This window comes from Roseivirga ehrenbergii (assembly GCF_001593005.1).
In the GTDB taxonomy this organism is placed as follows: domain Bacteria; phylum Bacteroidota; class Bacteroidia; order Cytophagales; family Cyclobacteriaceae; genus Roseivirga; species Roseivirga ehrenbergii.
In genome coordinates this window covers 1-57,671 of the sequence record NZ_LQZQ01000012.1, presented here as the reverse complement: position 1 = coordinate 57,671, position 57,671 = coordinate 1, and the positions used below count along the sequence as shown (strand labels likewise).

General features: G+C 38.5%; 51 protein-coding genes (1 of these 51 running past the window's edge). 18 read left to right on the top strand and 33 right to left on the bottom strand.

The genetic code is table 11. The features are described 5' to 3' along the window. From pseC to MB14_RS08460, 14 genes are all read right to left on the bottom strand, one after another. On the bottom strand, positions 1-284 hold the beginning of the coding sequence (gene pseC, locus MB14_RS08525; protein WP_062591153.1) for a UDP-4-amino-4,6-dideoxy-N-acetyl-beta-L-altrosamine transaminase. Its footprint begins 925 nt before the window's first position; 284 of the gene's 1,209 nt are visible here — the first part of the coding sequence; it begins with the start codon at positions 282-284; the stop codon falls past the left edge of the window. After that, positions 284-1,297, bottom strand: a complete 1,014-nt coding sequence (gene pseB / locus MB14_RS08520; RefSeq protein WP_062591152.1) for a UDP-N-acetylglucosamine 4,6-dehydratase (inverting) — start codon at positions 1,295-1,297, stop codon at positions 284-286. Before pseB ends, pseC begins: the two co-directional genes overlap by 1 nt. A gap of 14 nt (positions 1,298-1,311) precedes the next feature. Then, complete coding sequence (locus tag MB14_RS08515; protein WP_132644021.1) at positions 1,312-2,814, bottom strand: hypothetical protein; 1,503 nt, start codon at positions 2,812-2,814, stop codon at positions 1,312-1,314. 367 nt (positions 2,815-3,181) lie between these two features. Continuing rightward, positions 3,182-4,069, bottom strand: a complete 888-nt coding sequence (locus MB14_RS08510; protein WP_062591150.1) for a hypothetical protein — start codon at positions 4,067-4,069, stop codon at positions 3,182-3,184. Continuing rightward, on the bottom strand, positions 4,066-4,995 hold the full coding sequence (locus MB14_RS08505; RefSeq protein WP_062591149.1) for a hypothetical protein: 930 nt from the start codon (positions 4,993-4,995) through the stop codon (positions 4,066-4,068). The genes MB14_RS08510 and MB14_RS08505 overlap by 4 nt, the downstream gene beginning before the upstream one ends. 3 nt (positions 4,996-4,998) lie before the next feature. Beyond that, entirely contained in the window at positions 4,999-6,420 is a 1,422-nt protein-coding gene (locus tag MB14_RS08500; protein ID WP_062591148.1) for an MBOAT family O-acyltransferase, read from the bottom strand. Further along, complete coding sequence (locus MB14_RS08495) at positions 6,410-7,201, bottom strand: FkbM family methyltransferase (RefSeq protein WP_062591147.1); 792 nt, start codon at positions 7,199-7,201, stop codon at positions 6,410-6,412. The genes MB14_RS08500 and MB14_RS08495 overlap by 11 nt, the downstream gene beginning before the upstream one ends. 5 nt (positions 7,202-7,206) lie before the next feature. Next, positions 7,207-7,755: an acyltransferase gene (locus tag MB14_RS08490; RefSeq protein WP_172796107.1), complete on the bottom strand. Its 549-nt coding sequence runs from the start codon at positions 7,753-7,755 to the stop codon at positions 7,207-7,209. Further along, the gene (locus MB14_RS08485) at positions 7,715-8,980 is read right to left on the bottom strand and encodes an ABC transporter ATP-binding protein (protein WP_062591146.1); all 1,266 of its coding nucleotides are present in this window, start codon (positions 8,978-8,980) and stop codon (positions 7,715-7,717) included. The genes MB14_RS08490 and MB14_RS08485 overlap by 41 nt, the downstream gene beginning before the upstream one ends. Next, positions 8,977-9,828, bottom strand: a complete 852-nt coding sequence (locus tag MB14_RS08480) for an ABC transporter permease (protein ID WP_062591145.1) — start codon at positions 9,826-9,828, stop codon at positions 8,977-8,979. Before MB14_RS08480 ends, MB14_RS08485 begins: the two co-directional genes overlap by 4 nt. A 6-nt stretch (positions 9,829-9,834) precedes the next feature. Then, complete coding sequence (locus MB14_RS19075; protein WP_062591144.1) at positions 9,835-12,246, bottom strand: GumC family protein; 2,412 nt, start codon at positions 12,244-12,246, stop codon at positions 9,835-9,837. A 4-nt stretch (positions 12,247-12,250) separates the two neighbouring features. After that, positions 12,251-13,066 carry a polysaccharide biosynthesis/export family protein gene (locus MB14_RS08470; protein ID WP_062591143.1) on the bottom strand — a complete coding sequence of 272 codons (816 nt, stop codon included), beginning with the start codon at positions 13,064-13,066 and terminating at the stop codon, positions 12,251-12,253. Between the two features lie 18 nt (positions 13,067-13,084). Next, positions 13,085-13,930 (bottom strand): 3-deoxy-8-phosphooctulonate synthase, encoded by an 846-nt coding sequence (gene kdsA, locus MB14_RS08465; RefSeq protein WP_062591142.1) that lies wholly within the window; start codon positions 13,928-13,930, stop codon positions 13,085-13,087. Then, on the bottom strand, positions 13,923-14,507 hold the full coding sequence (locus MB14_RS08460) for a KdsC family phosphatase (protein WP_062591141.1): 585 nt from the start codon (positions 14,505-14,507) through the stop codon (positions 13,923-13,925). Before MB14_RS08460 ends, kdsA begins: the two co-directional genes overlap by 8 nt. Before the next feature lie 288 nt (positions 14,508-14,795). Between MB14_RS08460 and MB14_RS08455 the strand changes: the two genes are divergently transcribed. From MB14_RS08455 to serA, 3 genes are read left to right on the top strand one after another with little or no spacing between them, the layout of a single operon-like run. Further along, entirely contained in the window at positions 14,796-17,222 is a 2,427-nt protein-coding gene (locus MB14_RS08455; RefSeq protein ID WP_062591140.1) for a penicillin acylase family protein, read from the top strand. Then, entirely contained in the window at positions 17,222-17,578 is a 357-nt protein-coding gene (locus MB14_RS08450; protein ID WP_062591139.1) for a hypothetical protein, read from the top strand. The genes MB14_RS08455 and MB14_RS08450 overlap by 1 nt, the downstream gene beginning before the upstream one ends. A gap of 1 nt (position 17,579) precedes the next feature. Next, on the top strand, positions 17,580-19,484 hold the full coding sequence (serA, locus tag MB14_RS08445; RefSeq protein ID WP_062591138.1) for a phosphoglycerate dehydrogenase: 1,905 nt from the start codon (positions 17,580-17,582) through the stop codon (positions 19,482-19,484). Between the two features lie 68 nt (positions 19,485-19,552). On the opposite strand, the gene MB14_RS08440 is transcribed toward serA, so the two are convergent. Next, a complete protein-coding gene (locus tag MB14_RS08440; protein ID WP_062591137.1) occupies positions 19,553-19,975 on the bottom strand; it encodes a hypothetical protein in 423 nt (140 codons plus the stop codon). A gap of 170 nt (positions 19,976-20,145) precedes the next feature. On the opposite strand from MB14_RS08440, the gene MB14_RS08435 reads away from it, so the two are divergent. The 5 genes from MB14_RS08435 to MB14_RS08415 all read left to right on the top strand — a co-directional run bounded on the left by MB14_RS08435 (position 20,146) and on the right by MB14_RS08415 (position 25,605). Further along, positions 20,146-21,861 carry a phospho-sugar mutase gene (locus tag MB14_RS08435; RefSeq protein ID WP_062591136.1) on the top strand — a complete coding sequence of 572 codons (1,716 nt, stop codon included), beginning with the start codon at positions 20,146-20,148 and terminating at the stop codon, positions 21,859-21,861. Continuing rightward, on the top strand, positions 21,858-22,313 hold the full coding sequence (locus tag MB14_RS08430; RefSeq protein WP_062591135.1) for a DUF1572 family protein: 456 nt from the start codon (positions 21,858-21,860) through the stop codon (positions 22,311-22,313). Before MB14_RS08435 ends, MB14_RS08430 begins: the two co-directional genes overlap by 4 nt. Further along, positions 22,310-23,326 carry a UDP-N-acetylmuramate dehydrogenase gene (gene murB, locus MB14_RS08425; RefSeq protein WP_062591134.1) on the top strand — a complete coding sequence of 339 codons (1,017 nt, stop codon included), beginning with the start codon at positions 22,310-22,312 and terminating at the stop codon, positions 23,324-23,326. Before MB14_RS08430 ends, murB begins: the two co-directional genes overlap by 4 nt. A gap of 54 nt (positions 23,327-23,380) precedes the next feature. Beyond that, complete coding sequence (locus MB14_RS08420; protein WP_062591133.1) at positions 23,381-24,592, top strand: TCR/Tet family MFS transporter; 1,212 nt, start codon at positions 23,381-23,383, stop codon at positions 24,590-24,592. A gap of 104 nt (positions 24,593-24,696) precedes the next feature. Beyond that, positions 24,697-25,605: a dimethylarginine dimethylaminohydrolase family protein gene (locus MB14_RS08415; protein ID WP_062591132.1), complete on the top strand. Its 909-nt coding sequence runs from the start codon at positions 24,697-24,699 to the stop codon at positions 25,603-25,605. 82 nt (positions 25,606-25,687) lie between these two features. On the opposite strand, the gene MB14_RS08410 is transcribed toward MB14_RS08415, so the two are convergent. The 3 genes from MB14_RS08410 to MB14_RS08400 all read right to left on the bottom strand — a co-directional run bounded on the left by MB14_RS08410 (position 25,688) and on the right by MB14_RS08400 (position 30,015). Further along, positions 25,688-27,691, bottom strand: coding sequence for an OmpA family protein (locus MB14_RS08410; RefSeq protein ID WP_062591131.1), 2,004 nt, complete (start codon positions 27,689-27,691; stop codon positions 25,688-25,690). 141 nt (positions 27,692-27,832) lie between these two features. Then, positions 27,833-28,837 carry an ABC transporter ATP-binding protein gene (locus MB14_RS08405; RefSeq protein ID WP_062591130.1) on the bottom strand — a complete coding sequence of 335 codons (1,005 nt, stop codon included), beginning with the start codon at positions 28,835-28,837 and terminating at the stop codon, positions 27,833-27,835. Positions 28,838-28,869: 32 nt separating this feature from the next. After that, positions 28,870-30,015 carry a PQQ-dependent sugar dehydrogenase gene (locus tag MB14_RS08400; protein ID WP_084376011.1) on the bottom strand — a complete coding sequence of 382 codons (1,146 nt, stop codon included), beginning with the start codon at positions 30,013-30,015 and terminating at the stop codon, positions 28,870-28,872. 130 nt (positions 30,016-30,145) lie between these two features. Here MB14_RS08400 and abc-f point away from each other — a divergent pair, with 130 nt between their 5' ends. Further along, on the top strand, positions 30,146-32,062 hold the full coding sequence (gene abc-f, locus MB14_RS08395) for a ribosomal protection-like ABC-F family protein (protein ID WP_062591129.1): 1,917 nt from the start codon (positions 30,146-30,148) through the stop codon (positions 32,060-32,062). Here abc-f and MB14_RS08390 read toward each other — a convergent pair. From MB14_RS08390 to MB14_RS08375, 4 genes are read right to left on the bottom strand one after another with little or no spacing between them, the layout of a single operon-like run. Beyond that, positions 32,059-32,448, bottom strand: a complete 390-nt coding sequence (locus MB14_RS08390; protein WP_132644022.1) for a hypothetical protein — start codon at positions 32,446-32,448, stop codon at positions 32,059-32,061. The genes abc-f and MB14_RS08390 overlap by 4 nt on opposite strands. Positions 32,449-32,457: 9 nt before the next feature. Next, the gene (locus tag MB14_RS08385) at positions 32,458-32,865 is read right to left on the bottom strand and encodes a hypothetical protein (protein WP_062591127.1); all 408 of its coding nucleotides are present in this window, start codon (positions 32,863-32,865) and stop codon (positions 32,458-32,460) included. Between the two features lie 7 nt (positions 32,866-32,872). Next, positions 32,873-34,207 carry a hypothetical protein gene (locus MB14_RS08380; RefSeq protein ID WP_062591126.1) on the bottom strand — a complete coding sequence of 445 codons (1,335 nt, stop codon included), beginning with the start codon at positions 34,205-34,207 and terminating at the stop codon, positions 32,873-32,875. Next, complete coding sequence (locus MB14_RS08375) at positions 34,194-34,763, bottom strand: RNA polymerase sigma factor (protein ID WP_062591125.1); 570 nt, start codon at positions 34,761-34,763, stop codon at positions 34,194-34,196. Before MB14_RS08375 ends, MB14_RS08380 begins: the two co-directional genes overlap by 14 nt. Positions 34,764-35,016: 253 nt before the next feature. Between MB14_RS08375 and MB14_RS08370 the strand changes: the two genes are divergently transcribed. Further along, on the top strand, positions 35,017-36,234 hold the full coding sequence (locus MB14_RS08370; protein ID WP_062591124.1) for a type IX secretion system plug protein: 1,218 nt from the start codon (positions 35,017-35,019) through the stop codon (positions 36,232-36,234). Here the strand turns inward: MB14_RS08370 and cas6 are convergent. The 4 genes from cas6 to MB14_RS08350 form a co-directional block, all read right to left on the bottom strand. Further along, complete coding sequence (gene cas6, locus MB14_RS08365; protein ID WP_062591123.1) at positions 36,231-37,049, bottom strand: CRISPR-associated endoribonuclease Cas6; 819 nt, start codon at positions 37,047-37,049, stop codon at positions 36,231-36,233. The two genes, MB14_RS08370 and cas6, sit on opposite strands and share 4 nt — an antisense overlap. A gap of 135 nt (positions 37,050-37,184) precedes the next feature. Then, positions 37,185-38,282, bottom strand: coding sequence for a redox-regulated ATPase YchF (gene ychF, locus MB14_RS08360; RefSeq protein ID WP_053223188.1), 1,098 nt, complete (start codon positions 38,280-38,282; stop codon positions 37,185-37,187). 9 nt (positions 38,283-38,291) lie between these two features. Further along, positions 38,292-39,377 carry an AI-2E family transporter gene (locus MB14_RS08355; protein WP_062591122.1) on the bottom strand — a complete coding sequence of 362 codons (1,086 nt, stop codon included), beginning with the start codon at positions 39,375-39,377 and terminating at the stop codon, positions 38,292-38,294. A gap of 60 nt (positions 39,378-39,437) precedes the next feature. Next, positions 39,438-39,779 carry a DUF3276 family protein gene (locus MB14_RS08350; protein ID WP_062591121.1) on the bottom strand — a complete coding sequence of 114 codons (342 nt, stop codon included), beginning with the start codon at positions 39,777-39,779 and terminating at the stop codon, positions 39,438-39,440. A gap of 191 nt (positions 39,780-39,970) precedes the next feature. Here MB14_RS08350 and MB14_RS08345 point away from each other — a divergent pair, with 191 nt between their 5' ends. Next, a complete protein-coding gene (locus MB14_RS08345; protein ID WP_062591120.1) occupies positions 39,971-40,876 on the top strand; it encodes a DUF58 domain-containing protein in 906 nt (301 codons plus the stop codon). Between the two features lie 65 nt (positions 40,877-40,941). Here the strand turns inward: MB14_RS08345 and MB14_RS08340 are convergent, their stop codons facing one another. After that, positions 40,942-41,286, bottom strand: a complete 345-nt coding sequence (locus MB14_RS08340) for a 4Fe-4S binding protein (RefSeq protein ID WP_053223184.1) — start codon at positions 41,284-41,286, stop codon at positions 40,942-40,944. 151 nt (positions 41,287-41,437) lie between these two features. Between MB14_RS08340 and MB14_RS08335 the strand changes: the two genes are divergently transcribed. After that, on the top strand, positions 41,438-42,448 hold the full coding sequence (locus MB14_RS08335; RefSeq protein WP_062591119.1) for an acyl-CoA reductase: 1,011 nt from the start codon (positions 41,438-41,440) through the stop codon (positions 42,446-42,448). A 58-nt stretch (positions 42,449-42,506) separates the two neighbouring features. After that, positions 42,507-44,225: an amidohydrolase gene (locus MB14_RS08330; RefSeq protein ID WP_062591118.1), complete on the top strand. Its 1,719-nt coding sequence runs from the start codon at positions 42,507-42,509 to the stop codon at positions 44,223-44,225. Between the two features lie 80 nt (positions 44,226-44,305). On the opposite strand, the gene MB14_RS08325 is transcribed toward MB14_RS08330, so the two are convergent. The 3 genes from MB14_RS08325 to MB14_RS08315 form a co-directional block, all read right to left on the bottom strand. Continuing rightward, positions 44,306-44,944 carry a response regulator gene (locus MB14_RS08325; protein ID WP_062591117.1) on the bottom strand — a complete coding sequence of 213 codons (639 nt, stop codon included), beginning with the start codon at positions 44,942-44,944 and terminating at the stop codon, positions 44,306-44,308. Beyond that, the gene (locus tag MB14_RS08320) at positions 44,941-47,142 is read right to left on the bottom strand and encodes an ATP-binding protein (RefSeq protein WP_165899465.1); all 2,202 of its coding nucleotides are present in this window, start codon (positions 47,140-47,142) and stop codon (positions 44,941-44,943) included. The genes MB14_RS08325 and MB14_RS08320 overlap by 4 nt, the downstream gene beginning before the upstream one ends. A 201-nt stretch (positions 47,143-47,343) precedes the next feature. Then, on the bottom strand, positions 47,344-47,808 hold the full coding sequence (locus tag MB14_RS08315) for a hypothetical protein (protein ID WP_062591115.1): 465 nt from the start codon (positions 47,806-47,808) through the stop codon (positions 47,344-47,346). Between the two features lie 227 nt (positions 47,809-48,035). Between MB14_RS08315 and MB14_RS08310 the strand changes: the two genes are divergently transcribed. Both MB14_RS08310 and MB14_RS08305 read left to right on the top strand, forming a co-directional pair. Then, entirely contained in the window at positions 48,036-48,695 is a 660-nt protein-coding gene (locus MB14_RS08310; RefSeq protein ID WP_062591114.1) for a hypothetical protein, read from the top strand. Positions 48,696-48,914: 219 nt separating this feature from the next. Then, entirely contained in the window at positions 48,915-49,754 is an 840-nt protein-coding gene (locus tag MB14_RS08305) for an endonuclease/exonuclease/phosphatase family protein (protein WP_062591113.1), read from the top strand. A 6-nt stretch (positions 49,755-49,760) separates the two neighbouring features. On the opposite strand, the gene MB14_RS08300 is transcribed toward MB14_RS08305, so the two are convergent. Continuing rightward, positions 49,761-50,393: a 2OG-Fe(II) oxygenase gene (locus tag MB14_RS08300; RefSeq protein WP_062591112.1), complete on the bottom strand. Its 633-nt coding sequence runs from the start codon at positions 50,391-50,393 to the stop codon at positions 49,761-49,763. 147 nt (positions 50,394-50,540) lie between these two features. Here MB14_RS08300 and MB14_RS08295 point away from each other — a divergent pair, with 147 nt between their 5' ends. From MB14_RS08295 to MB14_RS08285, 3 genes are all read left to right on the top strand, one after another. After that, on the top strand, positions 50,541-52,154 hold the full coding sequence (locus MB14_RS08295; RefSeq protein WP_062591111.1) for an ABC-F family ATP-binding cassette domain-containing protein: 1,614 nt from the start codon (positions 50,541-50,543) through the stop codon (positions 52,152-52,154). A 112-nt stretch (positions 52,155-52,266) separates the two neighbouring features. After that, positions 52,267-53,181 carry a glutaminase gene (locus MB14_RS08290; RefSeq protein ID WP_062591110.1) on the top strand — a complete coding sequence of 305 codons (915 nt, stop codon included), beginning with the start codon at positions 52,267-52,269 and terminating at the stop codon, positions 53,179-53,181. 94 nt (positions 53,182-53,275) lie between these two features. Then, positions 53,276-54,412, top strand: a complete 1,137-nt coding sequence (locus MB14_RS08285; protein WP_084376009.1) for an AI-2E family transporter — start codon at positions 53,276-53,278, stop codon at positions 54,410-54,412. Here the strand turns inward: MB14_RS08285 and MB14_RS08280 are convergent. Both MB14_RS08280 and MB14_RS08275 read right to left on the bottom strand, forming a co-directional pair. Next, positions 54,402-55,337, bottom strand: coding sequence for a PorP/SprF family type IX secretion system membrane protein (locus tag MB14_RS08280; RefSeq protein WP_062591109.1), 936 nt, complete (start codon positions 55,335-55,337; stop codon positions 54,402-54,404). The genes MB14_RS08285 and MB14_RS08280 overlap by 11 nt on opposite strands. A gap of 4 nt (positions 55,338-55,341) precedes the next feature. Continuing rightward, on the bottom strand, positions 55,342-57,671 hold a 2,330-nt coding region (locus MB14_RS08275; RefSeq protein WP_157716558.1), incomplete at its 5' end, for a Calx-beta domain-containing protein.

The following is a 57,671-nucleotide window of genomic DNA, read 5'->3' as shown; positions in this document are numbered from 1 at the left end:
CCTCCACAGTAACGCACACAATTGGCAGAGGCTGCGAAAGTAATGGGAGTTGTAATGACTTTAGCGCCCTCATTTACGTCTAATGCTAACGCACATAAATGGAGAGCAACTGTGCCATTAGCTAAGGCCACTGCATATTCACTTCCTACATAACTAGAAAAAGCAGTTTCAAAGGCTGCAATCTGTGGCCCTTGTGTAAGATAATCCGACTTTAAGACCTCAACTACCGTCTGAATATCTTCATCGGTAATGTTTTGACGACCGTAAGGAATACTAGTGCTCATTATACTTTAAAGTCAGGGTCCACATGTTCATGGATCAGTGCACGTAAACTCTCAATCGTTTCCCATTCCGTATTTTCACCAGAAGTATAGCTAAATCCTTCCTCAACTTTCTTATAATTGTTTTGTTCTAAGAATTCTCTTAATGGACGGGCAGGCTGTGTTGGAACAATGACGTAATATTTACCCAAATCATAGGTATTATATGAATCGGAAGAGGTAATCATTTCTTCATGCACCTTTTCACCTGGACGAATGCCAATGATAGGTTTTTCACATTCCGGACCAATAGCTTCGGCTACATCCATAATCTTATATGATGGTATTTTAGGCACAAATAGTTCACCTCCCAAAGCATGTTCCAAAGCGTGCATCACCATATCGACACCACCTTGTAGGCTAATATTAAAGCGGGTCATATTCGGGTCAGTAATGGGCAGTATGCCCGTAGACTTTTTGTTGATAAAGAATGGAATAACTGAGCCGTTTGATCCCATTACATTTCCATAGCGTACTACTGAAAACCTAATCGGATTCGTTCCCTTAATATTATTAGCTGCAATAAATAGCTTATCTGAGGTTAACTTTGTAGCGCCATAGAGGTTAATTGGAGCACAGGCTTTATCCGTAGAAAGTGCTACCACTCTTTGTACATTGGTGGCCAAACAAGCATTGATCACATTTTGCCCGCCATCCACATTCGTTTTAATACACTCCTCTGGGTTGTACTCAGCAATATGTACATGTTTCATCGCAGCAGCATGGATTACAAAATCCACTTGTTGAAACGCTCTTTTCAATCGTTCAAAATCCCTAACATCACCAATAAAATATCTGATTTGAGGATACTCAATTTCAGGAAACTCCTGCGCCATTTGAAACTGCTTTTGCTCATCCCTACTAAAAATGATTAACTTTTTAATCTCAGGGTATTCAGATAGAATATGCCTTGTAAGGGCTTTCCCTAAAGAGCCTGTCCCTCCAGTGATTAGGACAGTTTTATTTTGATAGAACATATTAAAATCGCTTATTATAAAATTTTATAGACTTTATATTGCCCATTGCTAAAAACCTCCTCTGTCTTCATGTCCTGCAAAGAGGAATATCCGTTTTCTTTCGCACTTTCAAAAATAATAAGTCCAATATGGTACTTGTCACACAAGTACTGAAAATCATCTTTCGGCATCTCACTATTTAATAAATCATCCTCCATCAAACAAAAACGATCATAAGGGGAAGTTGAAAGCCAAGCAAAGTAATATTTTAAAGATGTCCCAGAAACTAACGAAAGGTAATAAGCGAACTTTGTTGGAATAGTAATAATATTCAAAGGAGTATTATCGAGAGATTTTAAAAACTCACCCAAAGATTTCAAAGTATCAGGTACCGTTTCTTTCATTCCGTCCTGTAATTCAAATCTTTTATTGTACAAATAGCTAATAACAACCATTATCAGATTATATACAACGACCAATAAAGCAAGCTCAGGAAATAGATTGGGATAATTAGTTAGGATATTGAGCATCACCCCTACACTTATAGGCACGACCAAGAATTCTAAATATCTTTCAGCCTGTCCTAAAAACAAGAATTTTCTAAATGAGGTCAATACGAATACGACCATTGTGCTTATCACTAATGCATAGAGATAAGTATCCCAATTCTGGTCTTTTAGAAAAACAATATCGCCCGACATCTGAAACACAAAATAGACAATCAATAGAGGAAAAGAATGCAGAACAATTAGTAGACTATTATTAGCGAAAATTGTTGAAAAAGCCTTCATTCTTAAATTCAATAAATCAAGAGGTAACTTTAAAAAATTAGTGATTGAATTTCGTTTTGTAATCCCCTTGGCTTTTTGGTTTTTATAATACCAAATCCATTTACTAACCATAAATTCTGAAATTACGACCTTAGCCCCTAGTTGAGGGATGAAATAAGCCACTCCCCACCCGATCAGAACGCTTAGCAACGGAAATATCGAACCAAAAACTGCACTCAAAACTAGTGAGATCAGTGTTAAACATTGAACAGTAAATAGAGAGGTAAGCACGGCTATTAAAAGCAGTAAAACAAGAATTGCGTAACCATAGTACCAGTTTGCGATCATGGAATAACCCAAAACAGAAAAGAACAGAAAAGAAATCAAAGTACTTAAAGTACGTGCTCCCATAGACATTACTCTTGAACTAGCAGGGAAAAGCAGAGGAGTACTTGACACAATTAAGGCTACATAGAATGCTGATGAAAATAAACCTTGATGGTCATAAATCAATGTGTAACTAACTTGCAATTCATAGAAAAGAAGATAGCCGCTTAAAACGAACATCAAATCAAAGACAATAACTAATAATCTCGAGATTTGCACTTTATATTTCATTGGGAAAATAGCAACAAGACGCTGCATCAAAGAAGGGAGCACTGCTGATGCCTTGAGAAAAGAATTAACAGGCCTATGAAGGCCATACTTATTCAGCCTTTCCTTTTCAATGATCCAAGAGTAAGCCATGGAATCATTGTCCTTGGCCAAGACAAAAAGTAATCTTATGATTACTGTAAAAACAGTGATTAGTAAAATTTCAAGGATCATGATTGTATAGTAGAAGTATTATTAGAGTAAAACCTCAACATGCCTTCCCAGCCTTCTTTGATAATAAAGTGCGAAAAGTAATCGCCTCCTCTATAACTTAAATGTATATTATCTGCATAAGAATTGTCCGACATATTCAAAATTGAGCAATCGATTAGAACCATATTCATTTTTAGACCATACAACTTTGAGGAAGCTTCACTTGTGCTTGTAATCTCCTAAACCCGATTAACATAAATCAATAAAGCCAAACAAAAGAGAAATTGAAAAATTGAATGCGTTAAATTTTACCAGATATAAACTCTAACTACTTGTGCAAAATATAAATCTCTGAATCTGTTTCGAATTTTTTGAAATCACTGCAAAACGGATAGGATGTAAACACGGAATTACTTTTCCCAATTTTATCATTCCTTGAACTAACTTCCTTTAGCACATTGCCTTTTCTCTTTATTCCTACTCGAACAAGCCACTTGTATACATACAAATATATTCTATAATTAAAAAATAATGAAAACCTATACTTTACGCCTTTTTTTAAATAAAGGCAATAATTAAAGCAATGCATGTTATTATTGCCTTTAGAACACCTAAGAAGAAAGCTATTGAGCCTCTCTAAAAATGGCATAACATTAGTTAATCTCCCTCCTAAAATCCCTGCGTTATAGGATGGTGAATGAATATATCCCTTATCATATGGTATTCCAAGCAGAGAGAAAAAATTCTTCACATTTCTCATCATCACTTTAGAATGTCGAATCCTTGCTCCCTGATTACGCCCTACAAATAATTCATACTTTGAATTATCAATCATAAAACTAAAAGGGTCATGCTGAAAAATCACATCATTCCCATCCGTGAAAAGGACATACTCCAATCTCGGCAATTGCCTTAACACCATCGTATATAAGACAAACCTTTCATCATTTAAAGACATTTCTCCCAATGAACACTCCACAAATGAAATATAGCTATTAGAGTACCTGTTTATAAATTCTTCTGACAATCCATCATGAAGAACAACTCCTAAAAGTTTAAGCCTTACAATACTATTATACCACGGGGCTATATAATCAATAGCCTCCTTTGCTACACGCCCCCCCCTCTGAGGGTCCTCCTTTGAGGAAAAATACGTAGTGAAAATCAAGGATTGCTCTGACAAAATATGATTAGGAAGTTTGCTAATCGTTCTCATCTTCGTTTAATCAATGGATTCAATAAAGAATCCAAAAAATACTTGTGACCTTGTGTATTCAGATGGTGGTGGTCATAAAAAAAAGAAGCAGGTAGCTCCAAACTTGAAAAATCATAATAAGAAACATGTGGACTTTCGCTCAACTCTAGCATAAAAGACTCAAACTCGATGTGCCCAGGCCACTCCCCGAACATAGTAGGTGTTACAATAAACATTATGTCACTATCCTCTCCTACAACATTGTCTACAAAATCACGTAGTAAACCTTTGTTGTAATCAAATTCTCTATTTTCACTCATATTCAGATCACCGTAAGCCAGCTTAAAACCCTCTTCAACAGCACCAGAATCTACTTTTTCCATTTCCTTTGTTTGTATATCCAACCAAATATTTTCAGGCCGACTACTCAAATACGAAAGAGAGAATTTACTAAGTACATAGGAAGATAGCCTCTGACCTATATTCTCACCACCGAACTTTAGATAATCATAAATAAAGTTGACTCTAAAAGCTTCATCATCAAATGTATTTGAAGCTTTGTTTAGGTCTCCATACATAAGTGGGGGAGAAATAACATAGATGATTGTGTCAAAGCTCAATCCTCTATTCAATGTATACTGTAAATAAAAATTTTGTTCATTAAGACCACATCTTCCTTTACCAATCCCGAGATTTAGTACAGTTCTAGATAGTTTCGATTCCGTTATAAAATGATTCTGTCCTCTACTAAAATTCCTTGCATGAGAAATACCCAATATCGCAAGATCGTAGTGCTTTACTTGATTAATCTGGAATAAATTCTGTTCACTATTCCAACCATTAAAGCCCTTTCTTGCCATATATTCATTACTCAAAAACAGAAAAATCAATAACCCTCCTATGACGATTGTTGAAAACAATAATAATGATTTAATAAACTTTCTCATCTATTAAAAAGCAAAATAGATGAACTCAGTTTTTTCGAAAACACCAAAAACAAGTATCAACATAATCACAAAAAAATAAGTCAACCAACGCAATTCTTTTCTCATAAATTGCATCCGAAAACCATACTCCTCTCGTCTTTGAAACCATTCTACGATAAGCAAAAACATTATTAAGATAAGAACAACTAAAGGAATGATATCTGGCTTTTCAAAAAAAGAAGTAGAAAAAATTCGACTTATATAGTCAAAGGCATCTGAAATGCTACTTGAGCGAAAAAAAACCCATGCAATACAAGTAAACCCAAAAGTAAGTCCCATAGAACTCCAGTCCTTTACTAAACGCCAAAAATCGCCAACTCCAACCAATCTATCCATGTTTTCCCTATTCCTATTTAATAGAATAAAGGGGATAAAGAAGATGGCATTAAAGAAGCCCCAAAAAACAAAAGTCCAGTTAGCTCCGTGCCAAATACCACTTATTACAAAAATTAAAATGACATTTCTAATCTTAAATACCGAACGCCCCTTACTCCCTCCGAGAGGGATATATAAATAGTCCCTAAACCAAGACGAAAGACTAATATGCCACCTTCTCCAAAACTCAGGGATATCCCGTGAAAAATATGGGAAATTAAAATTCTTCATTAATTCTATTCCAAAAAGCTTAGAGGTACCAATCGCTATATCTGAGTATCCAGAGAAGTCTCCATAAATTTGAAATGCAAATAGAACAGCCCCTAAAGCCAGCGTGCTACCATTAAAACTATCATATCCAGAAAAAATCTGGTTGACAAATATTGCACAATTGTCCGCAATAACCATTTTCTTAAAAAAACCCCACAGTATTTGGCGGCACCCATCAACGGCCAACGAATACTCAAATTTTCTTTTCACCTTGAACTGCGGCAATAAGTTAACAGCTCGTTCTATTGGACCCGCAACCAATTGAGGAAAAAAACTTACATAGGTAAAAAAAGTAACAAGATTACGTTCAGCCATTAGCCTTCCGCGGCTCACGTCAATTGTATAGCTTAGAGTTTGAAAAGTATAAAAGCTAATACCAACTGGAAGGATAATACTCAGGGTAAGGTCATTATTAAAACCTATAACAGCACTCAATGAATCTATGAAAAAATTATAATACTTGAAAACCCCTAAAATACCAATATTTGTAAAAATACTTAAAAGAACAAGACTCTTTCTTAAAGAAATATTATCAGTCCTTTCTATTTCAAGAGCAATCACATAATCTACAATTGAGCTAAATATTATTAATCCCAAAAAGCGCCAATCCCACCAACCGTAGAATATATAGCTAGAAAATAAAAGAAATAGGTTTTGAAGTCTCTCTCTCTTAGCAAGTAACCAATAAATACTAAAAACTACTGGTAAGAATATTAAGTATTCAACAGAATTAAATAACATTCTTTCTTTTAGCCCATATATTTAATTGCATGTCCTGATTTAACGATACAGGTATTTCTTCAAATGGTCGTTTAAGCTTATTGCGGGAATCATTCTCGATAAAGTAACGAAAATTCTTACTCTCCAAGGTTTTCAGAAGCACAGATAGATATTGAGTTTCCTGAACAAAGGAATGGAATTCTAAAAATAAATTATCTACATTTTGCAAGCAATCAGCTATTTCTGGGATCACCATTTTTTCCGCCCCCTCAATATCAACTTTGAGCATATCTACTTTTTCATTAAGAAATGAACTTAACAAGCAGGTTTCCACAGTATAGGCATTGTCCATTATTTTCTCCTCCCTGATTGAACCCGAAATAATTTCATTAGTTGTAAAATTCACAGTACCAATTATATCTGATACGGCTTTATTTACACACACAACATTGGTAAGCTTATTCTCACGAACATTCTTGACAAGAGATTTATAGGCCTCTCTCGAGGGTTCTATAGCGATTATACGTGCATTAGGATAAATCATTTTGAAGTATAAAGTGGCCAATCCAATATTTGCTCCACAATCAACAATTAGAGGGTTATTATTTTCTGATCTAAAAAAATACACCTCATTTAAAAAAATCTGGTCATAAGCTTTAGTAATACATCCTTTTTCATGGCTATAGACTATAAAATCATTTATTCTACATGAAAAACCAAAGTCACACTTTTTAATATTTATTCGAGTCTTATCTCCTAATAACAAATCCAATTTGCTAGTGATTTTCTTGACTAAATTCATGATCTTTACTTCAACCTATTACCAATAACTTTAGCAGGAACTCCTCCTACAATTTCAAAAGGATTAACATCCTTATTTAAAACAGCACCAGCAGCCACAACTGCTCCCTTACCCACTTTCACACCATCCAAAACCTTAACCCCAGCTCCAAACCAAACATCATCAGATATAATAATGCCTTCTTTTCTCAACCCTTGTATATAAATAGGTTTTTCTAGATCATCAAAAATATGATTGGCAGGAATGAAAACACACTGTGCAGCAATTCTAACATTATTACCAATTTCTAAACCTCCATGTCCATAAAGTATACACGATGGGTTAATACTGCAATTGTCACCTATTTTTATGTTACCTCCATATGAGGCTAACAAAACATTATGACCAATGTAAATATTCTCACCAAAACTAATCGTTCCACCACCCGCTGACTTAACATCAATAATCACATTGTGACCAAAAGAAAATTTACTTGGTAATCGAATATTTAAAAGATCACCTAGCAGGGTGAATTTATACTTCTTGGGGGACTTCAATAACTTTCGCCAATCCATTTAAGAAAAATTTACCAAAATGAGTATTCAAATATGACCCAGTACCATAAATATCAGAAGCAATAATATCAAAACTTAGAGCATCAGCAACATATTCAATTCTACCACCGCTCTTATACGAAATTGAAATGTCTATAACATAAGAACTGGGAATCAAATTCTGATTTGGAAAGCTAAAAGTTATTAACTCTCTCTCAAAGTGTTTGCTAGAAGAACCTTTAGACATTGCTGTACTGAAAGATGTGACTTTTTGATTTAAGGTATCCATTATAAAAACACCAACATGTATTCCTTGAAAAACATCAAGGCCATGAACTAATATTTCAATATTAAATCCTTCCCCCATGAAAAATGCATCTTGAGCAACACCATTCAATGAAGTTAATGATATCTTTTCTACATACCTCGAAACCAAATCCTTTTTGGATTCCTTATTTGATAGGTAATGTTTAACTCCTTCAGGCACATCGCCTAAAAAACTATTTTGACCATTTTTTAAAACTAAGCATTTGGTACATAGTGATTCCACTGCTCCCATATTGTGACTAACAAAAAGTACTGTCCTCCCCTCACCTTTACTGACATCCTGCATTTTACCAATCGCTTTTTTTTGGAACTCGGCATCACCTACAGCTAACACTTCATCAACTATCAAAATTTCTGGTTCTAAAAACGCAGCCACTGCAAAAGCAAGGCGAACAGTCATGCCTGAAGAATAGCGTTTCGCTGGAGTATCAATATAGCGTTCACAACCTGAAAAGTCAATAATCTCATCTAACTTAGACTTGATTTCCATTTTGGTCATACCTAAAATCGCACCATTTAAAAAAACATTTTCCCTCCCAGTGAGCTCAGGATGGAAGCCAGTCCCAACCTCTAAAAGAGCCCCTATACGGCCCTTTGCCATAATACGTCCAGTAGTAGGGCCGGTTACTTTAGATAAAATTTTGAGTAAAGTGCTTTTTCCTGCTCCATTCTTACCAATAACACCTAGCACCTCTCCCTGCTTCACTTCAAAGTCAATATCCTTCAAAGACCAAACATAGTCAGAAGTGCCCTTTTGACTTCGATCGTTGGTTTCTCCTATTTTCAGATATGGGTCTTCCTTTCCTCTTAGCTGGGCCCACCACCTATTAAGATCATGGCTAATAGTACCAGTCCCTACAACACCTAGTCTGTATTGTTTAGAAAGTCCTTCTACTTTAATTGCTACGTCACTCTTCATACAGTATCCATGAAATTTTTCTCTGTTCGATTAAAAACAATAAGCCCAACAACGAAAAGGGAAAAGGAAAATAATGCAGAATACCCCAAGTAACCATAGTTTAATTCTCCAGTTCCCAGAAACATAAACCGGAATGTTTCAATAATTCCCGTCATAGGGTTAGCCAAAATGAAAATCTTGTACTTCTCAGGAATACTCGATAAAGGATAAATTACAGGTGTTGAGTACATCAAAAGTTGCACTCCAAAAGTTACTAAGAATTTCAAGTCTCTATACTTGGTAGTAAGCGCTGACAACATTAAACCCACCCCCAGTCCCAAAAACATCATAATAATTACCAATACAGGGAAAAATACTACTTCTAGCTGAATCCCTCCTTGAAAATTTTGAAATGTTTTATAATATCCATAGAACCCGAAAAACAACAGCAACTGAATCCCAAAAGTCACCAAATTCGTAATTGTCACTGACATTGGCACTATAGCTCTTGGAAAGTACACTTTACCGAATATTTGGGCATTTTTAGTGAAGGTATCCGAAGTTTTTATCAGTGAATCTGCAAAATACCTCCAACATGTAACCCCTGCCATATAAAAGAGCATTTTAGGTAACCCATCCGTTGATAGTCCTGCTATATTTCCAAATATCAAAGTATAAGTAAGTGTCGTTAAAACAGGTTGAATAAAATACCAAAGTGGCCCCAGAATAGTCTGCTTATATTGTGCCACCAAATCCCTCCTTACGAAGAGAAACAACAAATCCTTATACCGAATTAATTCCCTAATTTTCAAATCGAATATTTTCGATTTTGGTTCAATGATGATATCCCAACCTGAATCCTCTGTCACTCTATTTTATTTTTGAAATTTACTCTTAATACCACCTTTCTTATTTGAATCATCCTCGTAATATCCACCGCCATACTGATTTCCATAGCCATAACCATAGCCATAGCCATAGCCATAACCGTAACCGTAATTATAACCATAACCGTAGCCCGTACGAGATTTGAAATCATTGAGGATTAAGGCCATGTTTTTAATAACCCCTTTCTCTATATATTCATTTAAAGGCTTCAAGGAATCTTGTTGAGTATACAGATGACGCACTAAATACAAGCTAATATCGGCATACTTTAATAAATTAAAAGTATCTGACACAACACCAATTGGGGGGGTGTCAATAATGATGATTTCATACTCTGTTTTAAGAAAGGTCATCAATGCCTCCATTTTTTGTCCCATTAAAAGTTCTGCAGGATTGGGTGGCACTGGGCCACCGAAAATGACATCTAAATTGTTGAATTCCGTATGGATGATAATGTCCTCCATCTTAACAAAGCCTCCCAGGTAATTAGAGACCCCAATATCATTGGTTAAACCAAAATCATCAAACAACTTGGGTTTTCTTAAGTCCAGCCCTAACAGAATGGTTTTCTTACCGCTAATGGCCATGATAGATGCCAAGTTGGTAGAGCAGAAAGATTTCCCTTCGCCAGATGATCCTGAAGTCACCAAAATGGTTTGTAATTCCTTTTCACTACTAAAATACTGAAGGTTAGAGCGCAAGGAACGGAAAGTTTCTGCTATAATGGACTTAGGCTTATCAAAAATAGCCAAATTAGACTTTTGCTCATTATGACCAATCACCCCTATAATAGGAATAGAGGTAATCCGTTCAATCTGGCCTCTGGTCTCTATTCGATTGAAAGTAAGCTCTCTGATTACGATGAATAACAAAGGAATAATCAAACCCAAAGCCCCTCCTACCAAATAATTCATCTTGTAATTAGGGAAAAATGGACTAGAAGGTAATACTGCGGGGTCGACAACCTCAGAGTTGGCCACATTCGAGGCCGCAACTATGGATGCCTCTTGCCTCCTTTGAAGTAAATTAGTATAAATTCCATTGACAATATTAAACCTTCTTTCTATATCTAAATACCCTTGTTCTATTACAGGGTATTCCTTAAAATCAGATTCAACCAATTTATTTTCATCTTGAAATGCCTTGAGTTGTCCTTCTAATTCGTCAATTTTAAGTTCTACATAATTTTTTAAATTTTTCTTTACCTGATTAATCTGCTGATCTAGAGATTTAATTGTGCTATTATAAGTTTCTAAATATTGAAGCAATGCAGACCTTTCCAAAGTTAGCTCACTGATTTGGTCTGTAAATTGATTCATGTACGCATCCTCAATACCATACAAGGAAGGGGAGATCAAATCTTGAAGACTATCATTGTTGACAATTTTATTAAGTGACTCATTGAGAAAATCAACCTGCCTTTCTAGTTTTCTAATTTCTAAATCAGACTCGTTAACTTTTGAAAGAAGTTCTCCCCCTTTACTCGATAGGTCTAAAAATCTATTATTAATCCTATACTCAGATCGCTCAGCACTTAAATCTTTTAAACTTACCTTTAAGGTGTCCATTTGTTCATCAATAAAGGCAATGGTTTTTTCAGCCTTGCTGTTTTTTAAAGCAAGTTCCCTCTTTTGGTATACTTCCAATAGTTGATTTAAAAAATCTACTCCTTTCTGGGGTACATCTGTTGTAAGCGTAAGCACTGCAATGGAACTAAAAGCCTTTAAATAGGTTACATTCAAGCGACTCTGAAAACTATCAATCAAACTTTCTCTGCTATGAATTTTGAAAAAATAAGTCTTGCCAGCTAAGTTTGTGTTATTATCAATGATTAATTTAAATCGATATTGTCCACCCTCAATCCAACCATCTGGGCGGAATCGTATAGGAGATTCTTGAACCTCCTCTCCAGACTTAGATACACTAAACTGATTTCCCTCGTAGAAAGTAAGTCTCCATTCCTGATCATACGGCTGGGGGTGGTTCTTATCGTAGTGGACAACAAAGGGTAGGGTTCTGTATTCTTCAATCGTCTTTATTCTACCTTTAGAATAATAAGACACATCAAAATTAAGGCTATCCAAAGCATCCCTTGTTAGTGGTTTTGACTTTAAAATTTCAATTTCATTTAAAAAGACAGCCCCAAAGTCAAAACTAAATTGTGCCAAAATACTCTGATCAATATCCCTGTTTTTTTCTGGAATTAGTATTGTGCTTCTTACACTAAACCTCTCTGTAGTATACCTATGGTAGATGTAAACAGTGAGCAATAGCACAAATATGGAAATAATAAAGAGTGGCCATAAGCGGATATACTTAAAAACCACCTCCTTTGGGTTAAAGGCTGCCGCTTTCGTTTTACTCTCTCTCTGACCGAAAAGGTCTTCAAAATCCTCCATGCTACTAGTTACTTGTTAAACTGATAAGAAAAATTCCAGTGGAAATCAATCCAACAACCACACCCAATTGCGAAAGAAAGTTATCCCCTGCACCAATTTCACGCAACTTTAGAGGAGGAGCATAAATAATATCCCCTGGTTTCACATACCAAAACTCTGTGAGCATTAAATCTCTCTGAGTTACATCTATCTCATGCCATTTTACTCCCCCCTCATAATTTCTTAACACTTGTACTTTCTGTCGGTCAGCATTAATATTAAAACCTCCTGCATTTGCAATTGCTTCTAAAAGATTCGCTTCGCTACCTGCAATTACTTGTTGCCCGCTGGAAATCTCCCCTGTAGTTGTATACCTAATACCCGCTAAACTGGCATTTACAGAAATATCCTTCACACCCTTAACCCTTCTTATAACACTTTCTAAGCTGTCCTTCAAAACTTTGGTTGTTAAACCTGCAGCTTTAAGGGGATCCAGAGTATTTATTAGCAAAAACCCATTATTATCAATAACAAAAGTTTGCCCAAGAGACTGACCACTCCCTTGTTGTCCACCTCCTTGTTGACCTGAACCCGTAGTCGCTATAACATCCGCAGTTGATTGCCTAAAAGGCTCTACAGCTGTTTCTACATTAGAAAAAAAGTTAATAGAGATGATATCCCGCGGTTGTAAAAAGTATTCAGACCTAGGTGGGGTAATTAGTGTATCTAATTTAAGTGCATCGTTATCATTCTTATTTTGAAATAGAATAATCTTCTCATTAGGAATGCAGGAAGACACAATCGCAATTAATACAACCAGACCTAGTAATTTCTTTACCATTTGTTCAGCTTATTCAATTTATAGAATGGTATTATTAAAACTGTTACCGTACTCAAAACCAGTTTTGAGCATTTCCATAAAGCCTTTCATTTTATCTAGAGGGATTAAATTCGGCCCATCACTCAAAGCTTTTGATGGATCAGGGTGGGTTTCTATAAAGAAGCCGTCTACACCTGTGGCTGCGGCAGCACGGGCTAAATAGGGAGCAAACTCTCTTTGACCACCCGATTTCCCATTCATTCCTCCAGGCTGTTGAACACTGTGGGTAACATCAAAAATAACGGGCGCAAATTGACGCATAACAGGTAGTGAACGCATATCGACTACAAGGTTATGATAGCCAAATGAAACGCCTCGTTCGGTAAGGCAAACCTTCTCATTACCAGTAGATTTCACCTTGTTCACAGCGTATTCCATATCTTCTGCAGCCATAAACTGGCCTCGCTTTATTTTGACGGTTTTACCTGTATTCCCAGCCGCTACCAATAGGTCGGTTTGTCTACACAGATAAGCCGGAATTTGCAACGCGTCCGCCACTTCACTCACAGGAGAAGCTTGATATGATTCGTGAATATCAGTCACAATTGGTACGTGGTAATTTGCTTTGATTCTTGCTAGTACGTCTAAAGCCCCTTCGAACCCTACTGATCTAAATGAATCAACAGAAGTTCTATTGGCCTTATCAAATGAAGCTTTGAATACGTACTGGATATCCAGTTCAGAACAAATTGCTATTAAGGTCTCCGCAATTTGTGCACAAATATCATAACTTTCAACTGCGCATGGCCCTGAGAACAACACCATCTTGCCATTCCCAACTTCTACATTATCACTTAAGCGAAAACCTTCTTCAAACTTATTCATTTCTTAACTGTCTTTCAATAATTAACTCATAAAAACCTTGAGACTCTAAAACCAAATCGGCCAGTTCTCGTAGTGCTCCTTCTCCTCCTTTGGCTTGAAGCACCAAATCAACGTGTTCTTTCACTTTGTAGTGCCCATCTGCTGGTGTGGCAGCTAACCCACACTGTGTCAGCACAGGAAGGTCGATAATATCATCCCCGATAAAGGCCACTTCATCTGCATTTAAGCCGAATTCCATCAAGATATCTTCAAACTTCTCCCCTTTTCTTTTCACCCCGTGGTAATGGAAATCAAATTTCAATTCGTTACAACGGTTACGCACCACTTGAGAATCGCGCCCAGTGATAACGCCTGTTAAGATTTCGTGAAGTTTTAGATGTTGGATAATTTGACCGTCTTTCACATTGAATTCCTTAGACTCCATGCCCTCATTATTGTAAATGATACGGCCATCGGTAAGTACGCCATCCACATCAAATATAATGGCTTTTATCTTTTTAGCTTTTTCGGCAATTTCGGTGGGTATTCTCACAGCTTTAGGTTTAGACAAATGTAGAAGGTTTTTTTTGCCTGACATAATGCTTCGATTTTGAATAAAGTCATAAAAACACTTTAAAACCATAGCACTACTCCTCTTCTGAATCCAACATTAACTACTAACCTGAACTCGACTTTAAATACAGCAAGAACCGTATAGTTAAAACCCTCCAAAAGTTCTTATTCATAATACAGATGAACTCATTTGTTTTTCAATGAGAATATAGCGCCAACTTTTGGAGGGTTGTTCAGCTATAATTAATTTATGGCTATTTTATTAATCGGGTTCAGGCTACTATATTTAAAGTCTACATCAATTCGCTACTTTATGAAGTCAGTTAAGTTTTTGGTCAGCCTACTTTTTACCCTTGGCATTTTTTACGGACTAAACACCAAGTTTGGAGATATCCCCCCGATGGGGAAATTCCTAAGCCCGAACCAAGGTTTCTGGAAAAACGAAGTCACTGAGTCTGATGTGGCAAAAGAAGTTTTAGAAATTCCTGGACTGAAAAGCCCTGTAACTGTGCATTATGATGAATCTCTGATTCCCCATGTATTTGCTCAAAATGATGAAGATTTGTACAGAGCTCAAGGTTACATCACGGCTCAACACCGACTGTGGCAACTTGAATTCCAGACCTTTGCTTCGGGCGGTAGACTTTCAGAAATAGTAGGCGAAGCGGCCATTGAATACGACCGAGGCCAACGCAGAAAAGGAATGGGCTTTGGAGCTGATAATGCTTTAAAGGAAATGATGAAGCATCCAGAGGAGGTGAAACTACTTGAAGCTTACCGAGACGGAATCAATGCATACATCGAAAGTTTAACTGTAGGAGAACTTCCAGTGGAATACAAAATACTCGATTATCAGCCCGAACCTTGGACGACCAAGAAAACTGCCCTTCTACTGATGTACATGACGGATATGTTGGCTGGGCGCGATGTTGATTTAGAAAACACCAATTTTGTCAAGCTCTTCGGAAAAGAAACCTTCGATCTGCTTTTCCCTGACTTTTATAAGGATCAAGACCCTGTAATTCCTCAAGAAAGAGATTGGAGTAGCTTTGAAGTTCAAAATATTGAAAAGCCCGATGTTGATTTTCCTAGTGATTTTATTAAAGAAACCATGGACAAACCCAACCCTCACAACGGAAGTAACAACTGGGCTATAGCGCCATCCAAATCTGTTTCTGGCAATCCAATTTTAGCCAATGACCCGCATTTACAACTCAACTTGCCTTCGATCTGGTATGTAATGCAATTGGCCACTCCTGAGAAAAACACCTTTGGAGCTACACTTCCTGGCGCGATGGGAATCATTATTGGTTTCAACCAAAACATAGCTTGGGGCGTAACCAACGCCACCCGTGATGTAAAAGATTGGTATAAAATTGAATTTCAGGACGAAAACAGAAAAGCTTATAAATATGATAACGAGTGGAAAGCCACTACTGAAGTAATAGAGGAAATTAAAGTAAAAGGCAAGCCTACAGTGTACGACACCGTAATTTACACCCACTATGGCCCTGTAACCTATGACCACACCCATAAAGGAAATGGAGAAAAAGTGGGTTACGCCATGAAATGGACGGGCCATTTGCCTAACAATAACCAACAGACTTTTCTGGATTTAAATAAGGCCAAGAACTACGATGAATATGCGGCAGCATTAAAACATTTTACTGCACCAGCGCAAAACTTTGTTTTCGCTTCACGCGAAGGAGATGTTGCCCTCTGGATTCAGGGAGAATTGGCCAATAAATGGCCAGAACAAGGCAAATTTCTAATGGATGGCGCTGATTCTAGATACGAATGGCAAGGATTTATTCCTCAAAACCAAAATGCTCATGTAAAAAACCCAGAGAGAGGTTTTGTAAGCTCCGCCAACCAACACCCCACAGATGAAAAGTATCCTTATTATGTATATGATGATGGTTATGAAACCTATCGTAACCGTGTGATCAACAACTTTTTCAGAAGTAAGGAGAAATTCGATATTCAAGATTTTAAAGACTTACAAGCCAATAACTTCAACTTAAAAGCAGCAGAGTTAATCCCAACTATGCTCGATAGCATGGACAGAAACTCGCTTACTGCTAATGAAGAACAAATGCTCTCTACAATAGAGGATTGGGATTTCAACAATAACATAGACGCTGAGGGCGCTTCGGTTTGGGAGAAATGGTGGGATAATTTATACCGAATAACTTGGGACGAACTGTATAACCTCGATGTCGCTATCAACCGCCCAAGCGATTACCAAACCATATGGTTACTAAAAAATCAGCCGAATCACCCTTGGTTTGACAGGAAGGAAACGCCAGAAATAGAAACTGCCAAAGACCTTTATTTTCAGTCGTTTAGAGATGCCGTGCAAGACCTAACCGTTTGGCAATCTAGAACAGGAAAGTCCCTAAAATGGGTGGATTATAAAGGTACTTTTGTTGGGCATTTGCTACAGGCGCAACCCGCCTTTTCAAGGTTTGATTTACCTATTGGAGGAAATTCAGGCATTGTAAATGCCACTAGCGAAAATCATGGCCCTTCTTGGAGAATGATTGTTGAATTAGGCAACGAGCCCAATGCCTTTGGAATTTACCCTGGAGGCCAATCAGGAAACCCGGGTAGCAAATTCTATGACAATATGATTGATCGTTGGGCAGCTGGAGAGTATATTCCTCTCTTGTTTATAAAGTCCGTTGACCAAACTTCAGACCGTATCATTTTTTCTCAAAACCTAAGCCCAGCCAAGTAATGAAAACGTTCATCAATATTATTCTAAATATAGTTATCGCCTTTCTTTTAGGTTTGTTTCTCCCTTGGTGGTCAGTGATGATCGCTAGCTTTGTTATGGGTGCCATTATAGGCCTAAAAAAGGCTTCGTCTTTCTTTGTTCCCTTCTTGGCAATCGCCTTACTTTGGGTCGTGAACGCATGGTTTCTGGCGCAACCCAACGATTTCACCATGACCAAGAAAATAGCGGTACTATTACCATTGGAAGGAAATACCTTTTTGCTATTTCTGATTACGGGAGTTGTCGGGGGAATTGCAGCAGGGGTGGCTGGTGTTTTTGGTAACCAATGCAAACAATTAATCTCAGGCAAAAAATAGAATGAAGGTCGAAGAGGAAGAAAAACAATATTTTGTAATTGATTTTGATAGTACTTTCACTCAAGTAGAAGCACTTGATATTTTAGGGGAAATTTCGCTTTCAAACCACCCCGAAAGGAATGCTCGATTACAGAAAATTAAAGACATTACCGACTTAGGAATGGCTGGGGAAATGTCATTACGTGAATCACTCATTGCTCGCATTCAGTTATTAAACGGCAATAAAGCACACCTTCCAGAGTTAATCTCCCGTCTATCGAAACTGGTATCAAAGTCTATTGAAAGAAATAGTGTTTTCTTTAACGAGCATCCTGAAAACACTTTTATTATTTCGAATGGCTTCAAAGAGTTTATAGTGCCTGTAGTAACCAAGTTTGGCATTAAAGCCGATCATGTTTTTGCCAACGATATGGTTTTTGATGAAGATGGCAACATTATCGACCTTAACCGCAACAATGTTCTTTCCATAAATGGAGGAAAAGTAAAGCAGATTGAAGCGTTAAAATTAAAAGGTCAAATCAATATGATTGGCGATGGTTACACCGATTACGAGGTGCGTAAAGCCGGAATGGCCAATAACTTTTATGCTTATACCGAAAATGTAGAACGCGAACCCGTAAAGAAACATGCCGATCACATTGCCCCAAGTTTTGACGAAATTTTATACCACAAGAAAATGAGCGGAGCCTTATCCTACCCCAAAAACCGAATCAAAATGCTTTTGTTGGAAAGCGTTCACCCCAATGCGCTGGCCAAATTAAAAGAAGAAGGCTTTAGTGTTGAAAGCTACCCTGCAGGTTTAGATGAAGATGAGCTTTGCGAGAAAATTAAAGGCATTCATGTTTTAGGCTTGAGGTCCAAAACACAAGTAACAGCCAAAGTAATTAGAGAAGCCGATAAATTGATGGCCATGGGTGCTTTTTGTATTGGCACCAACCAAATTGACACTGGGACAGCGCTAGAAGCTGGAATCCCTGTTTTCAATGCTCCTTTTAGCAATACACGCTCGGTAGTAGAATTGGCCATAGCCGAAATGATTAGCCTGATGCGTGGTATCTCTGACAAGAACAGAGATATGCACCAAGGCATTTGGTCTAAAACAGCTAAAAATAGCTTCGAAATTCGAGGAAAAAAATTGGGTATTATTGGTTACGGAAGTATTGGCGCACAACTTTCTGTTTTGGCCGAAAACCTTGGTATGGATGTTTATTACTACGATTTAGTTGAAAAGCTAGCGCTAGGTAACGCCACAAAGTGTGATACCATAGAAGAATTACTATCCATTGCAGATGTGGTCTCTTTGCACATTGATGGCCGACCAGAGAACGGAAACTTCTTTCTAAGAGAGCATTTTCAGATGATGAAGGATGGCGTTATTTTCTTGAACTTGGCCCGTGGCCCAGTGGTTGATATTCTTGCATTGAAAGAAGCCATTTTGAGTGGCAAAGTAATTGGCGCAGGAGTTGACGTTTTTCCAGAAGAACCTAAAAGCAACAACGATCCTTTTACTTCGGAACTCATGGGTTTACCCAACACCATTCTTACCCCACATATTGGCGGAAGCACTTTGGAAGCTCAAGAGAACATTGCTGATTTTGTGCCGCGTAAAATCATGGACTACATCAATACTGGAAATACAGAAAACAGTGTCAACTTTCCGAACATAACCTTACCTCCACTGAAAGATGCGCATAGACTTATTCACATCCATAAAAACAGGCCTGGAGTGTTGGCTAAAATCAATAATACTTTGGCCGAATTTGAAGCCAACATTGTAGGTCAGCACTTAAAAACCAACGAAACCATAGGTTACGTAATTACCGACATTAACAAACAGTATGGCAAAGAACTCAGCAAAGCCATGAAAAAGATTGAGCACACCATAAAATTCAGAATGCTCTATTAAACGGATGAACTACAAACTAAAAAAGTCTGGCTTGCCAGACTTTTTTAGTTCTATTTAAAAGAGACTAATTACTTAGCTCTCCAAGCTTCTTGTTTAGCATTTTCACCAACGGTTACCAATAAACGGGTTGGGCCTGGCACTAATACCAATTTCACTTCTTGGTTAGGGAAATCGTCTACCTCTACTGGCACTCCTTCACCAAATTCAACATCATATCCATATTTACCCTCTTTGTCACGTTGCAAACGGATATAGTTTTTTGCAAAATAGGCGATAGGCAGAAGCACATCATTATCAGGGCAAAATTCATCGTGCACTAAAGCAATGGCTTCTTCAAGTTCAGAACCGAACTCTTCAATAAACGCATCTTCTAGGTCGTGGAGCTCTTCCTCCAAGTCATCGTAGCGTTCATCACTATAATCCATGTCGTCCAACTCATTGATTTTCTCTGCAATGGCAGCAAAATCATCATTCAGTTTCTCTACATTCATATTCTAAATACTAGGCGTAGCACAAAGAATGCAAGTTCAATTAAAACATGCAAGGCATAACAGAAAAAGGTTTACTAGAGGTCAATTTCCTTTTTAAAAGCAAGTAGAAAACCTAACTTTACCCAACGTATTTCTTAGTACCATACTATTACATCTCACCTTAATTAATTATGACAACCAACATTCAAGACAAGGTAAATACTTGGTTAAATAGTAGCATTGACGAAGCCAGCAAAGCGGCCATTCGTTCGCTTTCTGCTGAAGAATTGAACGAAGCTTTTTATAAGGATCTAGAATTTGGCACAGGAGGTTTAAGGGGAATTATGGGAGTTGGTTCTAACAGAATCAACAAATACACTATTGGAATGGCTACTCAAGGTTTAGCCAATTACTTGATCAAAACCTTCCCGAATGAAGCTATAAAAGTAGCCATAGCGTACGATAGCCGTAATAACAGTCGATTCTTTGCAGAAACTACCGCTGCGGTTTTCTCAGCCAATGGCATCCACGTTTACCTTTTCGAGAGCCTTCGTCCAACGCCAGAGCTTTCATTTGCTATCAGAGAATTGGGTTGTAAAAGTGGCGTGGTACTCACAGCTTCGCATAACCCAAGAGAATACAATGGCTACAAAGCCTACTGGGACGATGGTGCGCAAGTAATTGCCCCTCAAGATAAAAACATTATAGCCGAAGTTGAGGCCATAGCTGGAATTGAAGCGGTTAAATTTGAAAAAGACGACAGTAAAATTGAATTAATTGGTAGCGAAATAGATGAGAAGTATCTCAATGCAATAGAGGAGTTAACCTTGGCACCAGAAGCCATCAAAAATCAGAAAGATCTCAAAATTGTGTTCTCCCCTATTCACGGAACTGGTATCACATTGGTGCCCGGAATATTAAAGCGAAAAGGCTTTGAAAACGTATTTGTAGTGGAAGAGCAAGCCGAGCCCAATGGCGATTTCCCTACCGTAGTTTACCCAAACCCTGAGGAAAGAGAAGCCATGACTTTGGCACTAAATAAAGCCAAGGAATTAGATGCCGACCTTGTAATGGCCACCGACCCCGATGCCGATCGTGTAGGGATGGCTGCTAAAAACGATGAAGGTGAGTTTGAATTACTGAACGGAAATCAAGCTGCTAGTCTTCTGATTTACTACTTGCTTAGAAAGTGGAAAGAGAATGGAAAAATCAATGGTAATCAGATGATTATTAAAACCATTGTAACCACTGATTTGCTCGCTCGAATTGCAGAAAAATTTGAGGTAGACTGCCCTGAAACGCTCACAGGCTTTAAATACATTGCCGCACTTATAAGACAAGAAGAAGGTAAAAAAGAGTTCATTGGCGGTGGCGAAGAAAGCTATGGCTACATGATTAGCGATTTTGTTCGTGACAAAGATGCTGTTGCTTCTTGTGCCATGCTTGCCGAAATGTGTGCTTGGGCCAAAGATCAAGGCATGTCTGTTTTCGACCTTCTAAAACAAGTATATGTTGAAAACGGATTCTACTTAGAAACACTGGTTTCAATGACCAAAAAAGGGATGAAGGGCGCAGACGAAATCAAGCAAATGATGGTGGATATGCGTGAAAAAACACCAACCACAATAGCAGGAAGCAAAGTAATTAAAACCATGGACTACCAAAGCTTGGTAGAAAAAGACCTTGTTTCCGGTTCTGAAAAAGTCATTGACCAACCAAAATCAAATGTGCTACAATTCTATTTAGAAGATGGTACTAAAATCTCGGCTAGACCTTCTGGTACCGAACCAAAAATTAAATTCTACATCAGCGTGAACACTCCCCTTGCCTCAGCCGTTGACTTTAACGAAACAAAGCAATTTTTAGAAACTAGAATCGAAACCCTAAAAGAAGCCCTAAATTTATGAGTATAGCAGCCCAATCCATTTCAGAATTAATCAATCGTGATTTAGATCGCCTTTCGAAAGAAGTAGAAGCTTATTCGAAAGAAGAAAATTTATGGATTACAGATGGAGAAATTACCAATACGGCAGGAAATTTAGTGCTTCATCTTTGCGGAAACTTACAGCATTTTATAGGAGCAGTTCTGGGGAAAACAGGATACGAAAGGAATAGAGATTTTGAGTTTGCAGGTAAAAATATAAGTCGTGCAGAGCTGCTTGGTTCAATTCAAGAAGCAAAAACTGCTGTAACCGACACACTCCAACGTTTGCCGGAATCGGTATTGAATTACCCCTACCCACAAAGGCTTTTTAATAATAAAGAAATGAGTACGCTGTTCTTCCTTATTCATCTTCAAGGCCATTTAAATTACCATTTAGGTCAAATCAATTACCATCGTAGGATTCTAGATAAATGATTAAACTAGAACAGAACGTTTCTCTCAAACCCTTCAACACCTTTGGGTTAGAAGCCAAAGCCAATCACTTTATTGCCTTCACTTCAATAAAAGAATTGCTCGATGCACTTAAAATGATAGAGTCTGACGAACCATTAATGGTTTTAGGGGGCGGTAGCAATATTTTACTCACTAAAGATTTTGAAGGCGTTGTACTCAAAAACGAGCTCAAAGGCATTGAGCTTATCGATGAAGACAGAAACCATGTTTGGATCAAAGCCATGGCTGGCGAAAACTGGCATCAATTTGTTTTACACTGTATTGAAAACAACTGGGCAGGCATAGAAAACCTTTCCCTAATTCCTGGAACAGTTGGTGCGGCACCTATGCAAAACATTGGGGCGTATGGAGTAGAAATTAAAGACGTTTTCCACTCCTTAGAAGCGGTTGAAATAGCATCAGGAAAATATCAAGAATTTACAGCCGAGGAATGTGAGTTTGGCTATCGCGAAAGCGTTTTCAAAACTTCCTTGAAAGGAAAATACATCATTACTTCCGTAGTATTCAGGTTAGATAAAACCCCAACCTTTAACACCTCTTACGGTGCTATTCAGGCTACTTTAGACGAAATGGGAGTAACCGATTTGAGCATTAAAGCCATTAGCGATGCAGTTATCAAAATCAGGCAAAGTAAGCTTCCCGACCCTGTAGAAATTGGAAATTCTGGCAGCTTCTTTAAAAACCCTACCATCGACAATATTGACTATGAAGGCCTTAGGGCTGAATTTCCAAGCATTCCTGGGTACAAACTACCTGAACAAAAAGTAAAAATACCAGCAGCGTGGCTCATTGAACAAGCAGGATGGAAAGGTAAAACCTTTGGTGAAATTGGTGTACACAAAAACCATCCCCTCGTTCTGGTGAATTACGGTAATGGAAAAGGAGAAGACATCAAGAAATTAGCTTTGGAAATAAAGGCTTCTGTTGCCGATAAATTTGGAATAGAAATTATCCCTGAAGTGAATATCATTTAATCCTTCTTCAACTCGTTTCAATTCCATAAATTCGACCCCTCAAATTTATCCAAGATGTCGAAACGTACGCCCGCCATGCCATTTATTTTGGCAACCATTCTGATTGACATTATTGGAATTGGAATTGTACTGCCCGTAGTGCCAACACTCATTTTAGAGCTGGGGGGCGAATCCATTAGCGAAACAGCCAAAATCGGAGGTTTACTCGCCTTATCCTACGCCTCTATGCAATTTGTGTTCTCCCCTATTTTGGGAGGATTAAGTGACAAGTATGGCAGGCGCCCGATTCTTCTTATTTCACTGTTTGCTTTAGGAATCGATTATTTTATTGCGGCCCTATCACCTACTTTGGCTTGGCTTTTTCTGGCAAGAATTGTAGCTGGCATTGGCGGAGCAAGCATTACAACGGCCATGGCCTATATTGCCGATGTAAGTCCACCTGAAAAACGTGCTCAAAATTTCGGTATGATTGGAGCAGCCTTTGGTGTTGGCTTTATCATTGGCCCGCTGACAGGAGGTTTACTTGGTGAAATTGGGCCAAGGGTGCCTTTTTTCGTAGCTGGTTGCTTAGCACTTCTCAATTGGCTGTATGGCTATTTCATTCTTCCAGAATCGTTAACTCCTGAAAATAGACGACCTTTTTCATGGAAGCGAGCCAACCCAATTGGCTCATTGGCACAACTGAGAAAGTACCCTGTCATTATGGGCTTAGTGTTGTCATTGGTCTTGATTTACATTGCTGCCCATGCCGTGCAAAGCAACTGGTCGTTTTTTGTGATTGAAGAATTTCAATGGTCAGAAGCCCAAATCGGATACTCTTTGGCATTTGTAGGGCTGATGGTAGCCTTAGTGCAAGGGTTACTTATTCGTGTGGCTGTGCCTAAGTTAGGACAGAAGCGCGCTGTTTACATTGGTATTACCTTTTATGCTTTGGGTTTATTACTCTTCGCATTCGCTAATCAATCATGGATGATGTATGCCTTTATGATTCCCTATGCTTTGGGCGGCTTGGCTGGGCCAACACTTCAAGCCATTATGTCGACACAAGTACCTGCCAATGAGCAAGGTGAATTACAAGGCGGTTTAACCAGCTTAATCAGCGTAACTTCCATTGTAGGCCCACCATTAATGACAGGCATTTTTGCCTACTTCACTACCGAAGGCAACTTTTACTTTGCGGGAGCCGCCTTTTTGCTTGGCGCAATTCTAACATTTCTAAGTGTAATTTTTGCTTACCGAACCCTACGCAAAACAAACTTGAGTTAGGTTGACCTTTAAAATTCATAACCAATACTGGTATTCCTAGGTTATATCTAGGGCATTAAATCATTAATTCCGATCTTAGAATTTTGTAACCAAAAGGCAGATTTATGAGTGAAGTTGAGTTCACTACTTCAGAAAAAGAAAGCACATACCTCCACCTAAATGTTAAAAATGAAACCGATAAGCTTGAAGCTGTGGTTTTAGGCATTGGCACTGATTTAGGGGAAGAATCGGAAATTAACCCAACCAGTAAACACCATAAGGAAGAAGGAACATATCCTACGGAAGAGGATATTCAACATGAAATTTCAACCTTCGAAAAGGTGCTTAAAGCTTTCGGAGTTGAGGTTTATCGCCCAAAAAACATTGAAGGCCTAGAGCAGGTTTTCACACGTGATATTGGGTTTGTAATAGACAACACCTATGTGGTAGCCAGCATGCAAGAAGAAGTTCGACAATTGGAACTTCCTGGGGTAAGGCATATCACCAATAAAATAAATCCACGAAACATTATTCACCCGCCAAAAAACGCCAATGTTGAAGGAGGTGACGTCATTCTATGGAACGATCATATTTTTGTAGGTATTAGTGCTCGCACCAATTGGGAAGGTTATGAATTCGTTAAAGCCTCTTTCCCTCATAAACAAGTACACGCTATTCCTTTAGTAGTTTCCGAAGATCGGAAGATTAACATTCTCCACTTGGATTGTACCTTTCAACCCATCGGAACAAAAGAGGCCATCATCTATGAAAATGGCTTTGCTGAGTACCCACAAATTATCTATGACCTTTTTAAAGAAGAGGATATGATTAAGGTAGATCAGGCTCAAATGAATAGAATGTTTCCTAATATTTTCTCGCTTTCACCAAAAGATATCGTGGTAGAAAGATCATTCAAGGCGCTGATTGCTGCTTTAAAAGAGCGCGGCTACACAGTTCATGAAGTAGACTATACTGAGAATTCAAAACTTAGCGGCCTGCTCAGGTGTTCTACAATGCCACTCAGACGTTCCTGAGATTCGAGTTTATTTCCATAAATGAAAAGAGGCGATCAAATTGATCGCCTCTTTTAGTTGTAGTAACCCAATATATGGTATGTTATTTTTCAATGAATGATAGCTCCACCCTACGGTTAAAGGCCCTACCTTCTATTGTATAGTTTGTTGCAATAGGTGTGTCTTCACTAAAGGTCTTCACCTCTAACTGACTTGGATTTACTCCTTTACTTATCAAGTAATTATATACCTCGGTGTATCGTCTGATACCAAGTGCTACGTTATACGGGTTCGTTCCGTATTCATCAGTATGGCCAGCTACCATAACCCTCAAGTCTCTGTTTTCTACCAATAGTGCCGCGGCTTCATTTAAGCGTTGGAAGAATTCTGATTTGATGTTATGCTTATCGAAATCGAAGAATACATTCGGAAGCTTAATTTTCTTTTCGGCTGGGACCGCAGCTATAATTTCTTTAGGCTCTTCTGCTGGAGGAGCAACTTCCTCTACCACTTCTTCTGTCACTTTAGGCTTTATTCCTTCAATCGATGGCGGATCAACAGGCAAGTTGGTAGGGTCAAGATCAAAACCATTGATCATTTTCACATAAATGGTTTCATCATTCTTTTCACAACCCACGTAGAAGTTTTGGTCTACATCAAACTGATCTCTAAAAAGCACACGAATGGTATGCTTCTTCTCATAAATAGTTTCTCCGTTTAACACTGCTCTTAAGTCGAAAGACCTTTCGATAGGCATTACCATTTTATAAACTCCGTATTCATCTGTAGTTGTTGAAATCGGCCCATCTTCGCCTTCCACCGTGATGGTAGCATTAGCCACTGGTGTTACTCCATCACACTCCAAAAATTTACCTTGGATCTGAGATTGGTTGAACATGATAATTCGATAGATATCCACTTGTCCGTAACCTTCTGGGCGACTAGAAGATAAATATGCAAAACCACCATACATTGTAAAGAAGGTATCGTCATTAGGCAAGTTTATAGGAGCTCCCATGTTTTCGGGCGCATTAAATTTACCTGTAGCACTGTCGTATTTAGTTGAGAAAATATCGTAGCCTCCCATTGAGTCGTGTCCTCTTGAAGAAAAATAAAACGTGCCATCTTCTGCCACAAAAGGAGCATCATCATTCACTGGAGTATTTAACTCAGTAATTGGTGCTGGCTTACCCCATTTTCCTTTTTCATCCTTATGCATAATGTATAAATCAAGGTTTTCAACCTCATGATTAATATCTGATGCATAAATCATTGAATTGCCATTATTATAAATAAAAGCGTGCGAATCCCATCGTTTTGAATTAATAGGTAATGCGTCTCTTTTACTCCAAGTACCATCTTTCTTCTTTTGCGAAATGAATAAATCTTCATCATAGAAAGTGATTAGGGTGCTGTCATTATTAAAAAGTTGAATTGGTGCTTCGTTAGCCGTTGTACTAGCGAACCCTTCCAATGGATTGTCCTTATCCCACTCATCAATATCATTCATATCAGCAGTAAGTACCTGCTCATATGCTTCACCATCATCCGCTACTTTGGCGGTTCCTTTTCTTCTTGCAGTGAAATAAATACCTCTTTGGTCGCCAGTTACCACCTGACTATATTCGTTTCCGTCAGTATTAATATTCGGCCCAAGGTTCTTAATAATAATGTCGCGTGGGTTGGGTAAATACTTTTTCGCATTTTGGATATTACTACTCACCAATAGATAGTCTGGTCGTAGAAAATCATCCAAATCCTGCATTCTAACTTTTTGAATCGTCTGCTCAGCTTCGTCTATCTGCTCATTTAACAAATATGCCTTAGCAAATTTCACCCAAAAATAAGGTGAATCCTGAGCAAAGGCCGTAGACTCATTAAAGAGACTAATGGCTTCTTCTAATCTATATCTTTCTGTGTGACATATAGCTGCCAAAAATTTCGCTTCATTGTTCTTGGCGTTCTTTTTAATAATGGGTTCAAGCATTCCCAATGCTACTTCCCAATCGCCCTCTTCCATAGCCGCATAGGCCTTATTGAGGTTTTGTGCTTGACTTACGGTAGTCAGACACAATAAAAGGAATGAAAAAATTATGGCACTCTTCATAATCTAAAGTCTAAAGTTAGTTGTGTACTAAAAAAGTAACAGTCAGTCGGAAGAATGGTGATTAGATTGAGGTAATGGCTGGTAAAACCATCGTGACGAAGTTATGAAGAAATATCTATAATTAAAAAGAACGATTAAACTCTAAATGACCATGAGATTGTGACGAGCTACATAAAACGATACGCTATCTTCAATTTTCAATTGATTTTTAGCAAACACATCAATCGAATGATTACCAACCTTCAATCTAATCAAGTACCCATTCCCCTTAAAAAAAGTACCTGAAACCAGCCCGTCAAGCGTTAAAGCACCAGCCTGGAATTCAGTTTCAAAACTCTCTGCACGAACAATAATCTGCTGCCCCTTTTCGATGTTCAATTTTTCATGAAAAATACTTGAAAACTCAGCTTCGCTAAAAATGTTGACGATTCCGAAAAACGCTGCAATTTCAACGCTTGTAGGCTTGTTGTAAATATTCAATGGAGAATCAAACTGTAGCAATTTACCGTCAGACATAAAGCCAATCTTATCTGAAAGCATTAGTGCATCTTGAGTATCATGCGTTACCATAATCAAGCTCAATTGTTGATTTCGGATAATTTCACTCACTTCAACAATAAGTTTACTCTTAACTATAGGATCTAGATTGCTAAATGGCTCATCCATTAAAAGAAGCTCAGGTTCTTCGGCAAGGGTCTTAGCCAAAGCCAGCCGCTGCTGCTGGCCACCAGATAGCTCTCGTGGTAATCTTTTTCTAAATTCTTGAAGATGACAAATCTCTAAGAGTTCTTCCACTCGATCATTTTGATAGTCTTTATCAAATAACAAAAGTGGATATTTAATATTTTCCTCCACGGTTCGATTTGGCATTAATCGCAAATCTTGAAACACCATTTTTATTCCTTCTTGGCCAGGAATAAGCTTATCTTCCGGCTTATCCAATTCCTTTCCTTGAAAATGAATGGTTCCGTTTTCTGGCGAAATCAATCCACCAATCATTTTCAATAAGGTAGACTTACCTGAACCACTGGCTCCCACAAAGGAAACGATCTCGCCCTTTTTCATTGAAAAAGCCAGATCGGAAACCGCTGGCTTTTCATTACCTAAATAGGTTTTTGATACTTTATTTACTTTAAGAAATTTCAATAGCTCCTTATTTACCTTTGGGTTCCAACAGGTTATTTCTCATAAGAAATACGATAAATCACACCAGCAACATCATCAGAAACTAGAATGGAGCCATCAGGCATTTCTAAAATATCTACAGGTTTTCCCCAACCCTTATTGGTTTTTTGATCTAACCAGCCAGAAGCGAAAATTTCACTACTAATTACCTTATCTCCTTCTACCTGAACAAAGCGCAATTGGTAACCAATATGCCCTGCATCTAGCGAGCGATTCCATGAGCCATGTTGAGCAACAATAATATTGTTTTTATACTTGGCTGGAAACATATCTCCTTGATAGAACCTTAAGCCTAATGGAGCAGAATGGGGTTCAAACTTATATTTTGGTTCAGTAAAGTTCGTTCTAGGAAATTTATCGCCAAAGTCTGGGTCTGGAATATCGCCTTGGTGCCAATAAGGAAACCCAAAATTCATTCCTTTTTCTGGAGCAAAATTAAGTTCACAAGCTGGAATATCATCTCCCATCATGTCTCTTCCGTTATCGGTAAACCACATTTTTTGAGTCTTTGGATCCCAAGCAAATCCTACACTATTTCTTACTCCAGTAGCATATATTTCCATGTTCGAACCATCAGGATTCATTCTGGTAATCGATGCATAAACTTCCTTATCGCTCTCGCAAACATTACAAGGCGCTCCTACTGGAACGTAAAGCTTACCATCAGGACCAAAGGCAATAAACTTCCACCCATGATGAGCATCTGTTGGATAATCTTCGAAAATCACCTCTTGCTTTGGGTCATCCAAATTATTCATGATATCAGGAAAACGGAGAACTCTGTTGACTTCGGCCACATATAAATCTCCGTTATGATAAGCCACACCGTTGGGCATATTCCAATCCTTGCCTGTTTTCGATGCCCATTTGTACGCCTTATCAGCTACCATGTCTCCATCAGTATCGGTAAGCGCATACACATTTTTTCTTCTTCTGTTTCCAACAAACACGGTTTTCCCATCAGGAGTACTACTCAATGAGCGTGCGTCTGTAATTCCTTCTGCATAAATAGAAATCTTAAAACCTTCAGGGAGTTTGATTTTCGACAAATCAATTTCGCTTTGCGCCCAAACATTGACGTTAGCGCCCATTAGCGTGAATAAACCAATTGAAAGTACTGTCAAGAATCGCTTTATCATAACCAATTTATTTAATGCCGAAAGGTAGACTATTAACCGCTAAGAGTTAAAAAAGATTTGACAAATGGATATCTACCAATAATACTTTTATAAACGTTTGAATTGGCTTTACAAACACTAATTTTGCGGCATGATTGCAATCAACAACTTATCGTACCTTATTGGAGGGCGAGCCCTTTACGAAAACGCCTCACTTCATATTAAGCCGAAGGATAAAATCGGTTTGATAGGCCTTAACGGAAAGGGTAAGTCAACACTATTGAGAATTATCGATGGGGAATTTCCTCCTACTTCTGGCGATGTAAGTAAAAGTAAAGATTGCAGCATTGGGTTCTTAAATCAAGACCTTCTCTCTTATCAGTCTGAAGAAAGTATTTTAGCCGTGGCCATGCAAGCCTTTGGCAAAGCGAATGAGCTTCAAGCTACCATAGAGCGTATTTTAAAGGAAATGGAAACCAACTATCACGATCAGTTGGTAGATGATTTGGCCAAAGCGCAAGACCAATTCGAAACGCTTGGTGGCTATTCTATGCAGTCGGATGCCGAGGCAATTCTGGAAGGAATTGGTTTTAGAACAGAAGACTTAAACCGTCCGTTGAAGGAGTTTTCGGGAGGATGGAGAATGAGGGTAATGCTGGCCAAGTTACTCCTTGAAAAGCCTTCGTTATTGATGCTCGATGAGCCTACTAACCACTTGGATTTACCTTCCATTCAATGGATAGAAAACTATTTAAAAACTTATGAAGGAGCGGTAATAGTGGTTTCTCACGACCGTTCCTTTATCGATAATGTTGCTACTTCAATTGTGGAAGTTGCTAACCAAAAACTGACGCAGTATAGCGGTAATTATTCCTTTTATATGAAGGAAAAACAAATGCGTGAAGAAATTCAAAAGAATGCATTTGAAAACCAACAACAGCAAATTAAGCAAACCGAACAGTTTATTGAACGCTTTCGATCTAAAGCTACAAAGGCTCGTCAGGTTCAATCTAGGGTGAAATCTTTGGAGCGAATGGATAAGATTGAAGACATTGTTGATGATTCAATGGTGATGAATTTCAAGTTTGGTTTCAAACAAAAGTCTGGGCGGTCCATTATTGAATTGGATAATATTTCGAAATCCTATGGCGACTTAACCATTCTTAAAAACACCACTGCCAAAATTGAGCGAGGTGATAAAATTGCATTGATTGGTGCCAACGGAAAGGGTAAATCAACTTTGCTCCGCGTGATTGCTGGTACAGAAAAAGTAACTGGCGAGAGAAAAGAAGGTTTTAATGTTTTGACTACATTTTATGCGCAGCATCAGTTAGAAGCGCTGAACGTTAACAACGAAATTCTTCAGGAGCTTTCTCAGGCAGGTAGTGAAAAATCGGAAATGGAGTTAAGGGCGATTCTTGGTTGCTTTTTATTCTCTAGTGACGATGTGTTTAAGAAAATTAAAGTACTCTCTGGGGGTGAAAAATCCAGAGTGGCTTTGGCTAAAACTTTGATTTCGGAAGCCAACTTCCTGATGATGGATGAGCCTACTAACCACTTGGATTTTTTATCGGTAAACATCCTTATCCAAGCCTTACAGCAGTATGAGGGCACTTTCCTAATCGTATCTCACGACAGGCACTTTATTTCACAAATCGCGAATAAGATTTGGTACATCGAAGACCATCAAATCAAAGAATACCCAGGCACCTATGATGAATATGTGTACTGGCAACAGAAAAAGGAAGCAGAACAAAAGCCGAAAGTTGCTGAAGTTAAAGTACAAAAGGAAAAACCTACACAGCAACAAAAACCGCCAAAAGATCCAAATCTACAGGAGTTGAAGAAGCTTCAAAACCAGCTTGGGAATGTAGAAAACGAGATAGAAAAGTTAGAGTCGAAAAAAGGAGCTTTAGAAGCTGAAATGGCTAAACCCGAGGTTTTTGGAGATTTTAATAAGCTGCAAGAAAAGCAATCGGAATACGATGCGTTGACTAAAAAACTAGAAACGGCTCAGAGCAGTTGGGAAGAAATTGCCGAAATGATTGATGCGATTGAGGTGAATTAATTTAGTTCTATCTTAATCTTCACTACCTTTTCAATAGTTAGGCCAGTGGTAGGGTATGGATTTACTTCAACTAAAGTGACCAAGTACTCTTCCACTTGCACATGGATGTATTCAACATCATTCAAATCAATATCATAAGTTTCGTTTCTAGTCCATCTGATTTTCACTGCCGATCTGCCTTCCCAAACACAATTTGTATTTTCTGGGCAACGTGAATCTTCAACCCCCACCAGTTCAAGCACCGAGCCATCAATTAATCTTTTAGGCTGATTTAACCTCAGAGAGAATTCACCGCCTTCAAACACCTCGTACTCCTCATCGCAGGAAAAAACCATGGATGAAATCAAGATTAAAAAAGTTGCTAAAATTCTCTTATCGATCATCATAACCTGACACTAAAGTTCAACTATTACACATTTACCATCCACGCAAGTCACTTCTGGAACAGCCATTATACTACAATCACTTATCAAGCCAAACCTACGATTTACTTCATCTTGCAATGCAGTGTATTCATTACTTTTCTTCTCTAAAAGGGCTTCATCGACATTGCTGCCATAAATCACATAAGTTGAAGGGCCACCGCAAGCCTTTTTTCCATAAACTAATACTTTGCAGTCACCTCCACCATTGCATGACTTATCTGCAATCATATCTTGAATGTCATTCTGAATTTCATCTAATCTAACTAGGGCTTCCTCCAAGGTGGTGTTCTTATCTAAACCAAACTCATCAATTTTAGAACAACTCATTAGTACGTACAACCCTAGAACAATGCCAAAAGCAATCACTAACTTTCTCATATCAATACTATTTGCGGTTTAAGAAATAATTTAAGCTAAAGCCTACGCCCACCACAGATGGACTAGATGGAGATGAAGTTTCCTGATTGGTAGAGTTTAAAAACTTCCTGTAATAGCCCTCGGCCGAAATACCCCATTCTTCACTCAACTTATAATTTAATGCCAAAGCACTTAAGCCCGCCACATTAAAACGGTCAAATAAACCATCATTTGAAAAATTCACTTTACGAACCTCAAGCGACTCTAATTCACCTTTTATTTGATAACTCAGGAAATAATCGGCACTAAGCCCAGCCTTCATTTGCATATTAAATTTACCTAGATCCAATAACTTGAATGATGCTTGAACCGGAATAGAGATACTCTTAATTGTATTGGTAATATCATAATTACCCGTAAAATACACTTCGCCAGCATAGCCAGCAGGAAGATAAATTGGGTACGAAACCCCGTTTTCAACAGAGTAAGCGTTTGATTGATTGGCAAAACGATACTCAGAATACCGAACCCCTAAATTCAAGCCCCATCTATCTGTTAGTTCAAAGCCTAAGCCCGCGCCAAAACCTAATGAGCCTAATTGTTTATCGTTACCATTACTTACCGAAGATAAAGCAAACCAATCGCCTGTTGCACTACTTTGCCTTGACAACATGTCTAGAGAATTGCCAGATGGATTTGGGTTAAAACTTCCTCCACTCAAACCTCCAGTTAAGGCTAAGGCTTTCGGTTCATCTCCTATGAATCCTTCAGTTTTATAATCTTTCAAATCCAATGAAGCCACCATATGCTTCATGTCCCATAAACCCTTTAATATATGAATGCTACGCTGCGGGGCTCTTAGTTGAGCATAATCTAGCTGCTCAACATTTCTTTTAAATTCGGAAGATTCAACCAACGCCATCGCCTTATTTTCTTCTTTCTGAAAGAGTTCTGAGCTAGGGTATAACTCAGAATTATGGTTTGAGTTTGAAGCTTGAAGCCTAGTACTTATTTCCTCATCCAACTGGTCATTTGTTGAAGGTTTATCAATAGGTGCTAAAATACCATCTTGATCCTTTGTGTTTTGTTTATCTGTATCACTTTCAGATGACTTACTCTGTACCTCAGCTTTACTTTCCTTTGTTACGCTTTGTTCGTTCCCTTTAAAGCGATCAGAAAAAAGAAAACCAAAGCTTAAGATCAAGGCTATACCAGCCGCAATACCATAAGTCTGCCAATAGAAGAACACTCCTTTCTTCTTTTTAGCTTTTAAACCAGCTTCAACACCAGCCCAAACGCGATCAGAGGGCTTAAATTCAGCCCCTTCAAACATTTCCTTTAACCCATTCTCAAAATCGCTCATCTGACAAATAATTAGTTTGAACAACTTTATTGGCATCATCAATCATTGATCTTAAGAGCACTCGTGCTCTGGAATATTGTGACTTCGATGTGCCTTCACTTATCTCCAACAATTCTGCAATTTCCTTATGCCCATATCCTTCAATTGCAAACAGGTTAAAGATGGTTCTTGACCCCACCGGCAATTTCTGCATCATGGCTAGAATTTCTGTAAAATGCATGTTAGAGAGTGTCAAATCAGATTCAACATGCATAAGTGCCACCTTCTCTATATCTAGCATGGGTTGCTGATACATTTTCTTTCGGTTATGATTTATGGCCGTATTGATTACAATCCTTTTTAACCATGTCAGAAATTGTGCTTCCTTTCTAAATGAATCTAAACTGTTGAAAATTTTAATGAATGCATCTTGCAAAATATCCTCTGCGTCTTCTTGAGACTTGGCATAGCGCATTGCCATGGGCATTAGTTTTTGCGCATATCGGTCATAGAGCTCTCGCTGAGCCTTATGATCCCCTTTTATGCTTCGCGCAATTAAATTTTCGTCCAGGTTCATTAATAGAAAAGTACCGGTTTCTTTCTTCCGATTTGTTAGACACCAAACACAAAGTTATGGTTGTAAACGTTATGTAGTTAAAGCTTAAAAATTAAGATCGGCACAATCTTCGCACCAAAATAGGTGGAAACTCTAGTTCAATTAATAATTTATGTTGAAAGCAAATGATATGTTAATTTGCACCAAAAGCATCACTTTGAAATTAAAATCAATTTTAGTTTTAGTATCATCCATTTTCCTTCTGCAACCCTTAATGGGTTTTCAGACAAAGAAGGAGTTGAGATTTGGAGACGAAGTGTACGAAAGCACAATTAAGACTGTCCGGATGTATCCTGAAGGCAGCTCCATTCAAAGCAGCCTTGCTCCTGCCATTGCTGAACTAGATCAAACCACAAAACTCTTACTTGAATTTGATGACCTGAGAGATGATGCCGATTATTACTTTGTGCAATTTATTCATTGCAATTCCGATTGGACGCCCTCTGATTTAAGACCAAACATGTATCTGAATAACTTCAATGAATTTGAAATTGAAGACTTTGAGTTCAGTAGCGAATCCAAAATCAATTATGTCCATTATAAATATCGCTTACCTCAATTTCAGTCTACAGGTAACTATATAGCCGTTGTTTACAGAGACAGAAATAAAGAAGACATCATTTTGAGCAAACGATTTAGAGTCTATCAAAATGAAGTAGGTGTAGGTGGAAATGTATCTCGCTCTAGTTCGGTAGGCGATAGATTAACCCATCAGCGCATAGAAGTGACCATGAGTTATGGCAACCTTAACAGCATTGACCCAAGACAAGATTTCAAAGTGATTGTTAGGCAAAATCAAAGGCCAGATATGCAATTGAAGCTTAATCCTACTTTTATTGATGAAAACAGCAAGGTAATCCGTTATCAGAATTTGGGTAGCGAAAATGATTTTCTTGGTGGAAATGAGTTTAGGTATTTTGACCTAAGTACGGTAAATTTTAAAGGTAGAAATGTGATTGACGCAGGTTTTGAAAACAACAAACCATTTGCACAATTGGGAATAGATGAGATGAGGAAAGATGGTTATTTCCAAAATCTGGATCTTAATGGTCAATACTATATTCGTGATTTAGAAGGAGGTGGCACTTTTGCAATAACTTCGGAATATATAGCTACCACCTTTAGTTTGAAAACCGAAAAACGGCTTACAGATATTTACTTGCTTGGCGCCTTTAACAATTGGAAGAGAGACCATCAATCGAAACTAAAATGGAATGCCCAAAAAGAAATTTACGAAACAGAATACCTTCTGAAACAAGGCTGGTACGATTACTCCTATTGGAGCGCAGACCCAACAGCACCAAATGAGTTTGAACAAAGCTTTTTTGAAACCGAAAATCTCTACGAGATTTATGTTTACTTCAAACCCATTGGTGGACGTGGAGATATTTTAGTTGGATATTCTAGAATTGATTACAACGGCAGACGCTAGTCTTGCTCGGCAGAAATATTCTTTGAAAAGGTATATTGTGTTGACCTATCAATCGGATTTGCATTGGCCAAGTCAACCATTCCAAAGCCCTTGTAAGTATAATTCCCTATTCCGCAATTGAATATAAACTCTTGCACTTCCTTAGCGGCATACAATTTAAAAGGCAGCGTATAACCTCTTACTTCGTACTTTACATCCATATCGAACAAAGAGTAAATTCGAGCGAACTTCTTGTCCTTCTCCCTTAGTTTGTTTAAGTATTCTTTATCAGGAACAGCCTGAAATTTATTAAAGCCCTCAATTTGCTCAATGTTATATTGGCCCGACTCTTCCATTCTTTGTACAGTAGAGTCAAATAGAAAATCAGAGAATTCGTCCTTCTCGGGTTCAATAAAACGCTTACCTTCTGGACCATTGTAAGTAGCGGTAACAGGAATAATTGGGGATATGCATATATACTTCATCTCTGAAGTAAACTCTGGAAGTTTCTCCAACTCCGTGTTTTGAGGGATCAGCTGAAGGTTACCCAGTTCAAACTGATCGAACTTGAAAATTTCGGTGAGTACATAATCTATAAACTCCTTTTTAGGTGACGACAAAACAAGTGTTACCAAGTTTGAATAATAATGCAAACCTGTTCTACTCACCTTTGTCTGGCCTTTCAATCCCGAAAAACTGTAATATGGATAATCAATAAATTCCTTTGACCCACCATTCACAATCACGCCCTTTATAAACTGAGCTAGAATGTATTGGTGATGAAATGGAAGAACTGCCCCTCTATTCTTAAGCTTAAAAATAATCCTTACTCTCACAACAACTCAACTTTAATTAAAAAACACCCAATAACTTATACGGCTATAAATCAATTGGGTATAGCGATAACTTAATGTCGTCAAAGTTTGTTCAATGACAAGCGAAATTTTTATTGAATTGTTTTATAGCTGCAACTAAACATTGAATCTAAAGTGCATTACATCACCATCTTTAACAATGTATTCTTTGCCTTCGATAGACATTTTACCAGCTTCTTTTACAGCCACCTCAGTTTTATACTGCTCATAGTCAGCAATTTTTATTACCTCAGCTTTAATAAATCCTTTCTCAAAATCGGTATGAATTACACCCGCAGCTTGCGGTGCTGTCCAGCCTTTTTTGATCGTCCATGCCCTCACCTCTTTAACACCTGCTGTAAAGTAAGTAATTAGGTCTAAAATTGAATATGACGCACGAATCAACTGGCTTAATCCAGATTCTGTCAATCCATATTCCTCAAGGAACATCTGTTTTTCATCTTCTTCCTCCAGTTCAGCAATTTGAGCTTCAATGGCAGCAGAAACAATAATCACTTCAGCGTTTTCTTCCTTCACTCCTTCGCGAAGCGCATCAACGAATTTATTACCCGAGTTAACAGATGCTTCCTCTACATTGGCCACATATATTACGGGCTTAATGGTAAGTAATTTCAAATCACTTACTGCGGCTAAATCTTCTTTAGTAGCTTCTACAGCCCTAGCGTTTTTACCGGCCTCTAGTGCTGCTTTAAATTTCTCTAAAATTGCGAGTTCTCTTTTGGCTACCGCATCTCCCGATTTCGCTATTTTCGAATTCTTAAGAATTTTCTTCTCAATCGACTCAAGGTCTTTCAATTGTAATTCTGTATCAATTACTTCCTTGTCGAACATAGGATCTACTGAACCCGCCACATGCACTACGTTATCGTCTTCGAAGCAACGTACTACGTGAAGAATGGCATCTACTTCTCTAATATTGGCCAAGAATTTATTCCCCAAACCTTCACCTTTTGAAGCCCCCTTTACCAAGCCAGCAATATCTACAAACTCAATTACTGTGGGCAACACTCGTTGTGGATTTACCAATTTTTCTAACACCTTCAACCTAGGGTCTGGTACAGTAACCACCCCTACATTGGGTTCAATAGTACAAAAAGGAAAATTTGCTGCCTCTGCTTTGGCACTGGATAATGCATTAAAAAGGGTGGATTTGCCCACATTTGGCAATCCTACAATCCCACACTGAAGTCCCATGGTAATTTGCTATGATCTGAAAATACTGTACTGTTTATATCCCCTTCTAAGTTCGACTACCGACACCCTGATAATAGTATATGCAGGAATAGCAGCGATCATTCCGGAGATGCCCGCTATAGAAGCGCCCGCAAAGATAATAACAAATATTTCTAACGGATGTACTTTAACAGATTTGGAGAAAATCAATGGCTGAAGTAGAATATTATCTGTAAGCTGAATTACAGAAAACACCGAAACAACTTTTACAATTAAGAATAGATAATCATTTGAAGTGACTAAGTCGGGCGAAGTAGAAAGCCCTACAATAATACCAAATGCCGAACCCAATAGTGGCCCTGCATAAGGGATAAGGTTGGCCAAAGCTGCAAAAAGGGCAATGGTGAGCGAATATTTGATTCCCATAATTGTAAGCCCAATAGAAGCCATAGTAAAGATGACCGTTACTTGAAAAGAGAGGCCAAGAAGATAATTTGAAAGCAGTTTTTCAATTTTATCTAAGGCTGCAATGGAAACTTCAAAATACTTATTAGGAATCGCTACAATAATACTATTCCTTAAAAGCCCCTTTTCATAAAGCAAAAGGAAAGTAATAAAACTCAATGCCAGCAAGCCTACAAAAAAGCTACTCAAAAACGACAAAATAATATTGAGAATACTCTGTACCTGAATCTTACTTATAGCTTCAGTAATAGTATCGCGCAAGCCCTCCACCAAAAAGCCTGGCGATTCATTCGACAGCCTTTTTTCAAGTAAAAATTCTTCGAACGACCTAATAGGTTCAAGAATGCTCTCGGTAACGGAATCGATATCTAATGTAGAAAGTAATGATATTTGATCGTCAATTAGCGGAATGAACAAAATAACGAACAAGGTAAGCACCAAAATCATAGCACCAAAAGCCATCAGAATAGCTAACCACCTAGGTACTTTCAACTTAAAAAACCTGGCTCCGCTAATCTTTTCAACCAAAGGCCTTAAAATTGAAGCCAACACCAACGACAATACCAGGTAAGTAAAAATGCTGGTAAAAAAATATATGAACAGAAGCAAAGCTGCTATAATCAGAGCGATATATATGGCTGTTCTTTTCATATCAAAAAAAAGAGCTCCTGAGAAATCAAGAACTCTTAAGTTTTCTTATTTAAAATTTTCTTAATCCCACTTCAAATCCGATCCCTCAGAAGATGACTCGGCCAATACTTCGTCATCATTATCAAACTGATCAAAGTCAAATTCGGGCATTAGTTCGGTTTTTACATGATCCACTGCAGAACCAAATGCCTCCATAAATTTATTAAAGTCTTCTTTGTAAAGGAAAATCTTATGCTTTTCATAAGTAAAACCATCGTCCTTATACTTCCTTTTGCTTTCCGTAATGGTAAGGTAATAGTCGTTTGAGCGTGTTGACTTTACATCAAAAAAATAGGTTCTCTTACCTGCCCTTACCCTCTTCGAAAAAATCTCATTCTTGTCACTATCCTTGTTCTCTTCCACTATTCAACATTTAGTTTGGTAAATTACCACGTAGATATAACGCTAAAAACTTATCCAATATAAGCCAATAATAATTACTATTGCAATAGCCGAATGTATAATTCCGTAAACTTAATATATAGAAAACAGTACTCTATTTGGTATAAAGATTCGCATAAAGGCGTATTTTAGACCTTAATTCAATTTTGCTTATGAAGTTTTCTCTAGATGACGTAAAACAATTTACAAACATTGAACTCCTTGCCAAACAGATGGTTGAAGGCTTTATTACGGGACTTCACAAATCGCCATACCATGGTTTTTCGGTAGAATTTGCAGAACATAGGCTTTACAATACAGGGGAAAGTACGCGCCATGTAGATTGGAAGATTTTCGCCAAGAACGACCGTTTGTACACTAAACGATACGAAGAAGAAACCAACCTTAGATGCCAAATCGTAATTGATCAGTCTTCGTCTATGTATTATCCAGAGCACAATTATGGAAAAATGCGATTCAGTGTGTTGGCTGGTGCGGCCCTTACTTACTTGCTACACAAACAACGAGATGCTGTTGGCCTACATACGTTCAGTGACAAATTAGAATTAGAAACCCCAGTAAAATCGTCTGCTTCACATATTCATAAGTTGTTCATTCAGTTTAATAGTTTGCTTGAAAAGCAGAAAACTGAAAAACGAACCAATGTCGCTACCATTCTCCACCAGTTGGCGGAAAAAGTACATAGAAGATCGCTGATCGTTATTTTTAGTGATATGTTCGATAATGAAAATAATGAGGCTGAAATATTAGCAGCACTTCAACATTTAAAACACAAGAAACACGAAGTCCTGCTTTTCCATGTTACTGACCATAAAACAGAATTTGATTTCGATTTTGAAGATCGCCCTTATGAGTTTATAGATTCTGAAACCAAGGAAAGGATAAAACTGAACCCTGCGGCCATTAAAAAGCACTTCAAAATTCAAATGGACAGCTATTACAAAGAACTCTACTTGAAGTGCGCAAAACTGAAAATCGACTTGATTGAAGCCGACATTAACTTGGGTTTCGACCAGATTTTAAATTCATACCTAATCAAGAGAAGAAAAATGGCTTAATTTTTTAAGCACAAAAAAAGCCTTCATTACTGAAGGCTCTCAATATATTTTGAAAAAATAGCGAATTAAACGTGTAACCACTCTTTTTTGGCCATTAACTCTTCTTCCGTTTCTCTATAATCTGGGTCATCTACACAGCAATCAACTGGACAAACAGCCGCACACTGAGGCTCTTCATGAAAACCAGTACACTCTGTGCATTTTCCTGGAACGATGTAATAGAATTCATCTGAAACAGGCTCTTGCATATCATTAGCGTCCAACACAGTTCCATCTTCTAATTCTACTTCACGAAGGTCAGTACCGCCAGCCCAATTCCATTCTTGGCCGCCTTCATATATAGCAGTATTCGGGCATTCTGGTTCGCAGGCCCCACAATTGATACATTCGTCAGTTATAATAATTGCCATTTCTGATCTCCTTTGTAGTTTGTAATCAATTCATAAACAAAAACTATCTGACTAAGTTTCTTCGCCAAAGGTTTTTATTTGCTGCAAAACTAATCACTATTTTGACTTTGAAGTAAACATAAGATGTATTTTTGCCCAAGATTTACAGAATATGATACTTAAGGAAAGAATTCAGGCCTTTGCCCAGTTAGGAGAGCGAATCAAATCGCTAAGTAATGCTGAAACCGACAACCTCTGTTTTCGTGCAGGCAATGGAAATTCGTGGTTTACAGCGGAAAGCGTTCAACAGGCGCTCAATGCTTGGAGCGAATCTCTAACGGAAGAATCACTTTCTACTTGGGTTAAGGATTATGTACTTGAGCCCACCACCCCTAAAAAAGTTGGTTTGGTAATGGCGGGCAATATTCCATTGGTCGGTTTTCACGACCTACTTTCAGTACTTATTTCTGGGCATATCGCCATGGTAAAGCTGTCTTCCCAAGACAAAATCTTAATGCAGTTTATGATTTCAGAAATCAACGCCATTTCAAAAACGCTCGGAACTAACATCATTCATGCTGAAAGAATGAATGAAGCGGATGCCATAATTGCCACGGGTTCCGATAACAGTGCCCGCTATTTCAAACACTATTTTGCCAAACACCCACACATAATCAGGCAAAACCGTACGGCTGTTGCAGTGATTAAGGGCGATGAAACAGCTGAAGAACTCACCAATTTTGGTAAAGACTACTTCCAATATTTTGGTTTAGGCTGCAGAAACATCTCAAAAATATATGCGCCCAAAGGTTATGATTTCGTGAAATTGATCGATGCACTTATGGGCTATGAAAAGGTTCTCGACCATCATAAATACCGTAATAATTACGATTACAATAAATCTATCTATCTCGTAAATGGTGAACCACACCTCGACTCTGGTTTCTTCTTAATGAGAGAAAGCGAAGCGTTGGTCTCTCCTATTTCAGTGCTCTATTATGAGTATTACACCAGCGAAGCAGAGCTAGACCTTACCCTTGCCAAACATCATGACAAAATTCAGTGTGTGGTTTCTGCCAATGGTTGGTATGAGGGAAGTATCCCTTTAGGAAAAGCGCAACAGCCCGAACTTTCAGACTATGCCGATGGGGTTGACACCCTAGAATTCTTGAGTGGAATATAAAGCCGTTGTAGCTTTCAAGCAAAAGGATTAGATTCATCAGCAAAATCAATCCTTAACTATGAAAACCACTTCTAAACTCCTTTGCCTAGGGCTATATCTTTTGCTCACGGTACTCTCTTGCAATTCAGCCGACACGGCAGATGCCATTTATACCAATGGACACATTTACACCTCTGACATCAGCAACTCGAAAGTTGAAGCGGTTGCTGTCAAGGATGGGATGATCGTAGCCACAGGAAGTCTGACCGAAATTGAGGCTATGAAAGGCAAAGAAACGAAAGTAATAGACCTTAATGGCAAAACCATGACCCCGGGCTTTATCGAGTCTCATGGGCACTTAATGGGCATTGGCTATAACAAACTAGAACTGGATTTAATGTATGTTAAAACCTATGATGAACTGGTAGAGAAAGTAGCAGAAGCCGTCCAGAAAGCTAAGCCAGGCGAGTGGATTACAGGCCGTGGCTGGCATCAAGATAAGTGGATTGAGCGCCCCGACAATATGGTAAAAGGCTTTCAAACGCATGACAAGTTAAGTGCAGTTTCACCAGATAACCCCGTTTATCTTCGACATGCCAGTGGTCATGCCACCTTTGCCAATGAAAAAGCGATGCAGCTGGCTGGTGTAAACCGATTGAGTATTGAGCAACTTTCAAGTCAAGTAGAAGGTGGCGAAATAATCAAGGATGACTTAGGCAACCCAACGGGAGTATTTACAGAACGTGCCTCTGGTTTGGTGGGGCGTTTAGTACCTGCAACTACCGAAGATAAAGACGACCAAGCTTTAGAAATGGCCATTCAAGAATGTTTGGAAAAAGGAATTACTAGTTTTCACGATGCTGGCTCAGGCCAGAACTTTATCGATAGATTAGAGCGATTTAAGGCCGAAGGAAAGCTTGGAATCAGGATGTATGTTATGCTTACAGGAAGATCGCCAGAACTGCTTGAACGTTGGTATGAAAGAGGCCCTATGATCGACCCAGATCATTATGTAACTGTCCGCTCTATCAAATTAAATTGCGATGGTGCTTTAGGCCCTCGCGGTGCTTGGCTTTTAGAAGATTATACCGACAGAGCTGGCCATACAGGTCACGAAACACTGCCAATGGAGATGGTAACTGAAGTTTCAGAACAAGGGCTTCAGCATGGTTTTCAGGTTTGCTCTCACGCCATTGGCGACCGTGCTAACCGAGAAATCCTAGATCGCTATCAAGCTGCTTTTGAGAAATACCCTGATTTGGCCACAGATCACCGTTTTAGAATTGAGCATGCACAACATTTGAGTGGCGCAGACATTCCGCGATTCGGGCAATTAGGCGTAATTCCGGCCATGCAAGCCATTCACATGAGTTCAGACCGACCTTGGGCAATTGACAGACTGGGTAAAGCTAGAATTGAAGAAGGTGCTTATGTATGGCAAGACTTACTTAAATCTGGGGCAATTATTCCAAACGGAACCGATGCACCAGTGGAGCCTGTTGATCCCATCCCTTCTTTTTACGCATCGGTTTCTCGAAAAACATTAGCGGGTTTACCCCAAGGTGGATTCGAGCCTAATCAGAAAATGACGAGGGAACAAGCACTGAAATCATTTACCATTTTTGGTGCGTATAGCGAGTTTGAAGAAGACTTTAAAGGCAGCATTGAGGTGGGTAAAGTAGCAGACTTTACTGTTTTCGATAAAGACATTATGACAATTCCCGAAGCGGAAATTCTAAACACCAAAGTTACGATGACTATTGTGGGTGGGAAAGTTCTTTATGAAGCCGAACAGTAAGCTCGTTAGTAAATTAACTTTAATCTAAAGAGTGCATCAAAAACGGGGTTGTTTAGCAAAGGTAAAAAGTTATCTAAACACTAAATAATCCCCTTTTCCATTGAAAAAGAGATCAGTTCTGCTGTATTCTTTACTCCTAACTTGTGCATTATATTTCTGCGATGGGTTTTAACTGTATGCTCGCTAATAAAAAGGACTTCGGCAATGGCTTTACTGTTCATCCCCTTCCCAATACAACCAATAATTTCCTTTTCTCTGTCAGAAAGTTGATCTACTAAGTTCCCCTCACTTGGGTTTTTATTACCTCGTAAATAGTCAAAAATTTGATTATTGATTTTAGGGTGAAAATAGTTTTCTCTTCTACTTACCTTTTCAATAGCCTCTGTCAACTCCGCTTTTGACGCATCCTTAAGAATATAGCCTTGCGCACCAGTTTCCAATGTTCTTCTTATATATTTCATGTCTTGGTGCATGGTGAGCATCAAAACCGGCACATCTAAACCTTTGCTTTTCATCAACTCCAACACCCCTACACCATCAATTAATGGCATACTGATGTCCATCAGAATCATATCTACCTCTATTTCAGAAAGTATGGAAGGAACGTTGTTTCCATTGGTTGTAATTTTTACAATCTCAATTCCATCATTGGGCTTAAACATAGAGCGAACTCCTTCACCAAATAATTGATGATCATCTACAAGCAAGGCGCGTATCATACTTTTAATAGGGTTTGTTCAATAGATATGGGTAAATCAATGATAACCGTAGTTCCTTTTTCAGACCTACTGTCTACTTCAAACTCCCCATGCAATTCAGTAATTCTTTCTTGTAGGCTTTTAAGCCCCATCCCTTGCGAATTCTTCATTAAGAAATCAGCATCAAAACCACGACCGTTATCTTCAACAATAATGTTGATAATATCTTCTAAACAAGTTAATTGGATGGTAAGCTTTGTTGCCTTTGCGTGTTTCAACACATTACTTACGAGCTCTTGAATTACTCTATAAGCCGTAATTTCAATGGTTGAATCTAATTTTTCAGCGCAGTTAGAAGAATGAAATGACACCTGAATTTTTCCTGATTGAGAAATAGAGTTGGCCAAATCTCTTAAAGCAGGTACCAAACCAAAAGCTTCTGAAATGCCCACATGCATAGAATGAGAAAGACTTCGGATATCGACACAAGCCTGATCTACAAGCTTAGCCAAGTGCTGCATCTGCTGCTCACTTTCAGGAGTCACTTCCTTATTAGAAGCCACTGTGGTTAAATTCACTTTTACCGTAGCCATTAAGCTCCCGAAGTGATCGTGTAATTCTTTCGCGATTCTCTTACGTTCTTGCTCCTGACCTTCCACCATTGCCTCAAGGGTTTTGGTTTGCTGCTGAATCATCAACTGATTTACTTCCTTGTTTCGCGATTCCTTTTCTTCATTAATCTTCAATTTAGTAAGTACTAGGCGCTGTCTAAAGTAGAAGTAAAATATGAGTGCCAGCACAAAGAGCGCAATAGCTAAAACAATAAATACTAACTTATTAGCTGCTTCTTTGGCCGCCAAAGCCGCATTTGCTTCGCTTTTAGCATTTACCACTTCGTTTTCTAGTTCCAATTGAGAAATCTGTTCGTCCTTCTTTTCAGATTCATAGATTTCTCTAATCTCAGCCAGTTGGCGTGATTTTTCCACATTATCCAAGCTGTCTTTTACTGTTTCATACTCAATTCTAAAATCAAGAGCTTTGCTGTTATTGCCTAAGGCTTGATACACTTCAGACAAACCAAGTAGAGAACCACGTACTAAAGATGGCAACCTCAATTCCCGACCTATGGATAACCCAGCTTCATAATTTTTTAATGCCTCTTTGTACTCCTTTACTTCATAGTTGGTTACCGCCAAACTATTATAGATATTGCCCAATTCCACTCTTTCATTTACCTCACTTTGATTTAGAATACTTTCCGCATAATATGCTTTAGCTTTTACAAAGTCCTTTAATCGCGCATAAGCCTTGCCTTGTCCATGACGTACAAGCGCCAAATCGCCTGGTCGCCCCTTTTTAATATAAAGGTCTTCGCTCATCTTATAATACTTTAATGCTTCCTCAGGATTATTGTCTTTTAGATAAACCTCACCCAAACCCAGAAATACATCCGCCTTATCTAAATCATTATCCATGGATTCATAAATCTTCAAACTTTCCGAATAGTAATTTAGGGCTTCAGGAATATTTGCCATGTAACTATGAAGAGCTCCTATTTTATAATAAGTGTTACCCTCTTCTAACTTTAAGTCCAAAGTTCTATACTCACTCAGCGCTTTCAAGTAAAAGTTTAAAGCAAGTTGGTAATAGCCCAATCTGAGATAAGCACCTCCAACATTATTGTAGTTTCTTGCTAAGTCTTCTTTGTGATTTCCTTTTGAATATATTTTTATAGCCTCTTGGAATTTTGTTATAGCAGTTTGATACTTGCCTACATCAAAATAATAAGTACCTAAATTTGAAATCGTTAAAGCCAAAGAAAGCGTATCGTTGAGTACGCTCTTGATGTCTATACTCCTTTGATAATATACAAGGGCACTATCGTGAAGTTCTAATGCTCTAAAAGCAAGCCCCATATTCTGCAAAGTCTTAGCAATTCCTAAGGAATCGGAAAGTAGCTCCTTATATTTTAAACTAAGTTTATACTCGTCAATGGCTGAGTCGATTTGACCTTCTCTTTTAACTAAGAGACCAAGCAAATTATGGCTATCCCCGAGTACTTGATAATGCTTTATTGGAGTGGCGATTTTGATGGCTAACTCTCCGAATTTCTGAGATTCAGCATAATTTCTAAGCCCATAATAAGTTTTAGCCTTAATCCAGGCATTTTCTGCCTGAACTTTCTGTACATTCTCTTTAAGGGCTAAATTCTCAGCCATGTCAAGAAGTAATAAAACTGAATCTAGGTTATTTTTTCCTATTCGATCAGCATCTTCTTGTAGTTGTTTTATTCTAGATTGATCCTGAGGTGTAAAACCATAGGTTGAACTGGATATAAATAAAACTATGAGACCAAGCCCTAAGCGAAAAATTAACAGACTGAAAAAATTACCTGATCCCATAGTTAAATTTAAAATTGATTATACTTCTCCTTCATCCTCTACTGTTACTTTGGTAGCTTCACCCTCCTCTGGGTCTCCGTGCACTGGAATAACAAAGATTTTCTTTCTTTTAAGTTTGGCTGAAAATTCAACTGTGAAATCAGCATGAATTACGAAACACTGTTTACTCGTTGGGTCTACCGTATTTTGCTTGAAATTAACATAAAAAAACAATTCAGATCCCATATAATCACAAACTAAGGGAGTCTTAGGATCTAAAACAAAACCTTCAGGAGCAAAAATAACCACGTGCAAACGTTGCGCTTGGGTATTTTCAACTTTGGTCATCCTTAAAAACGGACAAAATGATTCAGGGAATGCGAGAGGGTCTTTTCCAACACCCTTCGTGTTTTCGAAAGCTAAGTTTTCAGCAACAATACATGTAGCTACACCATAGGATCCACCAGGACCCAACGGATATTGGTCATTAATAACATTTGACATAATCTTAATTTTTAGTTTTTAGTTGAAATCCCTTCAAAAATACAAGCGCTAATCTTTTGGCTGATACCTCTAAAGTGGTATCGTGAAATTACTACTTACAGCGGATTAAACCTTTCCTTTTATCCCTCAATTTTGGGATGTCTTAAACTTAGATCAACGGAATTTCTTCAGACACATCTGGTAATGGTGTTATGAAGACTTATTGATTCATCAAGTAAAAAGCCACTATGGGAACTACTGAACTAATAATTATTAACGACTGGACAGAAGAGATAAAGGTATATCTTACTTTAGATGAGGGAGAGGAGTACGTCTCTGACATCAGTAAAATACCCTTTGTTAAAGAAATAACTAACCCACATCAAGGCTACTTTATTTTAGGCCCTAGTAAATTCATTTCGTACAATTCTCCGAAAGGCAAGACATTCAGTGGCAATATCGCATTCAATTCTCCACCCCTGAATTGCCCTACAAATGACTTCCCTATGGGAATTAACTTGGCCGAATTCACTTTAAATTCATATAGTTCCAACCCGAAAAGTTGGGAAACCGTGGATATCAGTAATGTATCAGGGGCAAATTCATATATAAAATTTCTTTTAACAGATGGAGAGAATTGGAATGCTGGGCCAACCCATCCGAATGTAACAAAGTTCAAAAATGCTCCACTTGGCAAAAACATCGGAAATATTGGTGTTTTTCCATATGGCTGCGACATATGCACGGCAAGCGTGTCTCCTCCATTGTGTAACAACAAACCTTTGGGCGCGCCATCGCCCCCAGTTCCACAAACTGAAGCCATTTGTAACATCCAAAGAGCATCGGCAAATGCAGGGGGCACAGTGTCAATTTTTTACATGGGGCCAATACCAGGTGATATGATTTAGATTAAAGATTTTCGCTAGCAGTTGGATTAAATGGTTATCCAATCATAGTGGTGTTTAGGAGAGGAAAGGTGCCGTACGGGCACCTTTTCCTTTTTATAGCCTTCTAAATAAGCAAGGATAGCTAAGCCTAGGTCAACGCGTACATCTCTGGCCTAAATTTTGGTTACCCAAGCCCAAAGATTGTTTCGTTATCTCCAAATCAATTACGAACTTTGGCCTATGCGTAAATTACTCGTTCCCCTATTCACCATTCTACTGAGCATAAATCTAATTGGGCAAACCCCGATTAAAGTAATGACTTATAACATTCGCTATGACAACCCGAATGATGGAGAAAATCATTGGGAGTTGCGTAAGCGCTGGCTTGCTAATCAAATCAACTTTATCGAGCCAGATGTTTTGGGAATTCAAGAAGGACTTGCGCATCAGGTTACTTTTTTAGAAGATGCACTACCCACATATAACCACATTGGGGTGGGTAGAGATGACGGAAAAGAAGCTGGAGAATACACCGCAATTTTTTTCAAAAGTGAAAACCTAGAGCTGATCAATCAGAACACTTTTTGGCTTTCGGAAACTCCAGAAAAACCTAGTGTAGGCTGGGATGCCGCACTCGAAAGAATTTGTACCTACGCCCTATTTCAACATAAGGCAACCAATAAGAAATTTTGGGTTTTTAATACCCACTTCGACCATGTAGGAGATACAGCAAGGGTAAATAGTGTAGACCTTATTACTGCTGAAATTAACAAGTTGAATATGGAAAACCTTCCCGTTTTTTTAATGGGAGATTTAAATCTAGAACCAGGCTCGGAGCCGATTCAAAAGTTAAGTTCAAAATTAAATGATTCACGACATTTTAGCTCAGACCTAGTATTTGGCCCAAAAGGCACTTTCAACGGGTTCAAATTTAATGAGCCCGTAACTAAACGCATCGACTATATTTTTACTAATCCTTATAAAGTTGAGGTAAGAAAATATGCCGTGTTAAGTGACTCCAAAGACAAAAAATACCCCTCTGATCATTTACCAGTTGTAGTGGAAGCTGTCTTGAAGTAACAAAGTCTAGCCTAACAAATAGCCTAAAGTGGAAGGCTGATATAAAAGCCAGCCAGTTAAACTGTAACGATTCACCTGAGTTTTCATAACCTCATGAGGGACCGTGTCACTTTTAAACATAACACATCGGCCTGCAAGCGGCTCTACCAATAGCTCATCACCATTTTCTTTAAAAACCTTAAGTTCTCCACCATCTCCAGGTTTCCAACCCACATTGAGGTAGATAATCACTGAAATCAATCGGTTACTTCTGCCTTTAAACTGATCAATGTGTTTTTTGTAAAAAGTACCAATAGGGTAATGCGCCAAATGGAATTCGCAGCCCGAAAGACTGAGGTAACAAAGTTGATTAAGTTGTTGAATCAATTCATCTGACAGCTGAAAAAACGACTCCATCTCTATATCATTCTTCCGTTCCAGCCAATAGATTTTATCTCCGCGAATTGATTTCTCTAATTGCTTATGATTTAATGCACCTATAGCCGCGTCAGAAAAGCCATCCATCTCTAGGCGATCGATAAAATAGGTACGGATATTCTCAAACAATTGCTTATCGAGAAAATCATCAATTACTACAAAATCATTTTGTGAGAGCTGATCAACCCAGTCAATCCACTGCTCTTCCGAGAACTTAGTCATGTAAAAAAAGCCTGCGAAAGTAATCAAGTTTCAATAAACATAACTCACTTATTTTTAATAGTTAAGCATTACAAATCATAAAATTGCCGCTATACTTCCCTTTCCCATTTGATCGCCTTACCTTTGCGGCCTTAAAATACGGTCGCTATGATATCAACCCAAAATGTTTCCCTTGCCTACGGTAAAAGAGTATTGTTCGATGAAGTAAACATAAAGTTTACTGGCAACAACTGTTATGGTGTAATTGGAGCCAACGGAGCAGGAAAATCCACCTTCTTAAAAATACTTTCTGGTGAAGTTGACCCAAATTCAGGTCAAGTTATTTTAGAACCAGGTAAAAGAATGGCGGTATTAAGTCAGAACCACTTTGGCTTTGATGAACATACGGTTTTAGATACCGTAATGATGGGACACACCACGCTTTGGAACCTGATGAAAGAAAAAGAGGCCATTTATATGAAGCCTGATTTTTCTGAAGCAGATGGCATTAAAGCCTCTGAACTTGAAGGCCAATTTGCCGAAATGGATGGTTGGAATGCTGAATCAGACGCAGCCTCATTACTAAGTGGTTTGGGTATTACAGAAGACCTTCATTATATGTTAATGAAAGACCTTAACGGTAGCCAAAAAGTCCGTGTACTTTTAGCCCAAGCTTTATTTGGTAACCCAGATATTTTGATTCTAGATGAGCCTACCAACGACTTGGACATCAACACCATTTCTTGGTTAGAAGACTTCTTACTCGAATTTAAAAACACAGTAATCGTAGTATCTCACGATAGGCACTTTTTAGATACGGTTTGTACAAACATTGTTGATATCGACTTTAGCCAAGTTAAGTTATACACTGGTAATTATTCTTTCTGGTATCAATCTAGCCAGCTGGCCTTATCACAAAGATCTTCGGCCAACAAAAAAGCAGAAGAGAAGAAAAAAGAACTACAAGAATTTATCGCCAGATTTAGTGCAAACGCATCTAAATCTAAGCAAGCTACCAGTAGAAGAAAGTTGTTGGAGAAGATTAACTTAGATGATATTCAGCCTTCTACCAGACGATACCCTGCCATTATTTTTACTCAAAACAGAGAAGCCGGAGATCAGATTTTGGAGATCAAAGGCTTGAGCAAAAAGAGTGAAGGAAAAACCCTCATTAACAACCTAGATTTGTTTGTAAACAAAGGAGACAAAATCGCCTTCTTAAGCAAAGACAGTATGGCTACCACTGCGCTATTCGAAATATTGACTGGTGGCATGAAAGCCGACTCCGGTGAATTCAAGTTTGGCCAAACAATTACCCATTCTTATTTACCAAACGACAATGCCGAGTACTTTGAATCTAGCGACAACTTAATTGACTGGTTAAGGCAATATTCGGACGGAGAAAAAGATGAAGTTTACATTCGAGGTTTCTTAGGTAAAATGCTTTTCTCTGGCGAAGAAGTTTTCAAAAAATGTAGCGTACTCTCAGGAGGAGAAAAAGTACGTTGTATGCTTTCTCGAATGATGTTAAAGCAGGGCAATCTTTTGATTATTGACGAACCTACAAATCACTTAGATTTGGAATCTATTCAAGCTTTTAATAACGCTTTGAAGGACTTTCCAGGAACAGTGTTGTTCACATCTCATGACCACGAATTTACGCACACAGTGGCTAACAGAATTGTGGAGTTAGGGTCAAAAGGCTATCTAGACAAGCTAAGCACCTACGATGATTACATCGAAAATGCCACTTGGGCTGAACAGAGAAAAGCCATTTATTAAAAAATAAGAAAGAGGGTTGCTACAAACAATCCTCTTTCACTTTTGTTCTGTTCTCAATTTCTTTAGGTTTATTTAATTCTATTTTTCGATCTACCCCTAATTCAAGTAAAGAATGGAGTACAAACAAGCTTTTTCAAATACCTGTGATTTCCTCTCTAAAATAAACGACCCGGGCAAGGTAGCTTCCTACATTCCAGAATTGGGCTCGGTAGACCCCAACAAGTTTGGAGTGCACCTTACAACTATAAATGGAGAAAGTTTCAGTCATGGCGATTTCGATGAGAAGTTCTCAATTCAAAGTATTGCTAAGGTTTTATCACTAGTATTGGCCTATGAGTTGGAAGGTGAAAAGCTTTGGAAACGTGTTGGTGTAGAGCCCTCAGGAACGGCCTTTAATTCTCTAGTGCAGTTAGAACACGACAAGGGGATCCCCCGAAATCCACTCATTAATTCAGGGGCATTGGTAGTTTGTGATATATTAGTTGACCACCTGAAAAACTCCAAACAAACCTTTATTGAGTATATTAGAAAAGTAGCAGACAACGATTCTATTAATTACAATGAAAAAGTAGCTCAATCAGAGAAAGAGCATGGCTATAGAAATGCTGCTCTGATCAACCTGATGAAAGCTTATGGCAACATTGATGGAAATTGTGACGAGGTATTAGACTTCTATTTCCACCTTTGCGCTATTGAAATGACTTGCGCAGAACTATCTAGAACCTTTATGTTTTTAGTGAATGATGGTATTGACCCATTCACCAAAGAAAAGATTATAAGCACCGAAAAATCTAAAAGAATCAACACCTTGATGCAGCTTTGTGGTTTTTATGATGAAGCCGGAGAGTTTTCATTCAAAGTAGGGATTCCTGGCAAAAGTGGCGTGGGCGGAGGAATTATTGCTGTACTTCCAGAACACTTTAGTGTAGCAGTATGGAGTCCACCATTAAATGAGAAAGGAAACTCATATAAGGGAATGCGTTTTTTAGAAATGTTTAATCAAGCAACAGATTCTTCTGTATTCTAAAAAAATAGTCCATTCCTTATGTACTTTTGCACACCAAACTCGTATGAGTGTTCATTATTTAAGCACCTGAAATAACCGAGAGTAATAACAGAAAATGCAAGACAGTCCATTAAAAGATTTAAGAACAACAAATACCCTGTTGTTAATCATTGTGATTCCGCTGGTATTTTACCTGCTTAAGATCCTTTCTTTCATTTTCATTCCGCTCATTTTCTCAATGTTCATTGCGCTTTTGTTCTTGCCACTTATGCGCTGGTTCAACAAAAAAAACCTCCCCAAAACCATCAGTATCTTTATTATCTTCTTGATTATAGCCGGGGTACTTAAGGTGGGGATTGAATTGATACAGCTTTCAAGCAGAGAAATACTTTCGGCTGAAAATGATTTCTTCCAGAAGGCTGAGTCGAAAATCATTTCCATGATCATCTCTGTGGAAGAACTCTTTGGTGTTCAAATTCTGCAAGGGGAAAATCTTTTGGGCGATATTCTTGAAAAAGATAGCTCTTTTAAAAATGTAGGCTCTATTCTAGGGTTTGTTAAAAATACCGTTTCAATGACCTTAATGACGGCCTTCTTTGCCATATTATGGTTAGCCGAGTCTATCAACTTTCAAAAGCTTTTAAATAGCACCATTTTAAGAAAGGAGTTTGCATCAGTTAAAGCTTTTATGAAAATTGAAAAAGACCTCATCACCTTTATTAAGGTGAAATTTATAGTAAGTCTTTTCACAGGAATTGGCATTAGCTTAGCCTGCGTATTTTTTGGAGTAAGTTTCCCTATTTTTTGGGGATTATTTGCCTTTGTGATCAACTTTGTACAAATGATTGGATCATTCGTATCTGTTATACTGCTCGCGATATTTGCCTTTGTAGAAATGGATGCTAGCAGTACTTTGTTTTTCTTCATTCTTAGTATTACAGGAGTTCAAGCATTATTTGGCGGTGTGTTAGAACCTGTATTTATGGGAAAATCTTTCTCGATCAACATTATTACCATTTTAGTGATGCTTATGCTTTGGGGTTATATTTGGGGTGTTCCTGGGCTGATTATGTCCATTCCATTGACTGTATTCTTTAAAATAATTTTAGAGCAATTCCCAAGAACTAGAGTAATTGCCGATTTGATATCAGGACCAAAGAAAAAACCACCTAGACTACCTAAAAGATTACGACAGGTAGGAAAAAAAACGTATCTAACTGTGGATAAAGAGAACACCAATACTACCTTCTAAAAGTCTTCCTGCGATTCATTTTCTTGCTGATTTCACTTAATCCAAACTGAAGGTTGAATTCGTGAGAACCCGTATTTACCCGGCTTAATGCTACTGGACCAGTGGCTATATCATATGAATACGAGAAGTAATAGTCTCTCCCAATTTTCAACCTGAAGAGTAAATCGAAAGACTCGAAGGAACGGTAGGCAGTTCCAAACCAAACAGATTCCCTAATACCTATGAGAGTATTTATATCAAACTGTACTGGATCACCGGGTTGGAACTTAAATAATGTACTCAAATCCAAGGTCCACTGTGGATTCAGAAAAAAAACATAGCCATTATCAAAATAGAAGAACCGATGTATATCTGATCCTTCTTGTGAAGTGAATTGCTCGAATTTCTGGTTGACCAAGTTGGGGACGGATAAACCAATATGAAATCGATCATCGAAAACATAAACCCCTGCTCCAAAATTAGGACGAACGTAAGTTCGATCCTCTGCAATCAATGAAGGATCACTTGCATAACCATCTAGCTCCGAAAAGTTAGTTCGGTCGGTTAAAAGCCCCCCTTGTAAACCAAAGGAAACAAAGGTTTCATTGCTCACCTGAAGCGCATAAGAAGCGGTCATATATGCACCTGTTTGAGTAGTTACTCCTATTTTATCTCTTATAATAATTCCACCTAGAGAAAATGAATTATCATAATTAACGGGTGCGTGAAGGCTAAATGATTGAGTATTTGGAGCTCCTTCTATTCCTTTCCACTGATTTCTGAATAACAAAGATGCTTTCAACGTGTTTCCAACTCCTGTATAGGCGGGGTTGATTAGGTGACGATTAAATACATACTGGGTATTCAAAATCTGCTGCTGACCATATGCGCTTATAGAATGCCCAATGGAAATAATCAAGAATATTAATAGTCTTTTAAACTCCATTGAATTAACGTTTTAAAACAAAGAAACCTGTTATTGGGCGTTCTCCGTCTTTAAGATCCACCACATAGAAATATGTACCATTCGGAACAATTCGATCTCCATTGGTTAAGAAACCAGTGTTAGGAAATCCCCGCCAAGCTTTATCATTATTATTATAGCCCTGAATTTCAAAAACCAGATTTCCTTTTCGATTGAATATGCTCACCATATTCTCTGGGTATTTCTCGATGTCCTTTAGAATAAAGACATCGTTGATCCCATCACCATTTGGACTTAAAATTTGTGATGCCTCCACCTTATCAACAGTATCTAAATAATCGGGTGTACCGTCTCCGTCTGAATCACCAGTCCCTTCTTCTTCAGTCGACTTTCCGTCTCCATCATCATCTTCATCTAAGTGGTTTGGTACTCCATCCCCGTCAGTATCATCATTGGTTGGGTCTCCATCTTTGTTTACATCCTCATCCTTTGTTGGAACTCCATCGCCATCATCATCTGGGTCTAAATAATTGGGAATTCCATCATCATCGGTATCATCGTCTGTCAAATCTCCATTTCCGTTGGTGTCCTCATCACTATCTATTACACCGTCTCCATCTGAGTCCGTTAAATCTGGGGTGAAGATCACAAGCGCATTGTTGGTAATGTCTTCTCCATTTACCTGACCAGTTATTGTCACATCTTCAGCAACAGTGTTGGTTAAAGTTGCTGTATAAGTACCATCGGTATTGTCGACCACCGCACTTAAAGAGGCACTGCCTGTGGTGGTCAGGGTTACTGTTCCTCCGCTGATCAATAGTGGGTCTCCGTTTGCATTGGATAATATCACTGTGATTATACTTGTTGAAACACCGTCTGCGACTAAGATTGATGGACTTGCTGTAATTGTAGTATTTGAATTCGCTGGATCAGGCCTTGCATAGTCGTCATCCTCTATCACAATATCCTGAGTGATATTGGTGCCCAATACAATCCCTTCCGAAGGATTGCTAATTGTCAAAGTCATTGTCTCTATTCCTTCGATATCAGAGTCGTCAGTAATCATAATCACTGCGGTACCTGAGGTCTCTCCATTAGAGATAGAGAGGATAGTGGAGCTGATGGCGTAATCGGTTGAGGTAATGCCCGCTCCACTAATCCCTAAGTCAACGGTTTTCCCTCCCACTACTTCACTTGAAGCTGTAGCCGTGACTATTATCATTGTTCCCTCCTTTTCCGAGCCATTATTGGTACTTACTGAGAGGCTTACTTCTGGAAAATCATTATCTGTAATTACCACATTCTTAGTTGTAGTTGCTCCTAGCGTTATTCCAGCAGAAGGGTTGCTAATGATTAGCGTGGCTGTTTCAGTGCCTTCGATATAAGTATCATCAACAATGGTAAAAGTAGCAGTACCAGTAGTTGTGCCATTTAAGATGGTGATTGTAGTGGCACTTAAGCTGTAATCCGTGCCAGTAATTCCAGTTCCACTTACGGATAGGTCGATGGTTTGGTCGCCTGTAACAGCTGCGGAAGCTGTGGCGGTTACGGTAATGACTGTTCCGGCAGCTTCTGTTCCTGCGTTGGCAGAAACACTAAGTTCAACAGTTGGATTTGGTGCGACATCATTATCGGTGATCGTGATACCCTGCGTTGTTGTAGCACTAAGCGTTATTCTAGCAGATGGATTGCTAATGGTTAGCGTGGCTGTTTCAGTGCCTTCGACATCCGCATCGTCAAGAATAGTGAAAGTAGCGGTGCCAGTAGTTGCTCCATTTAAGATAGTTATTGTTGCAGCGCTTAGACTGTAATCCGTACCTGTAATTCCTGTTCCACTGACAGTAAGATCAACGGTTTGGTCGCCAGTTACCGTAGCAGATGCTGTGGCAGTTACGGTAATGACTGTTCCGGCAGCTTCTGTTCCTGCGTTGGCAGAAACACTAAGTTCAACAGTTGGGTTTGCTGCGACATCATTATCGGTGATCGTTATATTCTGTGTTGCGGTAGCTCCTAGGGTTATTCCAGCAGATGGATTACTTATCGTTAGAGTAGCGGTTTCAGTGCCTTCGATATCAGTATCATCAACAATGGTGAAAGTAGCAGTACCAGTAGTTGTGCCATTTAAGATGGTGATTGTAGTGGCACTTAAGCTGTAATCCGTGCCAGTAATTCCAGTTCCACTTACGGCTATGTCAACGGTTTGGTCGCCTGTAACAGCTGCGGAAGCTGTGGCAGTTACGGTAATAACTGTTCCGGCAGCTTCTGTTCCTGCGTTGGCAGAAACACTAAGTTCAACAGTTGGATTTGCTGCGACATCATTATCGGTGATTGTGATACCCTGCGTTGTTGTAGCAC

Bases quoted from the DNA above. Each gene is read 5' to 3' on its own strand.
- pseB (WP_062591152.1), bottom strand. From the start codon at position 1,297: ATGTTCTATCAAAATAAAACTGTCCTAATCACTGGAGGGACAGGCTCT.
- MB14_RS08510 (WP_062591150.1), bottom strand. From the start codon at position 4,069: ATGAGAACGATTAGCAAACTTCCTAATCATATTTTGTCAGAGCAATCC.
- MB14_RS08505 (WP_062591149.1), bottom strand. From the start codon at position 4,995: ATGAGAAAGTTTATTAAATCATTATTATTGTTTTCAACAATCGTCATA.
- MB14_RS08500 (WP_062591148.1), bottom strand. From the start codon at position 6,420: ATGTTATTTAATTCTGTTGAATACTTAATATTCTTACCAGTAGTTTTT.
- MB14_RS08495 (WP_062591147.1), bottom strand. From the start codon at position 7,201: ATGAATTTAGTCAAGAAAATCACTAGCAAATTGGATTTGTTATTAGGA.
- MB14_RS08490 (WP_172796107.1), bottom strand. From the start codon at position 7,755: ATGGATTGGCGAAAGTTATTGAAGTCCCCCAAGAAGTATAAATTCACC.
- MB14_RS08485 (WP_062591146.1), bottom strand. From the start codon at position 8,980: ATGAAGAGTGACGTAGCAATTAAAGTAGAAGGACTTTCTAAACAATAC.
- MB14_RS19075 (WP_062591144.1), bottom strand. From the start codon at position 12,246: ATGGAGGATTTTGAAGACCTTTTCGGTCAGAGAGAGAGTAAAACGAAA.
- MB14_RS08470 (WP_062591143.1), bottom strand. From the start codon at position 13,066: ATGGTAAAGAAATTACTAGGTCTGGTTGTATTAATTGCGATTGTGTCT.
- kdsA (WP_062591142.1), bottom strand. From the start codon at position 13,930: ATGAATAAGTTTGAAGAAGGTTTTCGCTTAAGTGATAATGTAGAAGTT.
- MB14_RS08460 (WP_062591141.1), bottom strand. From the start codon at position 14,507: ATGTCAGGCAAAAAAAACCTTCTACATTTGTCTAAACCTAAAGCTGTG.
- MB14_RS08455 (WP_062591140.1), top strand. From the start codon at position 14,796: ATGAAGTCAGTTAAGTTTTTGGTCAGCCTACTTTTTACCCTTGGCATT.
- MB14_RS08450 (WP_062591139.1), top strand. From the start codon at position 17,222: ATGAAAACGTTCATCAATATTATTCTAAATATAGTTATCGCCTTTCTT.
- serA (WP_062591138.1), top strand. From the start codon at position 17,580: ATGAAGGTCGAAGAGGAAGAAAAACAATATTTTGTAATTGATTTTGAT.
- MB14_RS08440 (WP_062591137.1), bottom strand. From the start codon at position 19,975: ATGAATGTAGAGAAACTGAATGATGATTTTGCTGCCATTGCAGAGAAA.
- MB14_RS08435 (WP_062591136.1), top strand. From the start codon at position 20,146: ATGACAACCAACATTCAAGACAAGGTAAATACTTGGTTAAATAGTAGC.
- MB14_RS08430 (WP_062591135.1), top strand. From the start codon at position 21,858: ATGAGTATAGCAGCCCAATCCATTTCAGAATTAATCAATCGTGATTTA.
- murB (WP_062591134.1), top strand. From the start codon at position 22,310: ATGATTAAACTAGAACAGAACGTTTCTCTCAAACCCTTCAACACCTTT.
- MB14_RS08420 (WP_062591133.1), top strand. From the start codon at position 23,381: ATGTCGAAACGTACGCCCGCCATGCCATTTATTTTGGCAACCATTCTG.
- MB14_RS08415 (WP_062591132.1), top strand. From the start codon at position 24,697: ATGAGTGAAGTTGAGTTCACTACTTCAGAAAAAGAAAGCACATACCTC.
- MB14_RS08410 (WP_062591131.1), bottom strand. From the start codon at position 27,691: ATGAAGAGTGCCATAATTTTTTCATTCCTTTTATTGTGTCTGACTACC.
- MB14_RS08400 (WP_084376011.1), bottom strand. From the start codon at position 30,015: ATGATAAAGCGATTCTTGACAGTACTTTCAATTGGTTTATTCACGCTA.
- abc-f (WP_062591129.1), top strand. From the start codon at position 30,146: ATGATTGCAATCAACAACTTATCGTACCTTATTGGAGGGCGAGCCCTT.
- MB14_RS08390 (WP_132644022.1), bottom strand. From the start codon at position 32,448: ATGATGATCGATAAGAGAATTTTAGCAACTTTTTTAATCTTGATTTCA.
- MB14_RS08385 (WP_062591127.1), bottom strand. From the start codon at position 32,865: ATGAGAAAGTTAGTGATTGCTTTTGGCATTGTTCTAGGGTTGTACGTA.
- MB14_RS08380 (WP_062591126.1), bottom strand. From the start codon at position 34,207: ATGAGCGATTTTGAGAATGGGTTAAAGGAAATGTTTGAAGGGGCTGAA.
- MB14_RS08375 (WP_062591125.1), bottom strand. From the start codon at position 34,763: ATGAACCTGGACGAAAATTTAATTGCGCGAAGCATAAAAGGGGATCAT.
- MB14_RS08370 (WP_062591124.1), top strand. From the start codon at position 35,017: ATGGGTTTTCAGACAAAGAAGGAGTTGAGATTTGGAGACGAAGTGTAC.
- ychF (WP_053223188.1), bottom strand. From the start codon at position 38,282: ATGGGACTTCAGTGTGGGATTGTAGGATTGCCAAATGTGGGCAAATCC.
- MB14_RS08355 (WP_062591122.1), bottom strand. From the start codon at position 39,377: ATGAAAAGAACAGCCATATATATCGCTCTGATTATAGCAGCTTTGCTT.
- MB14_RS08345 (WP_062591120.1), top strand. From the start codon at position 39,971: ATGAAGTTTTCTCTAGATGACGTAAAACAATTTACAAACATTGAACTC.
- MB14_RS08340 (WP_053223184.1), bottom strand. From the start codon at position 41,286: ATGGCAATTATTATAACTGACGAATGTATCAATTGTGGGGCCTGCGAA.
- MB14_RS08335 (WP_062591119.1), top strand. From the start codon at position 41,438: ATGATACTTAAGGAAAGAATTCAGGCCTTTGCCCAGTTAGGAGAGCGA.
- MB14_RS08330 (WP_062591118.1), top strand. From the start codon at position 42,507: ATGAAAACCACTTCTAAACTCCTTTGCCTAGGGCTATATCTTTTGCTC.
- MB14_RS08325 (WP_062591117.1), bottom strand. From the start codon at position 44,944: ATGATACGCGCCTTGCTTGTAGATGATCATCAATTATTTGGTGAAGGA.
- MB14_RS08320 (WP_165899465.1), bottom strand. From the start codon at position 47,142: ATGGCTGAGAATTTAGCCCTTAAAGAGAATGTACAGAAAGTTCAGGCA.
- MB14_RS08315 (WP_062591115.1), bottom strand. From the start codon at position 47,808: ATGTCAAATGTTATTAATGACCAATATCCGTTGGGTCCTGGTGGATCC.
- MB14_RS08310 (WP_062591114.1), top strand. From the start codon at position 48,036: ATGGGAACTACTGAACTAATAATTATTAACGACTGGACAGAAGAGATA.
- MB14_RS08305 (WP_062591113.1), top strand. From the start codon at position 48,915: ATGCGTAAATTACTCGTTCCCCTATTCACCATTCTACTGAGCATAAAT.
- MB14_RS08300 (WP_062591112.1), bottom strand. From the start codon at position 50,393: ATGACTAAGTTCTCGGAAGAGCAGTGGATTGACTGGGTTGATCAGCTC.
- MB14_RS08295 (WP_062591111.1), top strand. From the start codon at position 50,541: ATGATATCAACCCAAAATGTTTCCCTTGCCTACGGTAAAAGAGTATTG.
- MB14_RS08290 (WP_062591110.1), top strand. From the start codon at position 52,267: ATGGAGTACAAACAAGCTTTTTCAAATACCTGTGATTTCCTCTCTAAA.
- MB14_RS08285 (WP_084376009.1), top strand. From the start codon at position 53,276: ATGCAAGACAGTCCATTAAAAGATTTAAGAACAACAAATACCCTGTTG.
- MB14_RS08280 (WP_062591109.1), bottom strand. From the start codon at position 55,337: ATGGAGTTTAAAAGACTATTAATATTCTTGATTATTTCCATTGGGCAT.